Genomic DNA, 44100 nt, shown 5'->3' on the forward strand with positions numbered 1-44100 from the left:
TATGAAGTCCTCCCCCATAATCGCGACCAGATCAGCCCGTAAAATCCGGCTGTAAATGCCAACAAACATGACTGCCAGCACACACCACGGAATAACCAGCGCCAAAAACCAGCCGCATGGACTTTGGGTAAAAGGCACATACCCCAGCCCCGGCACCCAGGAAAACAGCCATGTATCGTGGTAACGGTTCTGGGTGATCAGGTTAACAACCTGCCCAAGCCAGAAAACGGGAATGGAAATACCAACCAGCCCGGCCATCATGAGTGTGCGGTCAATCCATGACCCTTTGCACGCAGCGGCAACAACTCCCATGCCAATGGACAGCACCACCCAAATAACAGCGGCTCCGCTTACCAGCGAGAGGGTTACAGGGGCCGCCCGCATGATTTCGGGCACAACCAGTTCACCACGGTTGGCGTAGCTTGCCAGATCACGGGTGATGAACAGTTTTTTCATCATAATGGCGTATTGCACGGGTAACGGGCGGTCAAAGCCGTATTCCTTACGGACTTTTTCCATGGTCTGGGGGGCGGCATTGCGCCCTGCAATACGGGCCGTGGGGTCTGCTCCGGGGGTTGCAAAAAAAACGGCAAACACCAGCGCGGAAATGCCGAACAGAACAAAAACCGTCTGACCCAGACGGCGCAGGAGGGGCATGATCATGGTCTGTCCTTCCTCCTATTCCCGCCGGGAAGCATCGCGCACATCCAGCGCATCACGCAGGCCATCGCCCAGAATGTTCAGGGCAAGCACTACGGCCACAATGGCCAGACCGGGGGCAATGGCCACCATGGGGCGGGTGTAAATCAACCCCTCACCATCCAGAATGATAGTCCCCCAAGAAGCCGCAGGGGCCTGCACACCAATGGAGAGGAAAGACAGGGCACTTTCCGCCAGCAGCGCCATGGCCATAAGCAGTGGCCCCATAACCACAAGCGTTGTGCTGACATTGGGCAGAATGTCGCGCAGTACAATACGCCAGCGGGGTACGCCAAGGCATTTGGCCGCGGTCACAAACTCGGCCTGACGCAGCGCAATAACGCGCCCGCGCACCGGGCGTGCGGCATAGGGTACATACACCAGTGCAATAATCACAATGGGAATAAGCAGGTTATCGGCTTCTATAACAAAAGGGCCGATCCGCAGGCCCGAAGTGATTGTGACAATGGAGAGCGATATGGCGAACAGGTAAACAGGTACGGCCCACATAATATCCATCAACCGGGACAGGATCATATCTGTTACCCCGCCAAAAAAACCGGCGGCAATCCCAACAGTTCCGGCCATAACAAGGCAGAGTATCGCAGCACTGAAGGAAATAAGCAGGGAGTTCCGCCCCCCATAGAGCAGTCGGGCCATAATGTCGCGTCCCTGACTATCTGCCCCTAACAGGTATGCAGTGTGCCCGGTGGGGCCAATGGGGCTAAGCCCCAGATGCAGCGGGTTGTCGTTGGGCTGCATGATGTCTGTTTCCTGCCCGTTGAGCATAATGGTGCCTGCAACATTGGATACAAACGGGTCAGTATGGGCAATGTGACGGGCATAAAACGGCGCACACAGGCTTGCCACCACAATAAAGGCAAGAACCGCAACCGAGGCAAGTGCCGCGCGGTTGCGCAGCAATGACCGCAGCGCGCTGGCCCATGGGCCAGCAGAAGGTCTGTGCGTGTTAGATGGCTTTGTCATCGTGCCTGCATTTATCAGGTCCTCAAGGGGTAAAGTCACCTTGCGGCGTTATGCGGGGAGCGGTCAGGGTCAGCCCTGCTCCGTCAGTAATGCTTCACGCTTCATTTCCAGTTCAAGCCACTGTTCTTCACATTCAGCCAGTCTGGCCTCAATTTTCTGTAGCTCGGTGGAGTGCCGGTCAAACGCTTTTGGGTCTTTGCTATACAGGTCGGGGTCCGCCATGCTGGTGCGGTGTGTCTGGGCTTTGGCTTCCAGTTTCTCCATTTCCAGCGGCAGGTTGTCCAGCGCATACTGGTCTTTGTAGCTGAGTTTACGGGTGGCTTGCCGGGCAGCCTGCTCGCGCGGTTTTGCTGGTTCGGAAGTGGGGACAACGGGGGCTGTTTCCAGCGGTTGCAGGGTCCGCTGTACCAGCATGTCACTGTAGCCACCGGCATATTCCACCCATGCGCCTCCGCCTTCGGCCACCAGCACGGATGTGGCAATACGGTCCAGAAAATCACGGTCATGGCTGACCAGCAGAACCGTGCCGGGGTAGGTGCTGAGCATATCTTGCAGGATATCCAGCGTTTCCAGGTCCAGATCGTTGGTTGGTTCGTCCAGAACCAGCAGGTTGGATGGCTTGGCCAGTGCGCAGGCCAGCATCAGGCGGCCTCGTTCCCCGCCAGACAGGGCGCTAACAGGGGTGCGCGCCTGCTCGGGGCGGAACAGGAAGTCCTTCATGTAGCCAATAACATGGCGCTTTTCATCCCCGATCTGCACCATGTCCCCCCCGCCATCAGTCAGGGTTTCGGCCAGAGTACGTTCGGGGTTAAGGGAGCGGCGTTGCTGGTCCAGTGTGACCATGCTCAGGGATGGGCCAAGGTTAATGGTGCCACTATCTGGCTGGTCACCCCCGGTTAGCAGGCGCAGCAGGGTGGTTTTGCCCGCGCCATTGGCCCCCACAACACCCAACCTGTCCCCGCGCAGGACGCGCAGGTTCAGGTTCTGGATTACGCATTTGTCCCCCCACGCCTTGTTCACGTCCTCCGCCACAGCCACAAGGCGGCTGGAGGTAGAGGCGGACTGGGCATTGAGAGTAACCGTGCCCGGAGCGCGCACCGCATCGCGCCGGGCTGTGCGCAGGGCGGCCAGCTCGCGCACACGGCGCACATTGCGTTTGCGGCGGGCTGTTACGCCGTAGCGCATCCAGTCTTCTTCCCGCGCAATCTGGCGGTCCAGCTTGTGGGCGTCGCGCTCTTCCTGTTCCAGCACGTCTTCGCGCCAGGATTCAAAGCGGTCAAACCCTTCATCCAGCCTGCGGGTTATGCCCCGGTCCAGCCAGACCACGGAGCGAGAAAGGGTGGAGAGTAGCCGCCGGTCATGGCTGATCATGATCATGGCCGAACCAAGGCTGAGCAGTTCGCGCTCCAGCCATTCAATGGTTGGCATGTCCAGATGGTTGGTTGGTTCATCAAGCAGCAGCACATCAGGGGCTGCGGCCAGCACACCGGCAATGGCGCAACGCCGGACCTCCCCGCCTGAAAGATGCGCTGTGCTTTCCGTTCCGCTCAGGCCAAGGGCATCCAGCATGGGGCCGGTACGCCATTCCATGTTGGGGTCTGCAATCTGGGCGGCAACATAGTCGGCTGTTGTTGCGTATGCGCTCAGGTCTGGTTCTTGGGGGAGGTAACGTAAGGAAGCACCGGGCTGAAGAAAAACGCTGCCACCATCTGGCTGAATAAGACCCGCGGCGATTTTGAGCAAAGTGGATTTGCCCGACCCGTTCCGCCCGACCAGACAGACACGCTCGCCCTTGCCAACGGCAAACCCGGCGCCATCAAGGAGCGGTTTGCCACCAAGGGTTAGGGTAATATCCTGCAAATGAAGTAGGGGGGGTAGCGCCATAACAGATTGCCAGCCGTTCCAGAATAAGGTCGATCAAGGTTTCTGGCAGCTTTTTACCCAACAAATCAGGTCTGAGCTACACCCATACTGCTTACGGCCTGATAGGTGGCAACGGCAAGGGTTAAGGGGTCAAACGGCTTGGTAATGACAAAACAGGGTTCCAGCTTTTCACCCGTCAGCAGTCGTTCGGGGTAAGCCGTTACGTAAATAACGGGTACCTTAAAGCTTGCCGTAATTTCGGCCACTGCTGCCATGCCATCTCCCCCCGGACCAAGGTTGATGTCCGCCAGAATAAGGCCCGGCCGGGTTTGTGCCGCAAGTTGCACGGCATCGGCCTGCGTGTGGGCAATGCCGGCAACCTTGTGGCCACATTGCATGACCAGCAGTTCAATATCCATGGCAATAATGGGTTCGTCCTCAATAATCAGGACGGAGGTCTGCACCCCTTTGTGGAGTTGCTTTTGTGCGGTTTCTAGCTCATGTGCGGCCTGGTCGTGGGGCAGGCCGATAATTCTGGCCGCTGTTTCCACGTTAATTTCTTCCAGTGTGGTCAACAGCAGCAATTGCCGCTGGGTGGAGGAAAGACCCGGCCCCTGGGTGCTCCTGTGTGTTTCGTCCGTAGCATAAAGGCGCGAGATGGCCTGATAAAGCTGGAGCAGGGGGGTAAATCCCTCCGCCGGGGGTTGGGAGGTCAGGCCTCTCAGGCTTTGTGCTACCAGCAGATCGCCCTCGGGCTGGTTGCCTGTCAGGGCGCGTGCATAACGTCTGCCATAAGGGAGAGCCCGGATCAGCCCGTCACGCAGTGACTCTGACATGACAAATCTCCTTATGATTAGGTCATGATAAAAACATACGGTAAGGCAATGATGCCACGGAGCGGCGTTTGCCGAAAGGGGATGAATCCTGATTAACACACCAAATCCCGATCAGGGCGATGCGCGTTCACCTTTTAGGGTGGAATTGCTGGCGCTTTTGCCATCCCTGCGCGGCTTTGCGCGCTTTTTGGCGCGCGACCCCGCTTTGGCAGATGATCTGGTGCAGGAAACCGTTTTGCGCGCGCTGGACCGTATGGCGCAGTATGAGGTTGGTACCAGCCTGAAGGCTTGGTGCTTTACCATCCTGCGCAACCTTTTTCTGGAACAGCGGCGGCGCGGCAAAAAAGAGCGTGAGGTGCTTGCCAATTACGGGCAGCACCCGCCGCAACGGGCCGTATCTCCGGCAGATGGGCGGCAGGAAGTGCATGAGCTTGAAGCCCTGCTGTGGCAGCTTACGCCGCTTTTGCGCGAGGCACTGGTGCTTATTGGTGCGCAGGGCATGACCTATGCCGAAGCAGCAGAGATTTGCGAAGTGGATGTCGGGACCATCAAGGCCCGTGTGTCCCGCGCGCGAACCATGCTGCACAAACTGGCGCAGCCACAGCCGGAATAGAGGGGCGGGGCCTGCGGGGTTACGTGCTCTCGTTTTCGTGATTACAAAAAATGCATCCGGATGTAACCTTGGCGGGGTCTTGTTCATTGCTCCCATAAAACGGAAGAAGAGCGGAGTAAAAACAATGACAGCCTCGTTATTCCACGATCAGGTTATTGCCATCCTGCCCAAGCTGCGTGTGCAGGCACTGGCGCTGACCCGCAACCGCACCGCCGCAGAAGATCTGGTGCAGGACGCTGTTTGCAACGCGCTGGCCGCTCAGCAGAGTTTTATCCCCGGAACCAATTTTGGCGCATGGATGCACCGTATCCTGCGGAACCGCTTTATTTCCGACCTGCGTAAAAAGCGCGAAACTACGGATATTGATGATGCTCCCCAGTCCATGCTGGCAGTCGCTGCCCGGCATGATGACCGGCTGAGCCTGATGGAGTTGGATGCAGCGCTTGCACGGCTGCCAGATGACCAGCGGGAAGCTTTGGTGCTGGGGGTTCTCGAAGGAATGAGCTATCAGGAACTGGCGGAAATGTCCGGCTGCGCTGTTGGTACGGCCAAAAGCAGGGTTTTCCGTGCCCGGCGTCAGCTTGAAGTCTGGTTAACTGGAGAAGAATCCGTGTCTGATGCAGGTGACCGCAAAAAAGGCGAGCGAGTTCAGGCCGGGGCGGCAAAAAAGAATGGCGGCGCGCAGCGGGTTTCCTCTCGTATGAGCGCAGCAGTGGTCTGAACATGGCGCATGCTGGGCTTATAAGTCGCAGGTCTGTCGGGGATGAGTTGCCTGCTCCGCACACAGTGGCGTCAGGCACACAACGGCAGGATCCAAGGTTCGGAATGGGAAAGAGTATGGACGGCGCTCCCCCCCGCAAAGGCAGGCAGTCTCGGGATCAGGCTTTTGATGTCTGGCTGAAGCGCGGCCTGCACCAGCTTTTTGATGATGTTGTGAATGAACCTGTGCCCGAAGAGCTGCTGAAGCTGATTGAGGAAGACCGGAGCAAGCAGGACTGAGCCTTTTGTCTGTCTTTTCCGTGCTTGGGCAGGCTGCCCGGCGTGTTGGCGCCCTGCTAATGTCCGGGTTGGGGCGGGTGTTTATCACCACCAGCGCGCGTATGCGTGTACTTATCTGCCTCTCGGGTATTCCCGTGCTCAGTATTGGCGCTGTTCTGGCCCTGCGGAATTATCAGGAAGTCCGGGTGGGGAGCGCCCAGCGTGCTGTTGCCGCCATTATGCGGCTGGACCAGCAGTTCCGGCACGATACGGACCGCCTGCGCAGTGCGCTTGAAACAATCGGCAACATGGACCTCACGCATGACCAGCTCGTGCATGCGCTCAAACTGGCCGAAACCATTAGTGGGCAACGATACTGCTTTTTGGCTGTTCTGGATGAAAGAGGCAAAAAGCTCGATTCTGTTTCCCCCTCAGGCCGCTCCTGTGCGGAAGTCGGGACCTTAACCCCTCCCGCACGGATTAACGCCACGGTTATGGAAGCCGTGCAAAAAAGTGGTGGTGGGGAAGATAACGGGGCATTTTTACGGATAACCGTGCCTGCCGTTTTTCTGGCAGAGCCGGAGGCCCATGGTTATCTGGTTGGTATCCTGCAAATTTCGCGCACACGGGCTTATCTGGGCGGTGCTTCGGGGTGGGATGCATTTTCGGATGATACAAACCCCGTGCAGGCGTGGCTGCTTATGCACGATGGAGAGCTTTTTCCCGTTTGCACCGACTGCAACTGGGAGCAGCCGTCACCCGGGCTTGTATTTCCGTTAAAGGAAAAGCTGGAAAAAAGTGACCGTTCGGTTGTGTCGCTCCCGTCCATGCAGGGGGGGTATGCCCTTGGTGGCATTGCGGGTGGTGCGGATATTTTTGTTTCAACCCAGCGCACCCCCATAGAAGCCGATGCCCTGCGGGCCATGGTTTTCCAGATTGCGGCCCTGCTGTTCCTGCTGGCTGCGGGGCTGGTGGGCGTTACGCTCGCGGCCAATATCGTGCTTGTCTGGCCTTTGCGGCGGCTGACCTATTCCGTTCGTAAATGGCAGATGGAAGGGGTGTTTGACGGGCGCGTTACACGCACCATGCCGCTTGAGCTGCAAAGGCTGGGGCAGGCTTTTACGCGTGCAACACAGCGCCTCTCCCGGCATGAAGCGCGGCTGAAGAAGGCCATGGCGCATCAGGAACTCCTGATGAAGGAGATTCACCACCGGGTTAAAAACAACCTCCAGATCGTGGCGTCCCTGCTCAATCTTCAGGCCAACCAGATTGCCCACCCTGAGGTCCGGGCCGAGTTTGCTCTGGCGCGCGACCGAATCCGGGCGCTGGCAACGCTGCACCGCACCCTTTACGCCGAGGATTCACTGACCAGCCTGAACATGGCCGTTTTTTTAAAAGACCTGTGCGAGCAGACCTTCCATATCGCAGGAGAGGCGGATGCAGGGCGTATTCGCCTACAGGTGGATTCAGACAGTTTCTGGATGGACCCGGATCAGGCCGTGCCTCTGGCGCTGATCGTGACCGAGGTTGTGACAAACTCGATCAAATACGCATTCCCCGATGGCCGGATGGGCGTTATTCATGTGCGGCTGACAAAAAATGGCAATCTGGTCACGCTGAATGTTGGTGATAACGGGATTGGCTGTTCCTTCGACCCCGCATCCGGCACGCAGGGGATCGGGCTCAAGCTCATTCATGGTTTTGCCAGACAGCTAAAGGCATCTTTGAGCTATAGCGGCAAGGATGGTGTGCAGTTCACACTGGTCCTGCATCTGGAGAAAGCGGAAAACCCGTAAAATTAGGTAGCCCGCAGAGCGTTGGCATGCCTTAAGCGCAGCAGGGAGTGGCGATCTAAACTGTTGCGTCCTTGGCAGAGCAGTATAAACGCTGTCTGTCATGAGGAACGAGAAAGCAGCAATACGTAACTGGACGCGCCTCCAGTCGCGTCTTGGTCGTCAGGCAGCGCGATCAGTGGTTGGGTCCGGGCTGCTCTCCAGTCTTGCCGGTATTGGGCAGGCATGGTGTGTGGCTGTTGTTCTTGGGCATGCCCTTGTGGCGTGGCAGGCAGGCGGGCAGGGGGCTGCTTTTCCAGCGTGGCCCTTTATGCTGTTCCCGGCTCTGGCCATGTTGCGTGCCCTGTGCATGATCAAGGCGGATGTGGCGGCTGCTCAAGCCGGTATTGTGGCGCGCAGGCGTTTGCGGGGGGAGGTCATGGCCTCCATTCTTGCCGGTGGTCCTGCATTGCTGCGCCGCACGCATAGCGGTGTGCTGGCCTCCATTGTTGTGGACCGGATAGAAGCGCTGGATGGCTTTTTTGGCCGCTGGGTGCCTGCCTCCGTACTGTGGATGGTGGCGCCCGTACTGATTTTGCTGCCCGTGGGCATTATGCAGCCGCGTGCGGCTGTCATTCTGGGGCTGTGCGGGGTGGCCGTTCCTGTTGGGCAGGCCGTGTTTGGTATTGGTGCGGCTGTGGCATCACGCAACCAGTTTTTGGCCATGACCCGCCTTCAGGCACGTTTTCTGGACCGTATCAAAGGGATTGCCACCATTGTTCTGGCTGGCCGGACCGAGGACGAAACCCGCCGTTTGGGGGATGCCGCCGAAGAACTGCGCGTGCGTACCATGAAGGTGCTGCGGGTGGCATTCCTTTCCTCCGCATCCATTGACTGCGCCATGGTCATTGCGTTCATCCTGCTTGCAGTGCTCGATGGGCGGCAGGCACTGGCCATGCAGGCCAGTGGTCCATCCCCCGCATTGCAGCACACCGTGGTTGCCAGCCTGTTTGCCCTGCTGGCAGTGCCGGAGTTTTTTGCTCCCCTGCGCGGCCTTGCACTGGCGTATCAGGACCGTGCACACGCCCAAGGGGCAGCTACCGCCATACTGGACCTGCCCGAAGTAACAGAGCGGCCGGTGCTGGAAGGGGCCAGAACCGTTAACGCCAACGGCGTGATGGTGGCTTTTGATGATGTCGGCTTTACATGGGACCCCGCTCGCGGGCCTGCGCTGGAGCATGTTACCTTTACCGTGCCGGCGGGGGAGACGCTGGTGCTGGCTGGTCCATCCGGTGCAGGCAAGTCCACGATCATGGAGCTGCTGCTGGGGTTTATTACCCCCCAGAACGGGCGGGTGTTGTTTAATGGCGCGCCTTTGCAGAGCATAGTCCCCGATGCCCTGTCTCGCGTTGTGTCATGGATCGGGCAGAAACCTGTGCTGTTTGCGGGTTCACTGCGGGATAATATCCTGTTCGCCAAACCTGATGCAGACGAGCGTGAACTGGCAAATGCCCTGCGTTCCGCCGCCGTGGATGAGTTCCTGCCGACCCTGCCCAACGGGCTGGATACACAGATCGGTGAAGGTGGGTTTGGTTTGTCTGGTGGGCAGGCGCAACGTATTGCCATTGCGCGCGCTTACCTCAAAAACGCTCCGGTTCTGCTGCTGGATGAACCCACAGCGCATCTGGACCCTGCTACCGAAAAAAGTGTTTTTGAAAGCCTGCAACGGCTGGCCGTTGGCCGCACGGTTATTCTGGCTACGCACTCGGCTGCGGCTCATATGTTCAAGGGGCGGCGGATAGACCTGCAAAACGGGCGTGTTATCAATCGGCAGGGGGCTGCGTAACATGGCAATGCAAGATCAGACATCAGCCGTGCAGCCGACCGCAAGGCTGCATGATGTGCCCGTGCAGCCCACAGCCAGATTTACGGACTGGCAGGCTGTATGCGTTATATTCGGCCTGTGGCGCAGGCAGGGAGTGCGGCTGATTGTGGGCGTGCTGCTGGCACTGGCTGCGCTGGCCTGTGGTCTTGCGCTTATGCAGGTGTCCGGCTTGCGGCTGGCTGGGTGTGTGCTGGGCGAAGTGGTGGTGACAACCGCACTGCTGCGCTGGGTAGGCGTGGGGCGCGTGACGCTGCGCTATGCAGAGCGCCTGTTTGCGCACGATGCCATGTTCCGTGCGCTGGCGGATCTGCGGGTCTGGTTTTTTCATTCCCTTGCCCACGGTGCAGCGGCAGGGCTGGGCTTCCGCCGGGCGGGGGATATGCTGTCCCGTCTGGTATCCGATATTGGCGCGCTGGACGGGTTATACCTGCGGATTGTTGTGCCGCTGGTTTGTGCGGGACTGACCTTTCCGGCCTTGCTGGTTATTGTGGGCCGGCAGAGCCTTGTGCTTGGGGTGGCTGTTGGCGTGCTGTTTGCCTGCGCATCTTTTCTGGTGCCGTGGCTGATCGCGCGGTCGGGGCAGAAGGCGGCTGATCAGGCTGCCCATCTGCTGGCGCATTTGCGTATTTCCGTGCTGGACCTGGTAGGTGGCCTGCGCGAAATCCGGGCATTCGGCGCAGAAGGGCGAATGCTGGCCCGTGTGCAGGCTGCGGATGCCGCATTGTTGCAAGGGCAGATGGCTGTGGCCCGCCGTGCGGCCTTTGCCAATGCTCTGGCCTTTTTGTTTGGGCAGATCGCCGTGTTCATGGTGCTGCTGGGCATTGGCGGTATTCTGCTACCCAAGGTGGGTGCCCTTGAAGGGGTGAGCATACTGTTTTTGACCGTTGCTGTATTTGAAAGTGCAGTCACCCTTACGCGTGCCGGTTTGCAGGCGGGCATTATGGGGGTTTCTGCCCGCAGGGTGGTGGAAATGGCAGTACAGCCTGCCGCTGCCAATGCGCAGGTTACGCATGAGCATGCCCCTGTGGATACCAGCATCCGCCTGAACAATGTACGCTTCCGGTGGGCGGATGATCGGCCGTGGGTTTTAAAAGGGCTTACGCTGGATATTCCCGCAGGGGCGCGGGTGGCTATTCTGGGGCCGTCTGGCACGGGTAAGTCTAGCCTTGCGGCTTTGCTGTTACGGGCTGCTAGCCCGCAGGAAGGCCAGATTTGTCTGGGGGGGGAGGATATTACCACCATACGCCCCGATGCCGTGCGCAGCAAAATGGCCTGGCTTTCGCAGGCAACACACCTGTTTGACGATACCATTCGTGCCAATCTGCTGCTCGGCCGGCCTGATGCTTCCGAAGATGATCTGTGGAATGCTCTTGATCAGGCCGCGGTGTCCGATGTTGTGCGGTCTCTGCCCGAAGGGCTGGATACCTGGGTAGGTGAGGGGGGTATTCGTCTCTCCGGTGGGCAGGGGCGGCGTATTGCGCTGGCGCGTACGCTACTGGCACCTGCTCCCATTCTTATTCTGGATGAACCCGCAACAGGGCTGGATGCGCAGACGGAGCAGGACTTCCTCCGGACTCTGAACACCGTAACCGAGGGGCGCACGGTTATACTGATAGCCCACCGCCTGACCGGGGTGGAAAAGCTGGACCGCATCTGGCGCCTGTCCGATGGTGTGGCAAAAGCTGCTGCGGCCTAGGCCTGCTGGAATCGTTGTTGACGCCAGCAGCCCGGAGGGGCACCAAATAAAACGGTTTTGTTTTGATAATTCAGGAATGATCATTATGCGCCGCTTATTTTCAGTCGCCTGCCTGAGCCTTCTGGCTGCATGCGCCAGTCAGGCCCCTCGCAAATATGTTGTCTTTTTTTCCAACCAGTCGGCCGAGCTTGATCAGGCCGGGCAGGAAGTGGTTGCGCAGGTCGCGCAGGAAGCAGACAAGCACCCCTCCCGCATTGTTCGGGTTGAAGGGTATGCCGGGGCTGGCAAGGACCTGTCTGCCGATGCACTGGTGGCAATCCAGCGGGCCAAGGCCGTAACGGCCAAGTTGCAGGCCGATGGCGTGCGCAGTGACCGTATTGTGGAAACACCGCGCGCCCCTTCCAACCTTGAAGGGATGGTTGTTGGCTCCCGCCGTGTAGAGATCGAACTGACAAGCCCCTGATTGCCATGGAGGAAAGAGAGCCTGCATATGCCGACATTCCCCCCTATGAGCCACCATTAGGCTTGCCGGAGGAAAGGGTACCGGGAGTGCCCCCGCGTGACCGGTTTTGTAACCGGTCCGTGCAGGAGGTGCTGCAGGCTGTCTTTGGGTTCCCCGGGTTCAGGAGCTTGCAGGCGCAGGCTGTAGAATGCGCCATGCAGGGGCAGGATGCCCTTGTGCTCATGCCCACGGGCGGGGGCAAAAGCGTATGTTACCAGATTCCAGCCCTGTGCCGGCCCGGCATGGGGTTGGTTATCTCCCCCCTCATCGCGCTTATGGACGATCAGGTGGCAGGGCTCAGGCAGCTTGGGGTTAATGCCGCTGCCCTGCATTCCGAGCTGGACGAAAACGAATCAGCCCAGATCAGGTCTGATCTGGCCAATGGCCGTGTGGACCTGCTCTATATTTCGCCTGAACGCCTTTTGTCGTCAGGCACGCTGGACCGCCTGACGCGCATACCACTATCCATTATTGCCATAGACGAAGCGCATTGCATTTCGGCCTGGGGGCATGAGTTCCGGCCCGAATACAGGGCCCTGACCGCGCTGCCGCGGCATTTTCCCAATGTGCCACGGCTTGCCCTGACCGCCACGGCGGACGAACGCACGCGGGACGATATTCTGGCGGCATTGGATATGCCGCACGCGCAGGTTCTGGTTTCAAGCTTTCATCGGCCCAACCTCAATATTGCCGTGCAGCCCAAAGGTTCGGAACTGAAGCAACTGCTTGTAGCCCTTGAGCGCTACAGGGAAGACGCGTCCATTGTCTATTGTGGCAGCCGTGCCAGAACCGAGCGTATAGCGGCCTCCCTGCGGGAGCGTGGCTGGCCTGCGCTGGCGTATCATGCGGGGTTGTCTCCGGTGGAAAAGCGCGCGGCATTGTTGCGTTTTCGCTCGGGGGAACCGCTGGTGATTGTGGCCACGGTGGCTTTTGGCATGGGCATAGACCGCCCGGATGTGCGCGCAGTTGTGCATCTGGATATGCCCTCCTCGCCCGAGGCGTATTACCAGCAGATTGGCCGGGCCGGGCGCGATGGCCTGCCGTCTGATACGGTGCTGCTCTACGGGGGGGAGGATATAGCCCGTGCTCGTTACTGGCTGGACCAGTCCGCGGCTCCAGATAACGAAAAACGGATCATGCGCAGCCGTCTGGAGGCCATGATCGCGTTTACTGAAACCACAGGGTGCCGCACGCAGGCATTGCTGCACTGTTTTGGCGAGGAGCTGGAACAGCCCTGCGGGCATTGCGATAACTGCCGCCACCCGGTGCTGACATTTGATGGAACGGAAGCTGCCCGCAAGCTGCTGTCCGCTGTGTATCGCACGGGGGAAAGTTTTGGCGCGCTGCACGTTATTGCCGTTTTACGGGCCAAGAGGACCGACGGCATAAGCCGTAACGGGCACGACAAACTTTCGGTCTGGGGGATTGGTCAGGACAGAAGCGAGTCGTTCTGGCGTGGTGTGGTCCGCCAGCTTATTGCGCGGGGCGCCCTGCGGATAGAAGGGCAGTATGGTGGGTTGCGACTGAACCCCGACATCGCCCGCCCGATCCTGCGGGGGGAGGAAAACGTTGCCTTGCGGGCCGACCCAGTTGTGGAACACACCGGCAATGTGGGGGGCTCTCGGGGGCAGAGGCAATCTGCTGCTCTGGACCTGCCTGAAGACCGTCTGGCCCTGTTTGAAGCTCTGCGCAAATGGCGGCGGGAAGAAGCCAAGGAGCAGGAAATTCCGCCGTATGTCATTTTCCATGATTCGGTTCTGAAAGACATAGCGCTCGAAAAACCTGATGATCTGGATACGCTGGGTGAGATCAAGGGCGTAGGCCGCTCCAAGCTGGAGCGTTATGGGGAGGCTGTGCTGGCGGTTATTGAGGCAGAACCGGCATGAGCAATGCGCTGGAAAAACGACGCAGGCATATTCTGCGGCTGGTCAACCAGCACGGGTATGTTGCCAGCGAGGAACTGGCGCGCGAGCTGGGCGTAACCGTGCAGACCGTAAGGCGGGACGTTAACATTATGGCCGGGCAGGGGCTGCTTGCCCGCCACCATGGAGGGGCCAGCAGCCTTTCCCCCGCCGAGAACATTGCTTATTCAGACCGGCAGATCCTGAACCTGCAAGCCAAGGACGCCATAGGGCGGGAAGCGGCAAAGGCCATACCGGACGGGGCCTCCCTGTTCATTAACATCGGCACCACAACGGAAGCTTTTGCCCGGTCGCTGCGCACCCATAGAAACCTGCGGGTTATTACCAATAATATCCATGTCGCAACTCTGCTGGCTCCCGCTCCTGAATGTAGCCTGATCATTACAGGTGGCAGCGTACGCCTGCGCGATGGTGGCATTGTTGGCCCGGCGGCAGCAGCCATGATCGAGCAGTATCGGGCGGATTTTGGCGTTATCGGCATTTCCGGCATTGATGCGGATGGCACGTTGTTGGATTTTGATGCGGACGAAATTAACGCGGCGCAGGCGATCATACGCAACGCCAGAACGGTGTTCCTGCTGGCGGACCACACCAAGTTCTTGCGCAGGCCCATGGCGCGTGTGGGGCATATATCCCAGATCAATGCGTTTTTTACGGACCAGCCTCCTCCGCCGGGTATTCGGGCCATTTTGCGCGAGCATGATGTGCAGCTCCATGTTACTGGCGCGCAGGAGTGTTCGTAAAAGAACATCATGGCTCAAAAAAACGCATCCATCGGGGACGATAACCATAGTTCTTGCGTTCTGTTTTCGAAATCGAATAAAACGAACAAAGCCTTCGTATAGATGGAACCGATAAAAACCATGTCAGCAGCAGAAACATCCGAGCGTATTTATGACCTTCTCGTTATCGGGGGGGGCGTTAACGGCACCGGCATTGCGCGTGACGCCTGCGGGCGTGGTGCATCCGTCCTGCTGGTGGAGCAGGATGATCTGGCAAGCTATACCTCGTCTTCCAGCACCAAGCTGATCCATGGTGGCCTGCGCTATCTGGAATACTATGAGTTCCGCCTTGTCCGTGAAGCGCTGATGGAGCGTGAACGCCTGCTGACCATGGCCCCCCATATCATGTGGCCGCTGCGCTTTGTGCTGCCGCATTCCAAGCTGGTGCGTCCGGCGTGGATGCTTAAGGCCGGGCTGTTCCTGTACGATCATCTGGCATCCAACATGACGCTGCCTAAATCCATTGGCGTGGATTTTCGCAAGCATTCTTCGGGGCGTGCGCTCAAGCCTGAATACACCAAGGGCTTCATCTATTCCGATGGCTGGGTGCAGGACAGCCGCCTTGTTGTGCTGAACGCCATGGACGCGGCCGAGCGTGGGGCCGATGTGCGCGTGCGCACCTGCCTGACTGCCGCGCAGCGCGTGAACGGGCAGTGGGTGGCAACTCTGGAAGACCGCATAACCGGCCAGACCCAGACCGTGCGTGCCAAGGCCATGGTGAACGCTGCTGGCCCGTGGGTTGCCCGCCTGCTGGCCGATACGCTTAAAATCCCCAATTCCAAATCGGTACGTCTGGTCAAGGGCAGCCATATTATTGTCCCGCGTGTGTACGAGGGGCCGCAGGCTTACATTTTTCAGAACCCTGACAAGCGGATTGTGTTCGCCATTCCGTACGAGCAGAAGTTCACCCTGATCGGCACCACGGACATTCCGTGGAAGGATGAGCCGGGTAAGGTGGGCATAGCACCCGATGAAGTAACGTATCTGTGCGAAAGCGTGAACCGCTACCTGAACGTGCAGATCCGTGAGAGCGATGTGGTGTGGAGCTACGCAGGGCTGCGTCCGTTGTATGACGATGCCTCTGCCAACGCCTCTGCCGTTACCCGCGATTATGTTCTGGACTTGGACACGCAGGATGGTGCGCCCCTGCTTTCCATTTTTGGTGGCAAAATCACGACCTACCGCAAGCTGGCCGAACATGCGCTGGAAAAACTGGCCCCTGTGCTGCCCGTAGTTGGTGGCCAGAGCTGGACCGCAAGCGAAGTGCTGCCCGGTGGGGATATTGGTGAAGGTGGCTTTGACGGTGCCCTTGCCCGCTTGCGCCGCGTAGCTCCCTGGTTGCCAGAAGAACTGGCATGGCGTCTGATGCGTAATTACGGCAGCCGCACATACGAAATTATCGGACAGGCCAACAGCATGGACGATATGGGGGAACTGCTGGGTGGGGACCTGAGCACGCGTGAAGTAGATTACCTGATGGCGCGTGAATGGGCCCGTACGGCAGAAGATGTGCTCTGGCGGCGCAGCAAGTTGGGCCTGCATCTGAATGACGCGGAAAAAGCCCGCGTTGAAACCTATGTTCAGAAGAAAGCTGTCTGATCTGTAAAACACCGCTTTCCGAACAAAAAAAACAAAAAGAGGAAAGATATGGATAAGGTAAAAAATAGTCTCTGGGGCGAGTTGATAGCCGAATGTCTGGCGGTGCTGATCATTATTCTGGTCGGTGATTCCGTTGCAGCCATGTACTCGCTATATGACCCAAGCCCCTACCAGCTCTCCTACTGGGGAGTTGCCATTACGTGGGGGCTGGGTGTGACTCTGGCCATTTACGTGACCGGTGCTGTTTCTGGCACACATGCCAACCCTGCGGTTACGCTGGCGCTTGCCTGCTACCGTGGGTTCGCATGGCGCAAGGTGCTGCCATACTGGGTGGCGCAGGTGGCGGGTGGCTTTTTGGGAGCCTGTCTGGTTTATGCCCTGTATGGCTCGGTTATCGTGCATTATGCGGTGTCCCATCATCTGGATTTTGCCAATGATGGCGCCGCCTCAGGCGTGTTCTTTACCCATCCGGGTGATTTTGTAACGCCCCTGCATGCGCTGCTGAACGAAACAATCCTGACGGCATTTCTGGTCCTTGGTATTTTTGCAGTGACCTGCCAGTACAATACGGCTGCCCCACAGGCTAACTCGGGTGCATTGATCATTGGCCTGCTGGTTGCCATTATCGGCGCATCTTCGGGGTATCTGGAAGGGTGGGCCATTAACCCTGCGCGCGATTTTGGGCCTCGCCTGTTCTGCTTTGTGGCAGGGTGGGGGCGTACGGCTCTTCCTTCTCCCCAGAATTACTGGTGGGTGCCTGTTGTAGGCCCACTTATGGGTGGGCTTATCGGGGCCACGATTTACCAGACGCTGCTGCGTCCGTTCATGCCCGCACTGGGCCGTCACTCCACTCCTGCGGCAGACTGACTGCTCAGAATAAGAAGGGATATTCCCCATGACCAAAAAAGATTGTGTTCTGGCGATTGATCAGGGAACAACATCAACCCGCAGCATCGTTTTTGATCGTGACGCCAACGAACTGGCTGCGGCCCGTCAGGAGTTCCCGCAGCATTATCCCAACGCCGGGTGGGTGGAGCATTGCCCAGAAGACATCTGGACCGATGTGCTCAACACAGCACGCGCGGCACTGGAGCAGAGCGGGGCTGCGGACCGCGTTGCCGGTATTGGCATTACCAACCAGCGCGAAACCATTGTGGTGTGGGAGCGCAGCACGGGCAAGCCGATCCACCGCGCCATTGTCTGGCAGGACCGGCGGACGGCCAGTGTCTGCCAGAAACTGCGTGATGAAGGGGCCGAGGCTCTGGTGCGTGAACGCACGGGCCTGCTGCTGGACCCCTATTTTTCCGCCACCAAACTGGCATGGCTGCTCGACAACGTGACCGATGCCCGCGCCCGCGCTGAAAAAGGTGAGCTGGCATTTGGCACCATTGATTCGTTTATCCTGTGGCGGCTGACGGGTGGTAAGATCCACGCAACCGATGCAACCAATGCTTCGCGCACCATGCTGTTTGATATTCATCGCCAGCAGTGGGATCAGGACCTCCTGAAGCTGTTCCGTATTCCCGCCAGCCTGCTGCCCGAAGTCAAGGACAGCAGCACTCTGTATGGGGAAACAGACCCAGCCCTGTTTGGGCGGGCCATTCCCATTGCCGGGATTGCAGGCGACCAGCAGGCAGCCGTTGTGGGGCAGGCCTGCTTTACGCCGGGCATGGCCAAGGCCACCTACGGTACGGGGTGCTTTTTGCTGCTGAACACGGGGGACAAGCCCGTGGAATCACGCAACCGGATGTTGACCACGGTTGCTTACCGGCTCAATGGCAAACCAACATACGCCCTTGAAGGCTCCATTTTTGTGGCTGGTGCAGCCATTAAATGGCTGCGTGATGGCTTGCACCTGATCACCCATGCGTCCCAGACGGATGATATGGCAACCCGCGTGCCACACAGCCATGGCGTGTACATGGTGCCAGGGTTTGTTGGCTTGGGCGCGCCTCATTGGGACCCGGATGCACGCGGCCTGATCTGTGGCCTGACGCTGGATGCCACTGCGGCCCATATTGCCCGTGCGGCTCTGGAATCCGTGGCGTACCAGACGCTGGATCTGGTGAGTGCCATGGTGCAGGACGGTGGTGGCACTACGGAGAGCATCCGTGTGGATGGTGGCATGTCCGCCAATGACTGGTACTGCCAGTTCCTTGCCGACATGCTGCAAGCCAAGGTTGAGCGCCCACGCAATGTTGAAACAACGGCTCTGGGCGCTGGCTTCCTTGCCGGTATGGCAACTGGTGTCTGGGAAAATGAAGCAAACGTAGCGGCAGAATGGGCGCGGGGTTCCCTGTTTGAACCCAAAATGGACAGCACCCAGCGCCGCACCATGATTGCTGGCTGGCATCAGGCTGTTAAGCGTACGCTCAGCACCTATACCGGCGGCTAAGAGACGGGGCCCAAAAAAGTGGCCGGAGCGTGCTCCGGCTCTTTTGGTTCCTGTTCCTGCACTACCGGGCGGCGGAAGTAACCGGTGCAGACACGGTTTTGCTGGACCCGCCCAGAAACTGGAATGTAACCGGCACATTGGGCTGGGTGAGCACCTGTGCAACAGGGCCAACGCACAGCATGTGGTAGCCAGCACTGGCAAATACCAGTGTTGTAACTTCTGGCAGCGCCAGATGCTGGAACAGGTGGCGGGTGCCGGGGGTGTTTTCCTGATCAGTGTGGTAGCCAACCAGTGTGCTGCAGGCGGGGGAGACAACGCCGGTCAGCAAATGGGTTGTGTGGCTGTTATTGGTAAGGCTAAAATACAGCTCCGTCTGCCCTTGCCCCTGTGTGGCAGGCTGGTGGAGTGAAATATCGGTAATGGAGATGTCTTTCTGGGCATCAGCCTGTCCGGGAACAGATTGCCCGTTATTGTGTTCTTGTGCCTGTGCGGGGCCGAGTGCCAGCAGGCTGATCAGAGCGCTGGCCAGTATTGCTTGGTAACGAGGTTTCATGGTGTCTCCGTGCGCCTTGGGGCATGAGCAGTATGGACGAACCCGGTTAAAACAAATATCTGATTGTCACCTAGCGCTCTTTGAACAGCACAATGCCGTCGGATACGCGCCTGAGGGAAGGTTGGTACCATCATGCGTTGCCCTTTTTGCGGGAACCCGGATAGTCAGGTCAAGGACAGTCGCCCGAATGAAGAAGGGTCGGCTATTCGCCGCCGCAGGGCTTGCCTGTCCTGCGGGCAGCGCTTTACCACGGTAGAGCGCGTGCAACTGCGTGAGCTGGTGGTGGTCAAGCAGGATGGGCGGCGAGCGCCGTTTGATCGGGATAAAATTTCCCGCTCCATCCGTATTGCTCTGCGCAAGCGCCCGGTATCGGATGAGCAGATGGAGCAGATTGTAACCGGGGTCGTGCGCCAGCTTGAAGCGTCGGGGGATACGGAAGTTGCCTCCGCCCGCATTGGTGAGCTTGCCATGGACGCGCTCAAGGAAGTGGACGGCGTGGGGTATGTGCGTTTTGCCAGCGTATACCGCGACTTTACGGAGGCCCGCGATTTTTCCGAGATTCTGACGCTCATGGAAAGCAAAACCCAGCAGAGCGAACAAAAAGACTAGACCTTTATGTGTAAAAACGCCACAAAACGCGGCTTCGCATAAAAGCGGAGCAGGAGAGAACGATGACTGAACTACAGGACCAACCCAAGCTCAAAGCCGCACAACGCCCGCGCACAGCCGCGCGTGTTGCCGCCGTGCAGGCCCTGTTCCAGATTGAGCAGAATGGGGATCGTCCGGATTCCGTTATTGAGCAGTTTCTGGTCCATCGGTTTGGCACCACCCTGAGCGGTGAATCCTACGAGGATGGGCGTATTCCCGAAGCGGATGTGGCTCTGTTTACCGCCATTGTAAAAGGGGCCGTTTCCAACCGCACGGCGATTGAGGGTGATATTGCCCAGACCCTGCCATCCACCTGGCCGATCGAGCGGCTGGACCCGGTCCTGCGCGCTCTTTTTATGGCGGCTATTGCGGAGTTTCGCCACGAAGACGCACCTGCTGCGGTCCTGATCAACGAGTATATGGACGTAGCACATGGCTTCTTTTTTGGGGATGAGCCGCGTCTGGTGAATGGTGTGCTGGATACGCTTTTCAAAACCCCCGCACCGGTTGAAGATCATGACAGCACCGCCGTCCCCCCAACCGAAGACTGATCTGCCGCCTGAGTTTGCGTTTATACGGCGGCATTTTTTAGCGCTGGCTGGCCCTGCCGCCCTGAACCTGCAGGATGATGCCGCGGTGTTCTCGCCCCCTCAGGGGCGAGAAATGGTGATGGCGGTAGATGCCATGGTAGAAAATGTGCATTTTCTACCAATCGACCCCCCCGATACAATTGGCCGCAAGCTGTTGCGGTGCAACCTGTCCGACCTTGCCGCCATGGGGAGCAGGCCGGAAGGCTGGTTGCTGGCGTTTGCGCGCCCCCCCCATATTACGGATGCGTGGGTGGAGCAGTTCTGCGCTGGTCTGGCGCAGGATCAGGCCCGCTTTGGGCTGAGCCTGATGGGGGGCGATACAACCTCCACCTCCGGACCACTTGTTCTCTCATTGACCATTGTTGGCTCGGTCCTGCCCGGTCAGGCTGTCCAGCGGTGTGGAGCCCGGGCGGGGGATGGACTGTGGGTGAGTGGGACCATAGGGGATGGAGCGCTGGGCCTGCGTGTGCTGCAGGGGTTAGAACCTCCTCTAGCTGACCCCACGGGCCATCTGGCGGAACGCTACCGCCTGCCGCAGCCGCGGATAGGGCTGCCCCTGCATGGTCTGGCATCCGCCGCGATGGATGTGTCTGACGGGCTGGTACAGGATGCTGGCCACCTGGCGCGGGAAAACGCTTTACATGTGCGCATACAGGCCGATCAGGTTCCGCTCTCGGCCGCAGCACGCGCATTAGGGCCTGCGTGGCAGGAAGTCTGCCTGACGGGCGGAGATGATTATGAAATCCTGTTTGCTGTGCCGCCTGAGCGGGAGCGTCAGCTACTATCCTGCCCACGTCTGCCCACCCCATATGGAGTGGTGCCTGTAACCCGGATAGGTCAGTTTGAGGCAGGCGTGCCGGGTGTGTCCGTTATGGATGGTGCAGGACAGCCCATGCACTTCAGGGCCAAGGGCTGGAGCCACCTGTAAACGGGGGCTGGGCTCTGGCCTAAAGGCTGAGCGCCGCGTTGTGGCGCTTGCCTGTTGTTGCGGAAGAATTCAGGCTTCTGGCTGAGCCAGAATTTTTTCGTACATACGGTGGGTTTTGTACGGTGTGGGCACAATACGCTCAATAAGGTTGCGCAACCCTGTATGCGTTTCCAGCACCCAGCCCAGTTCAATGGTTCGGTAGGGCAGGACATGCCCGCGCTTCATCAGTTCATCAATAATCAGTACAGGCAGCATGGCGCGCAGGGCGGTGCCCATATATTTTTTGCGCACGCCAAGGAGCACAACCCGGGCGGAATGAAAGTCATGCCGGAGAATGCGCGAGCCAAGCTTGAGCCAGCCCAGAGGGGAGGGCGCGCCGCCCAGATCCCCGCTGATGTCAAACATATTGGGTATAACCAGCGCTATGGCCGCCGGTTCGCCTTCAACCTCGGCCAGTACATACTGCTCAGGCCGCAGGATGGGCTTGATCGCCTTGAGCAGGGATTCAACCTCGTTAGAGGTCAGGGGCACGTTGCCCCATGTGTCGGCCCAGGCATCATTATAGATTTCGCGCAGGATCGTGGCGTCTTCTGGAATGTGTTTCAAGCGCAGGCCGCGCATGGTAATCTTGCCAAGACGCTGGCGCAGGTTGGCGGGAATCTGGTTGGCACGCTCGGCCTGTGGCCCTGTTTCCATGCTGTAGGAGAGCAGGTCCATCGCTTTTTCAAAGCCCGCTTCCTCAACGGCAGGGCCGAGGGTTGCGGGGTGCCATGGGGTGCCGATCATGGGCATTTCATTCTGCCCTGCAATCATCACACCGGACTGGCCGTTGCTGTTCAGTGTCCATGGACCGCGGATGCGTTCAACACCACGTGTTTCAAGCCATTTGGTGGCGGCTTCAAGCAGGAGGGGAACACAGGCGGGTTCAGCTGTATCCAGCGCTCCAAAAAAGCCGGTTCTGGGGCCGGGCTGCTTGAGCACAAGGGAGTCTATCTGGGCAGATATGCGGCCAATCGGTTTGCCATTACGCCATGCCAGAAAGTAACAGGCAAAGCCGTGGTCGAAAAAACGCGATTTTTTGGGGGAGAGCATATCGCGCTCTTCCATGTCCAAAGGGGCAACATATCCGGGCAAGCCATCGTAAATCTGGCGTGGAAGCTTTATAAAGAGAGAAAGCTGACGTGAGCCCGAAACAGGGGAAACGGTAATCTGAGTCGGGAAAGACATTGCCCCTCCATGGAACGGAACATGAAAAACTCCACGGGTGATGCCTCATTCTCTCTCAATGGGAAAGGAAAAAATGTGAAATCTGATGCATCGGGGGAAGGCGTTCTGCGTTCCGTGCTGATTACAGGGGCTACGGGCGGCATTGGTGCGGAGCTTGCGCACCATTATGCGGCACCCGGCCGGACCCTGATTTTGTGGGGTAGAAATGCCCAGCGGCTGAGCCAGCTGGCCATGGAATGCTGCTCCAGTGGGGCCGTAGTGCATACACGCCAGATAGACCTGTGCGATGGAGCCGCCGCCCTGAAGGCCTTTGAGGAAGATGATGCAGCCCACAAGCCCGACTGTGTGGTGCTTGGTGCAGGCCTGTCTGACATCCAGTCTCTGGACGATAAAACGGAAGACCCGCAGAAGGTGCTCCAGCTTGGGCTGGTCAATTATGCAACGCCGGTTACGCTGGCCACGGCAGCAGCCAAGAGCATGGTGGAGCGGCGCAGTGGGCATATTGCGCTCATAGGCTCTGTTGCCGGGTTTTACGAAATGCCCTTTTCTGCCGCCTATAGCAGCTCCAAATCCGGACTGGCATTTTTTGCCAAGTCTGCCGGGCTTGCCTGGCGGCAATATGGCGTGCAGCTAACATTGATCGTGCCCGGTTTTGTGGACACCCCCATGAGCCAGCGGCTCGAAGGCCCACGTCCTTTTCTGGTTCCAGCTAAAAAAGCAGCCCGCCTGATTGCCCGCGCCATTGCGCAGGGGCGGCGGGAATATATTTTTCCGTGGCCGTTCCGCGTTCTGCGTGTGGTTGAACGCCTGCTCCCCCAGAAACTGCGCGAGCATATTCTGCTGCGTCTGGCTGTGGGGCAAACTGAACGATAATTTGGGGGTAAGCACACAAAAGGCCCGGCAGAACTGCCGGGCCTTTTGCATGGTTGGGCCGTAAGCCGCCGGTTAATGCGGCTTACAGTCCTGCTCCGCCGTTTGATTAGAACGGTGCGTCAATATCCACCACGTCAATCAGCTTGTGATTGACAAATTCCTTAATGCCGAGGCCGATCAGCTCGCGGCCAAAGCCGGAGCGGGCCACGCCACCAAACGGCAGGTCGGCTTTTACCATTGTCGGGTGGTTGATGTAGACCATGCCGGTGTAAATGCGGCGGGCTACTTCCACCCCAAGCTTGGTGTTCTGCGTAAACACAGAGCCACCCAGACCGTAGGGAGAGTCATTGGCAATGCGAATGGCATCTTCGGTGTCTTTTGCGCGGTAAAGCTGGGTAACCGGGCCAAAGAACTCCCACAGGCGGGCGGGATTGTTTTCCAGGTTGGTGAGCAGCACCGGACGGAAAAAAGCACCTTTTTCGGGCACAGGAGCGCCAATAACTTCGGCTTTGGCGCCCAGCTTGCAGGCTTCATCAACCTGTGTGCGCAGGTCGTCCGCTGCTTTTTGGGAGGAGAGCGGGGCCAGCGTGGTAGCCGGGTCCATCGGGTCCCCTGCCTTCAGTTCGGCAACGCCTTTTTTGTAGAGTTCTACAAAGCGGTCATAAATGGCGTCGGCCACGATCAACCGCTTGGAAGAAACGCAAACCTGCCCTGCATTCCAGTGGCGGCCAAAGACAGCCCATTTGACTGCTTTTTCCAGATCAGCGTCTTCGAGCACAACAAATGCGTCCGAACCACCAAGTTCCATGGTTGCTTTTTTGAGCGCCTTGCCTGCAACGGATGCCACAATGGCACCAGCGCCTTCGGAGCCGGTCAGGGCCACGCCGCATACGCGCGGGTCGTTCAGCACGGTTTCGGTGTGATGGCGGGCAAGGTACAGGTTGCGGAATGCACCTTCCGGCAGGCCAGCCTTGCGCATCAGGTCATCAAAGGCTGCGGCACACTGCGGCACGTTGGAAGCGTGCTTGAGGATGACCGTATTCCCGGCGGAAAGCTGGGGCGCAATGATGCGGGCGATCTGGTAGTAGGGGAAGTTCCACGGCTCAATGGCAAACACGATGCCCTGAGGTTCATGGACCAGCATGGCCTGACCTTCTTCAGGGTTTTTAACCGGCAGGGCTTCGGCGGCCAGCAGGCGCTCGGCGTGTTCTGCGTAGTATTCAAAAATTTCGGCCGAGAGCGTGACTTCGGCTTTGGCTTCGCCAAAAACCTTGCCCATTTCCAGCGTCAGCAGAGCGGCGTAATCGTCCATGTTGTCGCGCAGGATCTGTGCTGCGGCAGACATAACCTTTGCGCGGTCGGCAAAGGATGCATCACGCCAGGACTGGAATGCGGTATAGGCTGCGTCCAGCGCGGTCTGCACTTCCTGGTCGGTCGCATCGGCAAAAGTTTTGACGACTTCGCCCGTGTAGGGGTTTGTTGTGGCGTAAGCCATAAGCCTGTTCTTCCTTGGCTGTGTGATCAGTGATGCCACAATGGGACGGAAGAGGGCGAGGGGGATAGAGCAATTCTCCCCACTTCTTGCCTGATTCTCTCTGTCGGGCTATTTGCCTGCTGTTTCAGGCAAGGCATGGGCGTGGCTGATTGCCTTATTCTGCTCTATCTGGAATGGTGCTGGCTGCCCAGTCCTTTAGGGGCAGGTATGGCATAGCGTAATAAAGAGGCAGGTATGGTTGGTAATCTGGCGGAATTGCAGAAGCTGGTGCTCAGGCACTGTGCCCATTCCACGGTAACAACCGCTATCCCCGAGCTCACGCTCTACCGGGCCGAGGTTGTGAGCGAGCCCATTCCCTTTGTGTTTGAACCCCGCGTGTACGTTATTGTGCAGGGCAAAAAGCAGGTCATGCTCCGCGACCGTGTGTTTGATTATGATGACAGCCACTACCTTGTTACGGCTGTGGACCTGCCTGTAGCCGGCTGCATTACACAGGCCACGCCAGAGCGCCCTTACCTGGCCCTGTGTCTGGCGCTGGACCCGGCCCTGATTGCGGAACTGCTGCTGGTGGTGAACGACCAGCAGGTGGACCCCAATCAGGCATGCATTATGGGTATGGGGCTAAGCCCGCTTAATTCGGCCATTACCGAGCCACTCTTGCGGTTGATGAAGCTGCTGGACCAGCCAGAGGATATTCCCATCCTCAAACCCCTGATCGTGCGTGAACTGCTTTACCGGCTGTTGCAGGGGGATCAGGGGTGTGCACTAAGGCAGATTGCAACGGCTGGGAGCAACCTTTCCCACATCAACAGGGCCATCCACTGGATTGCCCAGCATTATGCGGAGCCGTTTGATATTGGCCGGGCGGCCCGTGTGGCAGGTATGGGGCTTTCCACCTTCCATCGGCATTTCCGCGCAGCGACCAACATGAGCCCCTTGCAATACCGGACCCAGTTGCGCCTGCAGGAAGCACGCAGACGTATGGTCAGCGAGAATGTGGATGCCGCAGAGGCCGCCTTTGCCGTGGGGTATGAGAGTCCATCCCAGTTCAGTCGGGAATACCGGCGCATGTTCGGGCGGCCCCCGGCAACGGATGCGCTCTGCGTAAGGGCTGACCAGCTTCTGGAGCGCAATGGTGCCAGAGCGTTATACGCCCATCAGGCCCATTGCGCCTAGCACGGCCGGGAGCCTTACGCAGGAGCGGAGGACACAACCCGGTGCTGGACAACCTGACCCACAATAATCAGGGCAGGGCTGGTTATGTGGTTCTCCGCAACCTGTTGGGGTAGCGTGCTGAGAGTGCCGCTTAATACCCGCTGGTGTGGCAGGGTGCCCCCTTCCACAATGGCTGCGGGCCAGTCTGCTGGCAGGCCATGTTCCACCAGCCGGGCGCAGAGCTGTGCAACCAGCGTAAGGCCCATGTAAATAACAATGGTCTGGCTGCGCAGGGCTATGGTTTCCCACGCCAGATTCAGGGTGCCATCGGCCCGGGCATGGCCGGTAATAAACAGGCAGGCCTGTGCGCAGTCACGGTGTGTGAGCGGTATGCCCGCATAGGCAGCGCACCCGTTGGCGGCCGAAATGCCGGGGATAATGCGGAATGGCACGCCTGCGGCCATCAGTGCCTCTATTTCCTCCCCGCCACGGCCAAAAATAAACGGGTCGCCTCCTTTAAGCCGGAGCACACGTTCCCCCGCTTTGGCGCGGCGGATAAGCTCGGCATTAATGCCATCTTGGGGGAGTGTGTGGTTATTGGTCTGCTTGCCAACAAACACCCGCTCGGCATCGCGGCGCACGTAGTTCAGAATATCCGGCCCAACCAGATTGTCGTATAAAACGCTATCTGCATCCTGCATAAGCCGCAGTGCCGCGAGCGTCAGCAGGTCCGGGTTGCCCGGGCCTGCGCCAACAAGCCACACTTCCCCTGTTCTGGCATGGCCCTGGTCCAGAATGCGGTCGAGTTCATTTTGGGCGGCCTGCGTGTTGCCCGCCATGGCCAGAGCGCCGCCTGTTCCATCCAGAAAATCTTCCCATACACGGCGGCGTATGGCGGAATCCGGTACGCGGGTGCGCAGGGCCAGACGGCTTTGCTGCATGAATGCCGCCAGCCTGTGCAGGCCTGCGGGCATGATCTCTTCAATTTTCGCGCGGAGCCTGCGGGCCAGCACAGGGGCGGCCCCACCGGTGGAAACCGCAATCTGTACAGCGCCGCGTGTGGTCATGGCCGGGGTAATAAAGCTGGAAACTTCAGGAGCATCCACCGCGCATACGGGTATGTTCATACTCTGGCACAGCGCGCTGAGTTCGGCATTGAGCGCACGGTTGCTGGTGGCCAGATAAACCATGCGGCAGCCGGGCAGGCGGGCTGTCAGGCTTTCTACCGTGGCGTCATGGCGTGTGACCTCCGCCTTGCCGTCCGCCACAAGGCGTTCGAGTTCGGGGCAGAGTGTGGGGGAGAGAATTTCCACCCGCGCACCTGTAGGCACAAGAAGCTGCACCTTGTTGGCCGCGACATTGCCGCCGCCTGCCACAAGAACACGTGCCCCTTCCAGATGGAGCATGATGGGAAACCAGCTGGTTTGCTCAAATGAAGCTTGCATGAGTCATGCTGCAAGCAGGGTTTTGCCCGCGATGCAAGAGGAAGCTGCGTCAAAGGGCATAAAAGTGGATGCCTGCCGTGCCATGGAGCGCTTTGACAAGTCTATATCGGGCGGCCTAACACGAACGCGGACCAGCCCCTGCATGTTGTGTGCAAGGGGCGGAACAGGGGCGAGTATCCGGCGTTCTGGCTGGATGGCTCTGTTCCACCATGGGGGCGGGTGTGGTGCCATAGCCCTTGTCGTTTTTACAGGACGCCGCGTGCCGGCATGGCGGGGAGCGATCTTCTCGGTTCAGGCGCTCAGGTGGCCGATCAGACGGGAGTAACCGGGGTGTATGGCGGTTTTGCTCAACCGGAAGTCAAAGGGTGGTGCCCAGGTCTTTTTGCACCCATGGAGGCAGCAGATGGCTGGCTTGTGCGTGTGCGGCCTACGCTGGGGCGGCTGGAAGCTGCTCAGGCATTTTTGCTGGCGGATGTGGCCCAAAGGCAGGGGAATGGCCGTATAGGGCTAACCAATAGGGCCAGCCTGCAACTCCGTGGGTTTGGGGCCGATGCTGCACGCCGGTTCCCTGAAATTGCGGTGGCTGCGGGGCTTGGTCTGTCCGATGCGGGTATGGAGCGGCGGCAGGCCATGCTTGTTTCCCCCCTGGCGGGGGATGACCCGAGCTGTGCGGCACAGACCGTGGCCTGTGCGGAGTCCCTGCGTACTGCGCTGATCGGTGCGGAAGAGCTAACGGCCCTGCCGGGCAAATTCGGTTTTGCGGTGGATGGTGGTGGGCTTTACCCCACGGGGCTGTTGCAGGCAGATATTACCCTACGCACCACGGAAGGTGGGCTGTGGTCCGTTGTGTGCGGCGCCATGTGTGCGGCTCCCACTACTTATACGCTCGCAGTTGGGCAGGCCGTTGCTTTGGCACGTGCTTTTGTAACATCGCACCAAAGCGTGCGCCCCCAGCGGGACCGAGCTGTGGGGCAGGTGCTGTTCCAGATTCTGGGGCTGGCGGGGCAGGTGCTGGCACCCAAACCTACGCAGGCCGAGGTTTGCTGTGGCCGTGTAGGGCCACTGGGGCACGGATTGTTTGCCCTGTCTGCCCCTATGGGGTGCATGACTGCGACCATGCTGCATGACTGCGCAACTGTTGCCGCAACGCAGGGGGATGGCATTTTGCGCCTGACCCCGTGGCATACTCTGGTGCTGGGCGGTATGGAGCAGGCGCCTGTTGTGGCCGGTATGGTAACAGACCCCCATTCCCCCCTCTTGCGTATCTGGGCCTGTAGCGGCGCCAGTGCTTGCGCGCAGGCTGCCGGGGAGACGGAAAATCTGGCGCGTAATCTGGCTCCGCTGCTGCCAGCAGGGGCCAGCCTGCATGTTTCGGGCTGCCGCAAAGGGTGCGCTCACCCGGGTTCTGCCGATTATACTCTGGTGGCAGGTGATCAGGGTTACGGGCTGGTGCGCAATGGTTCGGCTTCGGGGGATGTGGAAAGCCTGTTCGTAGGCGAACAGGCTGTTTATACAGCATTTGAGTCATTCAAAAAGGAAGGAGCGGTGGATGCCGGCCTATGAGTATATTCGGGATGGGGCGGCCATCTACCAGCGTTCTTTTGCAACCATTCGGGCAGAGGCGGACCTAAGCGCCTTTACGCCGGAACAGGCCACCGTAGTTGTACGCATCATTCACGCCTGCGGTATGGTGGATGTGGCGCAATCGGTTGCCATGAGCGCGGATCTTGTGCCGCGCGCCCGGCAGGCTTTGCGTGGTGGCTGTGCCATTTTGTGCGATGCGGAAATGGTGGCAAGGGGGGTAACCCGCACCCGTCTGCCAGCCGATAATGAGGTAATCTGCACATTGCGTGACCCGCGCACACCGCCGCAGGCCTTGGCCATTGGCAATACCCGCTCCGCCGCCGCGCTGGATTTTTGGGGGGACAAACTTGCTGGGGCCGTTGTGGCCATAGGCAATGCCCCTACCGCTCTGTTCCATCTGCTGGAAATGCTGGATGCCGGCGCCCCCCGGCCTGCCGCGGTGCTGGGTGTGCCGGTGGGCTTTGTCGGGGCGGCTGAATCCAAGGAGGCGCTGACCAAAAGGCATGACGTGCCATGGCTGGTCGTGCACGGTCGGCTTGGGGGGAGCGCCATGGCTGCGGCCGCCCTTAACGCCCTTGCCTGCGAGGTTGAATAATGGCGGGCACACTCAGCATTGTTGGCGTAGGGCCGGGTGACCCGGAACTGATAACCCTGCGCGCCGCACGCCTGATTGGGTCTGCTCCGGTGGTTGCGTATTTCTGCCGCGAAAAACACCCCAGTCAGGCACGGACCATTGCACAGGCCCATATTGGCCCTGCTACGCGGGAAATGCGGCTGATTTACCCGTTTACAACCGAGGTTTCAGTCAACGACCCGGCATACCACCAGAATATGTCCGCATTTTATGACCAGAGCGCTGAACGGCTGGCTGAAGAACTGGCAACGGGTAACGATGTGACGCTCCTGTGTGAGGGCGACCCGTTTTTGTATGGCTCGGCCATGTATGTGTTTGACCGGCTGCGAACACGCTGCCAGACGCAGGTCGTGCCCGGCATTATGGCCATGAACGGCTGCTGGGCTCAGGCTCATGCCCCCATGACCCATGGGGATGATGTGCTGTGCGTGTTGCCCGCAACCTTGCCCGAGGCCGAACTGGCAGGCTGGCTGGAGCGTGCTGATGCTGCCGTGATCATGAAGATCGGGCGGAATATGCCCCATGTCCGTCAGGCCATAACCCGTAGTGGACGTATGGACGAAGCCGTCTATGTGGAGCGCGGTACGCAGGGCGCGCAGGTGATTGCCCCCATGGCGGAGCAGGATGGCAAAGCGCCGTATTTTTCCCTTGTGCTCCTGCCCGGAAGGAAGCGTGTACGATGAGCGGTGGTTCTCTGGTCATTGTGGGGCTTGGCCCCGGTAATCCGGAGCAGTTGACCCCGCAGGCACGCCATGCTCTGGCCCGCGCAACGGATTTGGTCGGCTACGCCCCCTACGTCAAACGGGTGGAGGCAGGGCCAGAGGTTGTGCGCCATATTTCAGACAACCGGGAGGAAATCTCCCGCGCCCGGCACGCGCTGGAAATGGCTCTGAACGGGCGGCATGTGGCCGTGGTTTCAGGCGGGGATGCCGGGGTGTTCGGCATGGCAAGTGCTGTGTTCGAAGCGGTGGAAAATGGTCCCGCCATTTGGCGTAGCCTCCCTATTCAAGTCATTCCCGGTGTGAGTGCCGTGCTGGCTGCGGCTGCCCGGCTTGGGGCACCGCTGGGGGGGGATTTTTGCGTTATTTCCCTCTCCGATAACCTCAAGCCGTGGCCGGTTGTGCTGGAGCGTTTGCGTCTGGCGGCTCAGGCGGGGTTTGTTATTGCGCTGTACAACCCACGCTCGCATGCGCGGCCGTGGCAGCTTGCGGCCGCGTTTGAACACCTGCGGCAAAGCATGGGGGGGGATGAACCCGTTGCATTTGCCCGTGCCATCGGGCGACCTGATGAGGCCGTTCGCCTGTCCACCATTGCGCAGGCCAATGCGGACTGGGCAGATATGAGCACACTGGTGCTGATTGGCTGCCCCGCAACACGGCTTGTCAGCCGCCCGGATGGGCAGGAACCCTGGCTTTATACAGCGCGCAAGGTTGAAGCAGCACATTGATGCAGCCATGCCAGAGCAGCCGCCGCGTCTTTAGCATGCGGGGTATCCTGCGCAGGAGGGCGGGAGACCATCAGCACAGGTACACCGAGTATGCGCGCAGCTTCGAGCTTGGCATGGGTTGCAGTGCCACCGGAGTTTTTGGTGACCAGCACGGTAATCTGGTGTTCACGCATGAGTTTAAGTTCGGCCTCCAGATCAAACGGCCCGCGTGCACAGATCACACTGGTCTGTGGGGGCAGGTCAGCCGGGTGGGGTGGTTCAATGGAGCGGAACAGATAGTGGTGTTGGGGAGCTGCCAGAAAAGGCCGGGTTTCCTTGCGTCCGGTCGTCAGGAACACGGACTGGGGTTTGGTACTCCATCTGCTGGACCGGGCAAGTGCGCTGGCGGCTTCGGCAATACTGGGCACCATAAACCACGTGTCCTGCGGGGTGGCGGTCCAGCCCGGTCGTTCCAGCCGCAGGAGAGGCCGTTGTGTGGCGGCGCAGGCCATGACGGCATGCTGGCTCATTTGCGCGGCAAATGGGTGGGTCGCATCCACAACGGCATCTATGGCATGCTCACGCAGCCAGTTGGTCAGCCCCGCTACGCCGCCAAAGCCCCCGATGCGAGTGCTCATATCGGGCAGGTGTGGCTGGCTGGTTGCTCCGGCAAGGGAGAGCACGGCATGGCAGGTCGGCCATGTTGTGCCCAGCATGCGGCACAGGCTACTGGCTTCCGTTGTGCCTCCCAATACCAACACACGCAGGCTGGGCGGCATGGTGTTCCCTGTGTTGGTGCAGGGGGTGGGGGGCGCTGGAAGCATGCAAAAACCTTGGCGGCGAATGATAGCAGCCGATCTATATCCGCTTGCTACAGGCATGGGCAAGCACGGGCAGTTTTGGTGCGCTGTATGTCGGAAGGGGTAAGCAATGCCAGAACCGCATAACCCTGAGGCCACGCCGTGGCTGAGTGTGATCGGGGTGGGAGAAAACGGTCTGGACGGGCTAAGCAGCACGGCCAGAACCCTGATAGCGCAAGCCGAGTATGTTTTTGGCGGTGCACGCCATTTGGGACTGGTGGCTCCTCTGCCACAAGGCCGGTGTGTGGCATGGCCTACACCTTTTAGTGCCGGGGTGCAGCAGGTTCTGGCCTTGCGTGGGCACTCTGTTGTTGTACTGGCCTCGGGCGATCCGTTTTTTTACGGGGTGGGTGGTGTGCTGGCCCGCAGTCTGGAGGCGGGGGAAATGCTTTGCCTGCCTGCTCCATCATCCGTGGCGCTGGCCTGTGCGCGGCTTGGCTGGGCGCAGGAGCAGTGCCATGTTGTCTCTGTCTGCGGTAGGCCTATGGCGCGGCTACGGCCATTTTTGCAGCCACGGGCGCGCTTGATTGTCCTTTCCGCCGATGCGCAAACACCGCGCGAACTGGCTCGGTGGTTGGTGGAACTGGGGCTGGGGACTGTCCGCTGCTCCGTTATGGAAGCACTCGGCGGACCTAACGAGCGGTGCCGTAGCTTTATGGCCAAAGATGGCCCGCCGGATGATGTTGCCAGCCTTAACCTGCTGGCGCTGGATGTGCCCGCAGAGGTTACAGAGGCCTGTCTGCCCCGGTGCAGCGGCCTGCCCGATACCTGTTTTGAGCATGATGGGCAGCTAACACGGCAGGAAATAAGGGCTGTAACCCTTTCTGCCTTAGCCCCGCGTGCAGGGGAACTGCTGTGGGATATTGGAGGGGGTGCGGGCTCTGTTTCCATCGAATGGATGCTGGCAGCCCAAGGGTGCCGCGCCATAACGCTTGAAAGTGTGCCAGAGCGTGCTGCCCGCATTGCCCGCAATGCACAGGCACTGGGGGTGCCCGACCTGCACGTGGTGCAGGCCCGTGCCCCGGATGGTCTGGGCGGGCTGGACACGCCGGATGCCGTGTTTGTGGGGGGCGGTGCCAGCAGGCCGGGTGTGTTGGAGCAGGCCTGGGCGGCGCTGCGTCCGGGTGGGCGTATGGTGGTCAATGCCGTGGTGGTGGAAACAGAAGCACGCCTTGTACAGGCCATGCAGGAGTGGGGGGGGCGGCTTACCCGCCTTTCTGTCGCACGGCTGGACGGGGTAGGGGGCTTCCATGCTTTTCGACCCGCCATGACCGTCACCCAATGGGTGGCCAGCAAGCCCCATAGCGCATGATCGTAGTGGGCATGGGCTGGCAGAGTGCCGCACTGGCGGAGCATGCGCTGGAACTGGTTGCGCAAAGCCTGCACATGCTTGGGGCCAGCGTGCCTGATTATATTGCGGTCCCAGATTTTAAAAACGCGGATACCCTGCCCCAGAGTGTTGCGCGCAGGTGGGGGGCTGGGGTGTTGTGGATTACACGCACACAACTCCAGCAGGTGCAGGCTGCCTGCCATACGGCGTCCTCCACGGTTATGCGGCATGTGGGGGTTGCATCTGTTGCGGAGGCATGTGCTCTTGCCGGTGCGGGGGATGGAGCGCAGTTGTGCCTGACCCGTCAGGTATTGTGTGGTGTAACCTGCGCGGTGGCAGAAGGAGATAGAAAGTGACTGTTCATTTTATTGGGGCCGGCCCGGGGGCTGCGGACCTGTTGACCATTCGGGGGCGGGATATTCTGGCATCCTGCCCGGTCTGCCTTTACGCCGGGTCCATTGTGCCGCCTGATATGCTCCAGTATTGCCCCGACAATGCCCGGCTGGTGGATACAGCTCCCATGTCTCTGGACGAGATTGAGGCCGAATATGTGCGCGCCCATAAAGCAGGGCAGGATGTTGCGCGCCTGCATTCGGGGGATCTGTCCATTTACAGCGCGGTGGCCGAGCAGATACGCAGGCTGGAGCGCAATGCAATCCCATGGACCATGACCCCGGGTGTGCCTGCGTTTGCGGCTGCGGCATCTGTTCTGGGGCGGGAGCTGACTGTACCGGGTGTGGCGCAAAGCCTTGTGCTGACCCGTGTTAATGGCCGCGCCTCGGCCATGCCCGAGCGTGAAAAACTGGAATCCTTTGCTGCAACAGGGGCCACGCTGGCCATACACCTTGCCGTGCATGCCTTGGGGCGTATTGTTGCCGAGTTAACGCCGTTTTACGGCCTGCAATGCCCTGTAGCTATTGTTGCCCGTGCATCCTGGCCCGACCAGATTGTGCTGCATGGCACGCTGGAAAGCATTGAAAAAGAACTCGAACAGAACCCGATCGAGCGCACGGCACTCGTGCTGGTTGGCCCAGCCCTTGCTGGCATTGCCGGGCGGGAGAGTGCTCTGTATGACCCCGATTACCGCCGCCGGTTCCGCAGCTAAGGGGTAAAAGGCCCATCAGCCTTGCCGACCAGTGTGCCCGAGCGGTCAAATACTAGGACATCCAACAGCACAGGGGCCGGGCTGAGGGTTTTGTGGGCCACTGCCCAAGCCGCATGTGCAATGACCTCGCCCAAGGGGAAGTTGTGACTGCGGGCCAGCAGAAAAGCCTCCGCCACCGTGGGGCTGGTGCGTATCAACTCTGGCAGGGTGTCTGGCGCACCATGTTGTGCGGCCAGTTGGGCCAGTGCGGGCATGTCTGCCCGGCTGCGGCTGGAATGCAGGTCCAGACAGTCCTGTCCAAGTTTGGTCATCTTGGCAATGCCGCCAGCAAGGCTCAGGCGGGGGACAGGGTGGTGGCGGATATATTTGAGCAGCCCGCCCGCAAAATCCCCCATTTCAATCAGGGCCATATCTGGTAGGCCGTACAGGGCCTGCCCTGCTTTTTCCGACACATTGCCCGTAGCGCCCAGCACATGGGGCAGGTTTTCCGCCCGCGCCACGTCAATCCCGCGGTGAATGCTCTGTATCCATGCCGAGCATGAAAACGGCATGACAATGCCCGTTGTGCCCAGAACGGACAGCCCCCCCACAATACCCAGCCGTGCATTGAGTGTGCGTTTTGCCAGTTCCTGCCCGTGATCAATGCTGATTGTAACTTCCGCGTCCGGGAGTGTGCCGTTATTGGCCTGTGTCAGGGCTGTGCGGATCATGGCGCGGGGGACGGGGTTAATTGCCGGTTCACCCGGTGGCAGCGGCAGGCCGGGGCGCGTAATGGTGCCAACACCCGGCCCGGCCTTGAACACAAGACCCGCCCCGGTAGCCAGAGCGCGCACCGTGCAGCGGATCATGGCGCCATGTGTAATATCGGGGTCATCCCCTGCGTCTTTTATTACGGCAGCGCAGGGCGCGTCGGGCGTGCCGCCATACTGGCATAGGCTGAAAGCAACGTCCTGCCCTGATGGCAGGGTAATGGTTACACTGGCAGGGGGCTCATGCCCCAGCAGCACCAGCCATGCGGCTTTGGCCGCAGCCGTTGCGCAACTGCCCGTGGTCCAGCCACGGCGGAGGGGAGGGGCGCTCTGCTTCATGCCCTGTCCGTGTCTCATATTATGCGGGGAGGATGCAAATATGAATGGGGCAGGGGCGGAGCAGGGCAGGTATAAAGCTGTCTAGCCCGCGTTGAGCAGGGTGGCTTTTATCAACTGCTGTTCGCGCCATGCACGGGGGGAAAGGCCACTCCATTTGCGGAATGCCCGGCTGAAAGCGCTTGTCTCGGTATAGCCAAGGGCGAGGGCGATTTCCCCCATATCCGGGCCAGCCTGCCCAAGCTGGCGGCAGGCTTCAGCGTAGCGGACTTCTTCAAGCAATGTGCCGAAGGACAGGTTGAACTGGGCCAGCCTGCGTTGCAGCGTCCATGCTGGCATGTTCATGCGCTGGGCAATGTCCGAGAGTGTGCAGCAGCGCTCGGCCAGCCCTGCGCGGATCATGGAGGCAATCTGCTCCTTGAGCGATGGGGCCGAGGCACTCTGCCCGTTGCTGTGGTGGTTGCGGGAGAGGGAAATCAGCGATGCCCGCATGATTTCGAGCATGTTTGCGTTGGCCTTGGGCATGGGGCGTTCCAGCCCGGCCTTGCGGAACAGCAGGGCATTTGTCACATGGCCAAAGCGAATATCGGCCTGAAACGCATCCCTGTGTTCGTGGGCCTGCTCGGGTTGATGGTGTTCAAACAGAACGGCTTCGGGCACCCAGTCCTCCCCCATGGCGTGGCGGAGCACATTGCAGAACATGCCCATGGTCAGCTCGGCATCATGCCTGCGCTGGGTAATGCTGGGGTCCTGAATAGCGTATTCCAGCCGGAGTAGCCCGTTTTCCTGCTCGATCAGCTGCGTGTGTGTGTTGCACTGGTGGTAGCCAAAATGGCTGGCCAGATTGCGCACGGCATCCTCCGCTGTGGCGGACAGGAGCGCAATATACCCTACAAGGCCCAGCATTTCCGGCTGGAACTGCTGCCCGAACCAGAGGCCCAGATTGCCATCCTGTGTCTCACGCGCGGCTTCTTCAAACAGGCGGCAGTATGCCGTCAGGTCCAGCATGTCTGTGGGCAGGGCGAACTGGCCGGTAGACAGGCCCGAACGCCCGGCAATCCGGTCAATATCCCCCCCGCGGGAGGTAATGAAGTCTTCAACACCGGTTGCGGCGGCGGCCAGCACACCAGATGTCGGGCTTTGCATCGGGTCAGACATGGCAGGATACGTCTATGTAAGGGTGCAGTTTGTTTTGAATGATCAATAAATTGTTCCCTCCAGTCAAGTCTCAAGCGGGTGATGCTGCTATTGTAACGGTATCGAACTAAACTGCGAGGTGCCCCGCTCCGGCCCCTTGCAGTGGGATTGTGCTGGGGCAGGAGGCTGGCCTTAATGGGATATCGTCATGGACTGGGGTGGGAGACTTACCACTTCCCCGATCTCAAAACCCTTCTGGCGGTTGCCTCATCCGTGCGCTCGGGGGACCAGTTGGCCGGTTTGGCTGCCCAGTCCGATGCCCAGAGAATGGCCGCCCGTTATGCCTTGGCCGATGTTCCGTTGCGCAGTTTTATCCAGACCGCACTTGTTCCGTACGAAGAAGACGAAGTGACACGCCTGATCGTGGATACCCATGATCATAAAGCCTTTGCACTCATAGCGCATATGACGGTGGGAGAGTTCCGTGACTGGCTGCTCTCGCACGAGGCGGATACGGCAGCCCTTGCACGGATTGCGCCGGGCATTACACCAGAAATGGCTGCCGCTGTAAGCAAGCTCATGCGGAACCAGGACCTGATAAGCGTTGCGCGCAAAATCCGGGTCATTACCAGCTTCCGCAATACAATCGGCCTGCCCGGTTGCCTGTCCTCACGCCTGCAGCCGAACCATCCGACAGATGACCTCAAAGGCATTGCGGCCTCTACGCTGGATGGCCTGCTTTACGGCATGGGGGATGCCGTTATTGGCATTAACCCGGCAACCGATAGTGTGGCCAATGGTCTGGCCCTGCTGGATATGCTCGATCAGGCCCGCCAGCTTTATGACATTCCAACCCAGACCTGCGTGCTGACCCACGTTACCAATACGCTGGAAATCATGAACCGTGGCGGCGCGGTGGACCTTGTGTTCCAGTCCGTGGCGGGCACGCAAAAAGCGAATGAGGGGTTTGGGGTCAACCTTGCCATTCTGCAGGAGGCGTATGATGCGGCGCTGGCACTCGGCCGTGGCACTGTCGGGCAGAATGTCATGTATTTTGAAACCGGGCAGGGGGCGGCCCTGTCCGCAGGGGCACATCACGGCATTGACCAGCAGACGGTAGAGGCCCGGGCCTATGCCGTGGCGCGGGCGTTCAATCCCTTGCTGGTGAACACGGTGGTCGGCTTTATTGGCCCCGAATATCTGTATGACGGCAAACAGGTCATACGCGCAGGGCTGGAAGACCATTTTTGCGCCAAGCTTATGGGTGTGCCCATGGGGTGTGACGCCTGCTACACAAACCACGCCGAAGTTGATCAGGACGATATGGACAACCTGATGACCCTGCTGGGCGTGGCGGGCATTACCTTCCTGATCGGGGTGCCCGGTGCGGATGACATCATGCTCAATTACCAGAGCCTGTCCTTCCACGATATTCTGACCCTGCGGCACATGCTTGGCGCACGCCCGGCCCCCGAATTTGCCGCATGGCTGGAGCGTATGGGGCTGTATGACAGCCTGACCAACCACATGCGCCCGCTGGAACTCGGGCAGACGCAACTGGCCAGGCTGGTGGGTGCAGCATGACGGAATACGGCAAACCCCAGACCCAGCCCGGTGCGGTAGCAGATGCGTGGCAGCCCCTGCGGGGCCTTACCCGTGCGCGCATTGGTCTGGGCCGTAGTGGCAATGCACAGCGTACAACGGACGTTCTGGCTTTTCAGGCCGCTCACGCTCAGGCGCGCGATGCCGTACATGCACCGCTGAACGTGCAGGCCATGGAGCAGCAGTTACGTGGCGCCCCCTGCCTGCATGTGCAGAGCCGGGCCACGGACCGCGCCACTTATCTGCGTCGCCCGGATCTGGGCCGCAGGCTTTCGGAAAACTCTTTGCATATGCTGCGCAAAGAGGCGTGGGACGTTGTTTTTGTAGCAGCGGATGGTCTTTCCTCCGTCGCGACCCAGACAAACGCCATACCTGTTTTTCAGGCCATGCAGCCTCTTTTGCACGGGTGGCGGATTGCTCCTTTGGTGATTGCAACGCAAAGCCGCGTTGCTTTGGGGGATGAGATTGCACAGGCCATGGGGGCCAGCATGGTCGTCATGATGATTGGCGAGCGCCCCGGCCTGAGCGTTGCGGACAGCCTTGGCATTTACCTGACATACGCACCGTATGTGGGGTGCCCGGATTCCTCACGGAACTGCCTGTCCAACATCCATGCACACGGCATGACGATACCTGCTGGCACAAGCAAGCTGGCATGGCTGATGCAGGAGGCCAGACGGCTTGGCCTGACAGGTGTCGGTTTGAAAGACGCTGCCCCGGACCAACTGGCAGGCAGCAACACACTATCTTTACATGATAAGGACACAGACGCATGAGTGAGAGCAGCGGGACCAAGCTCAGCCAGTCTCTCGGTGCCTTCCATTTGTGGGGGATTGCCGTTGGACTTGTCATTTCTGGCGAGTATTTTGGCTGGAGTTACGGGTGGGGAACCGCCGGAACGCTCGGGTTTTTGGTGGCCACCGTTTTTGTGGCTTTGATGTACACGGCCTTTATCTTCAGTTTTACAGAACTGACGTGCTCTATCCCGCATGCAGGTGGTCCTTTTGCCTACAGCTTTCGGGCGCTGGGCCGCTGGGGCGGGCTTATTGCCGGCCTTGCAACCCTGATCGAGTTCATTTTTGCGCCACCAGCCATTGCGCTGGCTATTGGCGCTTACCTGAACGTGCAGTTTCCCGGGCTTTCTCCCAAGGTGGCAGCTCTGGGTGCGTATCTGGTGTTCATGACGCTCAACATCGTAGGCGTGCATATTGCAGCAACCTTTGAGCTGTTTATTACCATTGCTGCCATTGTTGAGCTGCTGGTCTTTATGGGTGTTGTGGCACCTGCCTTTACATGGGACCATTTTCTGTCAGACGGCTGGGGTGGGGCTCCCCATTTTGGCTGGCAGGCATTGGGCGGTATTTTTGCAGCCATGCCTTTTGCCATCTGGTTTTTTCTGGCCGTGGAAGGTGTCGCCATGGCTGCGGAAGAAGCGCGCGAACCCCGCCGCTCCATTCCCATTGCGTATATTGCCGGTATTCTTACCCTTGTAACGCTTGCTTTTGGTGTCATGATTTTTGCCGGTGGTGTGGGTGACTGGCATACCCTGTCCAACCTGAACGATCCCTTGCCTCAAGCCATGAAGCAGGTTGTAGGCGCGCATAGTGGCTGGCTGCACATGCTGGTCTGGCTGGGTCTGTTTGGGCTTGTGGCCTCCTTGCACGGGATTATCATGGGGTATGCACGCCAGATGTTCGCCCTTGCCCGTGCAGGGTTCCTGCCGGAAGTGCTGGGGCGGTTGCATCCGCGCTTTAAAACCCCGTATGTGGCAACGCTGGCGGGTGGTGCCATCGGTATTGCCGCTATTTTCTCCGATGATCTGGTCAGCATTCAGGGGCAGTCACTGACCGCCACACTGGTCACCATGTCCGTCTTTGGTGCGCTGACCATGTATATGCTCAGCATGATCAGCCTGTTCCGTCTGCGCCGGACCGAACCCACGCTAGTGCGTAGCTACAAGGCCCCACTTTACCCCGTTCTGCCGGGCTTTGCCCTTGTCGCGGCGCTGATCGCCCTCGCTGTCGTAATTTATTACAACATCGAAATATTTTTTATCTATTCAACTATCATGCTGGTTTGTACAGTATTCTTCATGAGTAAATTCAAAAAAGAATGAGCCGTAGCCACAAGATATAGTTTCTTTCTTGGATTGGGATTGTTGAGATGCGTAAAAACTTTGTTCAGGAAGTTCACTTCCTCCTTGCGGCGTGTGTATCTGGCGGCTCGTTGCTTGCGTCGTATGCCCATGCAGCAGAAACTACAGTTGCTCCTGTGTCCCTGAACTCTGCTCAGGTGGTGAATGCGCCCATCAGCGCGCCGCCTGAAGCGGAAAAAGCCGCAGGCACGCCTTCTGATGGTGAGGAAGTGCCCGCTGCTGTAAGCAGCGAAGATGATGCGATGAAGCCCACCGTGGGCAATCTCTTTCACCCCAAAGCCGGGCAGGCTCCCAATTACTGGCAGGGGCTGGAGGCGCATGTGTCGGTTGAAGGGGGTGTAACCGGCAACCCCTGGACACGTTCGGGCCGCAACTTTGCGCAGTACTATACCGACCGCGCCAACACCGCGACCCTTAACCAGATTATGGGCTCCATCTCCCATCCGGTCACGTCCGTTGGCAAAGGCTATGGTCTGGGGTTTGTGTTTGAAGCCATGTATGGCTCGGATGCACGCTTTGACCCGACCATTGGTATGGGTTCTGGTTCCTTGCATGGTCTGTACCAGTGGGCGCCTACGCAGGCGCATATTGATGCTCACCTGCCGTGGATTTTCAAGCGCGGGATTGATGTTCAGGTCGGCCAGATGTACGGGATCATGGGGGCGGAAGGCACGCCCGCACAGGCCCGTCCGTTCTACACCTTCAACTATGCGTCCGACTATATCGTACCGTTTGAAACAGTAGGTATTCTGGCCACCATGCACCTGACCCAGCATATGGACTGGATCCTTGGGGTGGATGCGGGGAACTCCACAACCTTTGGCGCTTCGGGGAACAACAACAAGCCCAAAGGGTATTTTGGTTTTGCATGGAACAAGCTGCTTGATGGCAAGCTGGATATGCACGCCATCGGCCATTTTGGCCCTCAGGGCAACAATGGCCGTCAGGTACAGTCCGCCGAAGGCTGGCTGAGCTCTGGTCTGGGTAAGCCTGCCAACAGCCTGATGCAGTATAACGGGGACTTCATGGCAACTTATCATGTGAATGATAAGATGACAGTTTCCGTCAACGGCACCTATCTGCATGATGATGCCCTGCGTGACGATGTTTATGGTGTCAGCACGTACTTCTCATACGCTTTCCACCCGTGGCTGACCCTGAATGCCCGTGGCGAAATTTTCCGCGATAATTCGGGTATGGTGATTGCGGAATATTCCAGCTTCAACTCCTTCACGCAGTATCTGACCAACAAGCCGTATCCTTACTACAGCGCCATGCCTACAACTTATGGTGAACTCACAGTTGGTGTAACGTATAAGCCGGAGTTCATTAATAAAAAGCTGGCTCTGGGTGGCTTTATTATCCGGCCTGAAGTCCGTCTGGATAAATCGCTCAACGGCACACACCCCTTCAACCAGGCAGGCACTGTTGCTAACCCGATCGTTAACAATGGTACAAACAACATGTTCTGGTTCAGCTGTGATGCAACTTGGGCGTTCTAAGGTATTCCGCAGGATTGCCGCTGAATAAGTAACCAAAAAAGGCCTGTGGAGATTTCCACAGGCCTTTTTTGCTATGGGGTGTATAAAATAATTTTTATTCTGGAAGGCCGGATAGTCTCAGGCGCCAGAGCCCAGAGCGTGTATCAATCCCGGTATTTGCGGTCGGGTTGAGTGCTGCATAACGTCAAGAGTTCAGAACGAATCAATCTTGAAATAAAGGCGTGAAATCTGGCCAGAAAGATGTGCACCATGGGTGTTGCCGGAGAACGACATATCCACACCCTTGGCATTTTCCATCACAATGCCAGCCGGGCCGGAGCCAATGGCAACGTCTCCACCAACGGTCCAGTACGTGCCTTCAAAATCCACCAGCCGGGAGAGGTTCCTAACGCAGCCAGAGCCTGTAACCGTTGCGCTACCAAGGGCCAGAGCGCCACCACCCTTGACCGATATGGGGTAACGCTGGCCGCCATATGTTAGCGTTCCATGCCCCCACATATAGCCAATGGCTGCGCCAACTTCCTTCATGGAAATTTCAATCTGCCCATCGGATGCGGTATCGCACGCGGTCTTGGCCATGGCCTGACCACATAGGGTCGAGGCCACAATAAGGGAAACAACACCGGAGCGAAAAAAGGACATGAACAGGACTGCCAGACGTCTGGAAAGTGAAGAAAATGACATGTCATGGAAAGAGCAAAAGGGCAATGCCGAAACGTTGTGACAATCCCGTATTTTAACGGCAACCTGGGCAACGGGGGAGGGGTATCGCATCAAGGTTTTTGACGACCGGACAACTCTTTCCTATTAGGAGCCTCTTTGTCGCGGAAGTTTACAGTCAAAACGGGAGAGGAATTACGCCGATGGCAGCTGCCACGCAGTTCGGAAATACCAGACGGCGGACATACGCCATCCTTGTGGCTCTCGTTTTGGGTATTGTAAGCGGGCTGTCCATCCATGTCTGGGCACCTGCTTACATTGGTGCGGCTGAGCAGACGTCAACATTGCTGACCGGGCTGTTCCTCAGATTGATTCGTATGGTCATCGCGCCGCTTGTGTTTGCTACGCTGGTCAGCGGCATAGGCAAGCTGGGGGATGATACGCTGGTCCTGCGTGTTGGTGGCAAGGTTATCCTCTGGTTTTTGGGCATGTCCTTTATCTCGCTCACCATCGGGTTGCTGGCGGCCAACATCTTGCAGCCGGGGGCGGGGTTCTCCGCACCACTTCCGGCGGACATCGGTTCCCTTCGGCATGCCTTCCAGCCCGTCGATTTTGTCCTGCATATCGTGCCCACCAGTATTCTGGATGCGATGTCGCGGAACGATATTCTCCAGATTGTTGTTTTTTCGGTCCTGTTCGGGGTGTCTTTGCCTGCGGCAGGCAAGGCCGGCAAAACCATGCTCTCATGGTCCGAAGAACTGGCCCATATCATGTTGCGCATGACCGATATGGTCATGGTGCTGGCCCCGATTGCCGTCTTTGGCTCCATCATGGGTAGTCTTGCCCATAGTGGTCCGGAAATGATGATGCACTTCGGGCGCTTCCTGTTCCAGTTCTATGGAACAATCATGACCCTCTGGATGGTGCTGACCTTTATTACCTTCTGCGTCATAGGCCCCAGGATCAAGGTCCTGATTCAGGAGCTTGTGCAGCCTGTTATCCTTGGCTTTGCAACGGCCAGTAGTGAGTCCGTTTACCCACTGCTGCTGGAGCGGCTGGAAAGTTTCGGCGTACCGTCCCGGATTGCAGGGTTCGTCCTGCCTTTGGGCTATAGCTTCAATCTGGATGGTTCTATTCTATTTCAGTCTTTTGGGGCCATCTTTATCGCGCAGGCTTACGGCATCCACCTGCCTTGGACCCAGCAGGCGTTGATGGTGCTTGTCATGATGCTGAGCAGTAAAGGCATTGCCGGGGTGCCTCGGGCATCTCTTGTCACGCTGGTTGCCGTCCTGCCGCAGTTCGGTCTGCCTGAAGCGGGTATTGCCCTTATTCTAGGGATTGATCATTTCCTCGACATGCTGCGCACGGCTACCAATGTGCTGGGGAATGGCTACGCAGCAGCTGTGTCCGCCAAATGGGAAGGAGTTTTGTCCGAAGGCCCAACCGAAGACGTTATCTGAGAGCTAGACGACAACGTGTGGAGAGATAGGAGCGGGCTATGAGGCCCGCTTTTATTTTGGTTTAGGAACGTTAATTTTCAGGATTGGCGGTTTTCTGGGGTTTTTTGTTTAGGTTAT

41 protein-coding genes (1 of these 41 cut by a window edge) are annotated in these 44100 nt (G+C 59.0%); 29 read left to right on the forward strand and 12 right to left on the reverse strand.

The window, feature by feature from the left end; genetic code table 11:
• The 4 genes from HK20_RS07435 to HK20_RS07450 all read right to left on the reverse strand — a co-directional run.
• Positions 1-663, reverse strand: the 5' portion of a protein-coding gene (locus HK20_RS07435) for an ABC transporter permease (RefSeq protein ID WP_086646457.1). The gene continues 312 nt to the left of window position 1, outside the view; the window shows 663 of its 975 coding nt (coding positions 1-663); the start codon lies at positions 661-663; its stop codon lies beyond the left edge, outside the window.
• 15 nt (positions 664-678) lie between these two features.
• Entirely contained in the window at positions 679-1686 is a 1008-nt protein-coding gene (locus HK20_RS07440; RefSeq protein ID WP_086646458.1) for an ABC transporter permease, read from the reverse strand.
• Between the two features lie 69 nt (positions 1687-1755).
• Positions 1756-3570, reverse strand: coding sequence for an ABC-F family ATP-binding cassette domain-containing protein (locus HK20_RS07445; RefSeq protein ID WP_086646459.1), 1815 nt, complete (start codon positions 3568-3570; stop codon positions 1756-1758).
• A gap of 65 nt (positions 3571-3635) precedes the next feature.
• Positions 3636-4385, reverse strand: a complete 750-nt coding sequence (locus tag HK20_RS07450; protein WP_086646460.1) for a response regulator — start codon at positions 4383-4385, stop codon at positions 3636-3638.
• A 166-nt stretch (positions 4386-4551) separates the two neighbouring features.
• On the opposite strand from HK20_RS07450, the gene HK20_RS07455 reads away from it, so the two are divergent.
• From HK20_RS07455 to glpK, 12 genes are all read left to right on the forward strand, one after another.
• On the forward strand, positions 4552-4998 hold the full coding sequence (locus HK20_RS07455; RefSeq protein ID WP_233129125.1) for a sigma-70 family RNA polymerase sigma factor: 447 nt from the start codon (positions 4552-4554) through the stop codon (positions 4996-4998).
• A 124-nt stretch (positions 4999-5122) separates the two neighbouring features.
• Entirely contained in the window at positions 5123-5719 is a 597-nt protein-coding gene (locus tag HK20_RS07460; protein WP_086646461.1) for a sigma-70 family RNA polymerase sigma factor, read from the forward strand.
• A gap of 116 nt (positions 5720-5835) precedes the next feature.
• The gene (locus tag HK20_RS13175) at positions 5836-5997 is read left to right on the forward strand and encodes a NepR family anti-sigma factor (protein ID WP_231945768.1); all 162 of its coding nucleotides are present in this window, start codon (positions 5836-5838) and stop codon (positions 5995-5997) included.
• 101 nt (positions 5998-6098) lie between these two features.
• The gene (locus tag HK20_RS07465; protein ID WP_086646493.1) at positions 6099-7772 is read left to right on the forward strand and encodes a sensor histidine kinase; all 1674 of its coding nucleotides are present in this window, start codon (positions 6099-6101) and stop codon (positions 7770-7772) included.
• Between the two features lie 100 nt (positions 7773-7872).
• Positions 7873-9594, forward strand: coding sequence for a thiol reductant ABC exporter subunit CydD (gene cydD, locus HK20_RS07470; protein WP_086646462.1), 1722 nt, complete (start codon positions 7873-7875; stop codon positions 9592-9594).
• A 7-nt stretch (positions 9595-9601) separates the two neighbouring features.
• Positions 9602-11329, forward strand: a complete 1728-nt coding sequence (gene cydC, locus HK20_RS07475; RefSeq protein ID WP_369823045.1) for a thiol reductant ABC exporter subunit CydC — start codon at positions 9602-9604, stop codon at positions 11327-11329.
• Between the two features lie 85 nt (positions 11330-11414).
• A complete protein-coding gene (locus HK20_RS07480) occupies positions 11415-11792 on the forward strand; it encodes an OmpA family protein (protein WP_086646495.1) in 378 nt (125 codons plus the stop codon).
• Positions 11793-11920: 128 nt separating this feature from the next.
• A complete protein-coding gene (recQ, locus tag HK20_RS07485; RefSeq protein WP_369823043.1) occupies positions 11921-13717 on the forward strand; it encodes a DNA helicase RecQ in 1797 nt (598 codons plus the stop codon).
• The gene (locus tag HK20_RS07490; RefSeq protein ID WP_086646464.1) at positions 13714-14496 is read left to right on the forward strand and encodes a DeoR/GlpR family DNA-binding transcription regulator; all 783 of its coding nucleotides are present in this window, start codon (positions 13714-13716) and stop codon (positions 14494-14496) included. The genes recQ and HK20_RS07490 overlap by 4 nt, the downstream gene beginning before the upstream one ends.
• 102 nt (positions 14497-14598) lie before the next feature.
• Positions 14599-16134 carry a glycerol-3-phosphate dehydrogenase gene (gene glpD / locus HK20_RS07495; protein ID WP_369823044.1) on the forward strand — a complete coding sequence of 512 codons (1536 nt, stop codon included), beginning with the start codon at positions 14599-14601 and terminating at the stop codon, positions 16132-16134.
• Positions 16135-16182: 48 nt separating this feature from the next.
• A complete protein-coding gene (locus HK20_RS07500) occupies positions 16183-17001 on the forward strand; it encodes an MIP/aquaporin family protein (protein ID WP_086646465.1) in 819 nt (272 codons plus the stop codon).
• A gap of 28 nt (positions 17002-17029) precedes the next feature.
• Positions 17030-18529 carry a glycerol kinase GlpK gene (glpK, locus tag HK20_RS07505; protein ID WP_086646466.1) on the forward strand — a complete coding sequence of 500 codons (1500 nt, stop codon included), beginning with the start codon at positions 17030-17032 and terminating at the stop codon, positions 18527-18529.
• Positions 18530-18590: 61 nt separating this feature from the next.
• Here glpK and HK20_RS07510 read toward each other — a convergent pair whose 3' ends face one another.
• Positions 18591-19082, reverse strand: a complete 492-nt coding sequence (locus HK20_RS07510) for a copper chaperone PCu(A)C (RefSeq protein ID WP_086646467.1) — start codon at positions 19080-19082, stop codon at positions 18591-18593.
• Between the two features lie 132 nt (positions 19083-19214).
• Between HK20_RS07510 and nrdR the strand changes: the two genes are divergently transcribed.
• From nrdR to thiL, 3 genes are all read left to right on the forward strand, one after another.
• The gene (nrdR, locus tag HK20_RS07515; protein ID WP_086646468.1) at positions 19215-19691 is read left to right on the forward strand and encodes a transcriptional regulator NrdR; all 477 of its coding nucleotides are present in this window, start codon (positions 19215-19217) and stop codon (positions 19689-19691) included.
• Positions 19692-19753: 62 nt separating this feature from the next.
• The gene (gene nusB / locus HK20_RS07520; RefSeq protein WP_086646469.1) at positions 19754-20281 is read left to right on the forward strand and encodes a transcription antitermination factor NusB; all 528 of its coding nucleotides are present in this window, start codon (positions 19754-19756) and stop codon (positions 20279-20281) included.
• Positions 20247-21248 carry a thiamine-phosphate kinase gene (thiL, locus tag HK20_RS07525; protein WP_086646470.1) on the forward strand — a complete coding sequence of 334 codons (1002 nt, stop codon included), beginning with the start codon at positions 20247-20249 and terminating at the stop codon, positions 21246-21248. Before nusB ends, thiL begins: the two co-directional genes overlap by 35 nt.
• 69 nt (positions 21249-21317) lie before the next feature.
• On the opposite strand, the gene HK20_RS07530 is transcribed toward thiL, so the two are convergent.
• Positions 21318-22475, reverse strand: coding sequence for a hypothetical protein (locus tag HK20_RS07530; protein WP_086646471.1), 1158 nt, complete (start codon positions 22473-22475; stop codon positions 21318-21320).
• A 21-nt stretch (positions 22476-22496) separates the two neighbouring features.
• Between HK20_RS07530 and HK20_RS07535 the strand changes: the two genes are divergently transcribed.
• A complete protein-coding gene (locus tag HK20_RS07535; RefSeq protein ID WP_179290148.1) occupies positions 22497-23348 on the forward strand; it encodes an SDR family oxidoreductase in 852 nt (283 codons plus the stop codon).
• Positions 23349-23454: 106 nt separating this feature from the next.
• Here HK20_RS07535 and HK20_RS07540 read toward each other — a convergent pair whose 3' ends face one another.
• Positions 23455-24843, reverse strand: a complete 1389-nt coding sequence (locus tag HK20_RS07540) for an NAD-dependent succinate-semialdehyde dehydrogenase (protein WP_086646473.1) — start codon at positions 24841-24843, stop codon at positions 23455-23457.
• 234 nt (positions 24844-25077) lie between these two features.
• Between HK20_RS07540 and HK20_RS07545 the strand changes: the two genes are divergently transcribed.
• Positions 25078-26019, forward strand: a complete 942-nt coding sequence (locus HK20_RS07545; RefSeq protein ID WP_086646474.1) for an AraC family transcriptional regulator — start codon at positions 25078-25080, stop codon at positions 26017-26019.
• Positions 26020-26033: 14 nt separating this feature from the next.
• On the opposite strand, the gene cysG is transcribed toward HK20_RS07545, so the two are convergent.
• Complete coding sequence (gene cysG, locus HK20_RS07550) at positions 26034-27443, reverse strand: siroheme synthase CysG (protein WP_086646475.1); 1410 nt, start codon at positions 27441-27443, stop codon at positions 26034-26036.
• 267 nt (positions 27444-27710) lie between these two features.
• On the opposite strand from cysG, the gene cobG reads away from it, so the two are divergent.
• The 4 genes from cobG to cobJ are packed head-to-tail and all read left to right on the forward strand — an operon-like array spanning position 27711 to position 31108.
• Entirely contained in the window at positions 27711-29006 is a 1296-nt protein-coding gene (cobG, locus tag HK20_RS07555; protein ID WP_086646476.1) for a precorrin-3B synthase, read from the forward strand.
• Entirely contained in the window at positions 28993-29622 is a 630-nt protein-coding gene (locus tag HK20_RS07560) for a precorrin-8X methylmutase (protein WP_086646477.1), read from the forward strand. Before cobG ends, HK20_RS07560 begins: the two co-directional genes overlap by 14 nt.
• A complete protein-coding gene (locus HK20_RS07565) occupies positions 29619-30344 on the forward strand; it encodes a precorrin-2 C(20)-methyltransferase (RefSeq protein WP_086646478.1) in 726 nt (241 codons plus the stop codon). The genes HK20_RS07560 and HK20_RS07565 overlap by 4 nt, the downstream gene beginning before the upstream one ends.
• Positions 30341-31108 carry a precorrin-3B C(17)-methyltransferase gene (cobJ, locus tag HK20_RS07570; protein ID WP_086646479.1) on the forward strand — a complete coding sequence of 256 codons (768 nt, stop codon included), beginning with the start codon at positions 30341-30343 and terminating at the stop codon, positions 31106-31108. Before HK20_RS07565 ends, cobJ begins: the two co-directional genes overlap by 4 nt.
• On the opposite strand, the gene HK20_RS07575 is transcribed toward cobJ, so the two are convergent.
• Positions 31075-31911, reverse strand: coding sequence for a cobalt-precorrin-6A reductase (locus HK20_RS07575; protein ID WP_233129124.1), 837 nt, complete (start codon positions 31909-31911; stop codon positions 31075-31077). The two genes, cobJ and HK20_RS07575, sit on opposite strands and share 34 nt — an antisense overlap.
• Positions 31912-32017: 106 nt before the next feature.
• Between HK20_RS07575 and cbiE the strand changes: the two genes are divergently transcribed.
• The 3 genes from cbiE to cobM are packed head-to-tail and all read left to right on the forward strand — an operon-like array spanning position 32018 to position 34382.
• Positions 32018-33259 carry a precorrin-6y C5,15-methyltransferase (decarboxylating) subunit CbiE gene (cbiE, locus tag HK20_RS07580; protein ID WP_086646480.1) on the forward strand — a complete coding sequence of 414 codons (1242 nt, stop codon included), beginning with the start codon at positions 32018-32020 and terminating at the stop codon, positions 33257-33259.
• Positions 33256-33633 carry a cobalamin biosynthesis protein gene (locus HK20_RS07585; RefSeq protein WP_143296469.1) on the forward strand — a complete coding sequence of 126 codons (378 nt, stop codon included), beginning with the start codon at positions 33256-33258 and terminating at the stop codon, positions 33631-33633. The genes cbiE and HK20_RS07585 overlap by 4 nt, the downstream gene beginning before the upstream one ends.
• A complete protein-coding gene (cobM, locus tag HK20_RS07590) occupies positions 33630-34382 on the forward strand; it encodes a precorrin-4 C(11)-methyltransferase (RefSeq protein ID WP_086646481.1) in 753 nt (250 codons plus the stop codon). The genes HK20_RS07585 and cobM overlap by 4 nt, the downstream gene beginning before the upstream one ends.
• Here the strand turns inward: cobM and HK20_RS07595 are convergent.
• Positions 34379-35470, reverse strand: a complete 1092-nt coding sequence (locus tag HK20_RS07595) for a cobalt-precorrin-5B (C(1))-methyltransferase (protein ID WP_086646482.1) — start codon at positions 35468-35470, stop codon at positions 34379-34381. The genes cobM and HK20_RS07595 overlap by 4 nt on opposite strands.
• Positions 35471-35551: 81 nt before the next feature.
• Complete coding sequence (locus tag HK20_RS07600; protein WP_086646483.1) at positions 35552-36625, reverse strand: AraC family transcriptional regulator; 1074 nt, start codon at positions 36623-36625, stop codon at positions 35552-35554.
• A gap of 174 nt (positions 36626-36799) precedes the next feature.
• Between HK20_RS07600 and HK20_RS07605 the strand changes: the two genes are divergently transcribed.
• From HK20_RS07605 to HK20_RS07620, 4 genes are read left to right on the forward strand one after another with little or no spacing between them, the layout of a single operon-like run.
• Complete coding sequence (locus HK20_RS07605; RefSeq protein WP_086646484.1) at positions 36800-38188, forward strand: ethanolamine ammonia-lyase subunit EutB; 1389 nt, start codon at positions 36800-36802, stop codon at positions 38186-38188.
• Positions 38185-38982: an ethanolamine ammonia-lyase subunit EutC gene (eutC, locus tag HK20_RS07610; protein ID WP_086646485.1), complete on the forward strand. Its 798-nt coding sequence runs from the start codon at positions 38185-38187 to the stop codon at positions 38980-38982. The genes HK20_RS07605 and eutC overlap by 4 nt, the downstream gene beginning before the upstream one ends.
• Positions 38979-40322, forward strand: a complete 1344-nt coding sequence (eat, locus tag HK20_RS07615) for an ethanolamine permease (protein ID WP_086646486.1) — start codon at positions 38979-38981, stop codon at positions 40320-40322. Before eutC ends, eat begins: the two co-directional genes overlap by 4 nt.
• A gap of 47 nt (positions 40323-40369) precedes the next feature.
• Entirely contained in the window at positions 40370-41863 is a 1494-nt protein-coding gene (locus tag HK20_RS07620) for an outer membrane beta-barrel protein (RefSeq protein WP_086646487.1), read from the forward strand.
• Between the two features lie 192 nt (positions 41864-42055).
• On the opposite strand, the gene HK20_RS07625 is transcribed toward HK20_RS07620, so the two are convergent.
• Entirely contained in the window at positions 42056-42547 is a 492-nt protein-coding gene (locus tag HK20_RS07625; protein WP_143221903.1) for a hypothetical protein, read from the reverse strand.
• 179 nt (positions 42548-42726) lie between these two features.
• Here HK20_RS07625 and HK20_RS07630 point away from each other — a divergent pair, with 179 nt between their 5' ends.
• A complete protein-coding gene (locus tag HK20_RS07630) occupies positions 42727-43983 on the forward strand; it encodes a dicarboxylate/amino acid:cation symporter (protein ID WP_086646489.1) in 1257 nt (418 codons plus the stop codon).
• Positions 43984-44100 lie beyond the last annotated feature (117 nt).

It is taken from the genome of Acetobacter sp. DsW_54, assembly GCF_002153575.1.
Classification (GTDB): Bacteria; Pseudomonadota; Alphaproteobacteria; order Acetobacterales; family Acetobacteraceae; genus Acetobacter; species Acetobacter fabarum.

What these genes read in the sequence shown, in the direction of transcription:
- HK20_RS07440 (WP_086646458.1), bottom strand. Translation starts at nt 1,686, where the DNA reads ATGACAAAGCCATCTAACACGCACAGACCTTCTGCTGGCCCATGGGCC.
- HK20_RS07445 (WP_086646459.1), bottom strand. Translation starts at nt 3,570, where the DNA reads ATGGCGCTACCCCCCCTACTTCATTTGCAGGATATTACCCTAACCCTT.
- HK20_RS07450 (WP_086646460.1), bottom strand. Translation starts at nt 4,385, where the DNA reads ATGTCAGAGTCACTGCGTGACGGGCTGATCCGGGCTCTCCCTTATGGC.
- HK20_RS07460 (WP_086646461.1), top strand. Translation starts at nt 5,123, where the DNA reads ATGACAGCCTCGTTATTCCACGATCAGGTTATTGCCATCCTGCCCAAG.
- HK20_RS13175 (WP_231945768.1), top strand. Translation starts at nt 5,836, where the DNA reads ATGGACGGCGCTCCCCCCCGCAAAGGCAGGCAGTCTCGGGATCAGGCT.
- HK20_RS07465 (WP_086646493.1), top strand. Translation starts at nt 6,099, where the DNA reads ATGCGTGTACTTATCTGCCTCTCGGGTATTCCCGTGCTCAGTATTGGC.
- cydD (WP_086646462.1), top strand. Translation starts at nt 7,873, where the DNA reads ATGAGGAACGAGAAAGCAGCAATACGTAACTGGACGCGCCTCCAGTCG.
- cydC (WP_369823045.1), top strand. Translation starts at nt 9,602, where the DNA reads ATGCAAGATCAGACATCAGCCGTGCAGCCGACCGCAAGGCTGCATGAT.
- HK20_RS07480 (WP_086646495.1), top strand. Translation starts at nt 11,415, where the DNA reads ATGCGCCGCTTATTTTCAGTCGCCTGCCTGAGCCTTCTGGCTGCATGC.
- HK20_RS07490 (WP_086646464.1), top strand. Translation starts at nt 13,714, where the DNA reads ATGAGCAATGCGCTGGAAAAACGACGCAGGCATATTCTGCGGCTGGTC.
- glpD (WP_369823044.1), top strand. Translation starts at nt 14,599, where the DNA reads ATGGAACCGATAAAAACCATGTCAGCAGCAGAAACATCCGAGCGTATT.
- HK20_RS07500 (WP_086646465.1), top strand. Translation starts at nt 16,183, where the DNA reads ATGGATAAGGTAAAAAATAGTCTCTGGGGCGAGTTGATAGCCGAATGT.
- glpK (WP_086646466.1), top strand. Translation starts at nt 17,030, where the DNA reads ATGACCAAAAAAGATTGTGTTCTGGCGATTGATCAGGGAACAACATCA.
- HK20_RS07510 (WP_086646467.1), bottom strand. Translation starts at nt 19,082, where the DNA reads ATGAAACCTCGTTACCAAGCAATACTGGCCAGCGCTCTGATCAGCCTG.
- nrdR (WP_086646468.1), top strand. Translation starts at nt 19,215, where the DNA reads ATGCGTTGCCCTTTTTGCGGGAACCCGGATAGTCAGGTCAAGGACAGT.
- nusB (WP_086646469.1), top strand. Translation starts at nt 19,754, where the DNA reads ATGACTGAACTACAGGACCAACCCAAGCTCAAAGCCGCACAACGCCCG.
- thiL (WP_086646470.1), top strand. Translation starts at nt 20,247, where the DNA reads ATGACAGCACCGCCGTCCCCCCAACCGAAGACTGATCTGCCGCCTGAG.
- HK20_RS07530 (WP_086646471.1), bottom strand. Translation starts at nt 22,475, where the DNA reads ATGTCTTTCCCGACTCAGATTACCGTTTCCCCTGTTTCGGGCTCACGT.
- HK20_RS07535 (WP_179290148.1), top strand. Translation starts at nt 22,497, where the DNA reads ATGAAAAACTCCACGGGTGATGCCTCATTCTCTCTCAATGGGAAAGGA.
- HK20_RS07540 (WP_086646473.1), bottom strand. Translation starts at nt 24,843, where the DNA reads ATGGCTTACGCCACAACAAACCCCTACACGGGCGAAGTCGTCAAAACT.
- HK20_RS07545 (WP_086646474.1), top strand. Translation starts at nt 25,078, where the DNA reads ATGGTTGGTAATCTGGCGGAATTGCAGAAGCTGGTGCTCAGGCACTGT.
- cysG (WP_086646475.1), bottom strand. Translation starts at nt 27,443, where the DNA reads ATGCAAGCTTCATTTGAGCAAACCAGCTGGTTTCCCATCATGCTCCAT.
- cobG (WP_086646476.1), top strand. Translation starts at nt 27,711, where the DNA reads ATGGCGGGGAGCGATCTTCTCGGTTCAGGCGCTCAGGTGGCCGATCAG.
- HK20_RS07560 (WP_086646477.1), top strand. Translation starts at nt 28,993, where the DNA reads ATGCCGGCCTATGAGTATATTCGGGATGGGGCGGCCATCTACCAGCGT.
- cobJ (WP_086646479.1), top strand. Translation starts at nt 30,341, where the DNA reads ATGAGCGGTGGTTCTCTGGTCATTGTGGGGCTTGGCCCCGGTAATCCG.
- HK20_RS07575 (WP_233129124.1), bottom strand. Translation starts at nt 31,911, where the DNA reads ATGCTTCCAGCGCCCCCCACCCCCTGCACCAACACAGGGAACACCATG.
- cbiE (WP_086646480.1), top strand. Translation starts at nt 32,018, where the DNA reads ATGCCAGAACCGCATAACCCTGAGGCCACGCCGTGGCTGAGTGTGATC.
- HK20_RS07585 (WP_143296469.1), top strand. Translation starts at nt 33,256, where the DNA reads ATGATCGTAGTGGGCATGGGCTGGCAGAGTGCCGCACTGGCGGAGCAT.
- HK20_RS07595 (WP_086646482.1), bottom strand. Translation starts at nt 35,470, where the DNA reads ATGAAGCAGAGCGCCCCTCCCCTCCGCCGTGGCTGGACCACGGGCAGT.
- HK20_RS07600 (WP_086646483.1), bottom strand. Translation starts at nt 36,625, where the DNA reads ATGTCTGACCCGATGCAAAGCCCGACATCTGGTGTGCTGGCCGCCGCC.
- HK20_RS07605 (WP_086646484.1), top strand. Translation starts at nt 36,800, where the DNA reads ATGGGATATCGTCATGGACTGGGGTGGGAGACTTACCACTTCCCCGAT.
- eutC (WP_086646485.1), top strand. Translation starts at nt 38,185, where the DNA reads ATGACGGAATACGGCAAACCCCAGACCCAGCCCGGTGCGGTAGCAGAT.
- eat (WP_086646486.1), top strand. Translation starts at nt 38,979, where the DNA reads ATGAGTGAGAGCAGCGGGACCAAGCTCAGCCAGTCTCTCGGTGCCTTC.
- HK20_RS07620 (WP_086646487.1), top strand. Translation starts at nt 40,370, where the DNA reads ATGCGTAAAAACTTTGTTCAGGAAGTTCACTTCCTCCTTGCGGCGTGT.
- HK20_RS07625 (WP_143221903.1), bottom strand. Translation starts at nt 42,547, where the DNA reads ATGTCATTTTCTTCACTTTCCAGACGTCTGGCAGTCCTGTTCATGTCC.
- HK20_RS07630 (WP_086646489.1), top strand. Translation starts at nt 42,727, where the DNA reads ATGGCAGCTGCCACGCAGTTCGGAAATACCAGACGGCGGACATACGCC.